Annotated in this window: 51 protein-coding genes and 1 pseudogene (2 of these 52 cut by a window edge); 21 read left to right on the top strand and 31 right to left on the bottom strand. The window is 63.2% G+C overall.

The genetic code is table 11. The annotated features are described in order from the left end of the window. On the bottom strand, positions 1–787 hold the beginning of the coding sequence (locus tag G7016_RS15455) for an autotransporter outer membrane beta-barrel domain-containing protein (protein WP_181115883.1). Its footprint begins 2,180 nt before the window's first position; only the first 787 of its 2,967 coding nucleotides appear in the window; it begins with the start codon at positions 785–787; its stop codon lies beyond the left edge, outside the window. 312 nt (positions 788–1,099) lie between these two features. Between G7016_RS15455 and G7016_RS25375 the strand changes: the two genes are divergently transcribed. Further along, on the top strand, positions 1,100–3,097 hold the full coding sequence (locus G7016_RS25375; RefSeq protein ID WP_181115884.1) for a M10 family metallopeptidase C-terminal domain-containing protein: 1,998 nt from the start codon (positions 1,100–1,102) through the stop codon (positions 3,095–3,097). Positions 3,098–3,193: 96 nt separating this feature from the next. Here G7016_RS25375 and G7016_RS15465 read toward each other — a convergent pair whose 3' ends face one another. The 8 genes from G7016_RS15465 to G7016_RS15500 form a co-directional block, all read right to left on the bottom strand. Continuing rightward, positions 3,194–4,030, bottom strand: coding sequence for an amidohydrolase family protein (locus tag G7016_RS15465; protein WP_181115885.1), 837 nt, complete (start codon positions 4,028–4,030; stop codon positions 3,194–3,196). A gap of 27 nt (positions 4,031–4,057) precedes the next feature. Then, the gene (locus G7016_RS15470) at positions 4,058–4,480 is read right to left on the bottom strand and encodes an RbsD/FucU family protein (protein ID WP_181115886.1); all 423 of its coding nucleotides are present in this window, start codon (positions 4,478–4,480) and stop codon (positions 4,058–4,060) included. Positions 4,481–4,526: 46 nt separating this feature from the next. After that, entirely contained in the window at positions 4,527–5,597 is a 1,071-nt protein-coding gene (locus G7016_RS15475) for an aldo/keto reductase (protein ID WP_181115888.1), read from the bottom strand. A 23-nt stretch (positions 5,598–5,620) separates the two neighbouring features. After that, positions 5,621–6,610 (bottom strand): ABC transporter permease, encoded by a 990-nt coding sequence (locus G7016_RS15480; RefSeq protein ID WP_181115890.1) that lies wholly within the window; start codon positions 6,608–6,610, stop codon positions 5,621–5,623. Beyond that, positions 6,607–7,605 carry an ABC transporter permease gene (locus G7016_RS15485; protein ID WP_181115893.1) on the bottom strand — a complete coding sequence of 333 codons (999 nt, stop codon included), beginning with the start codon at positions 7,603–7,605 and terminating at the stop codon, positions 6,607–6,609. The genes G7016_RS15480 and G7016_RS15485 overlap by 4 nt, the downstream gene beginning before the upstream one ends. Beyond that, a complete protein-coding gene (locus G7016_RS15490; RefSeq protein ID WP_181115895.1) occupies positions 7,602–9,113 on the bottom strand; it encodes a sugar ABC transporter ATP-binding protein in 1,512 nt (503 codons plus the stop codon). The genes G7016_RS15485 and G7016_RS15490 overlap by 4 nt, the downstream gene beginning before the upstream one ends. A gap of 79 nt (positions 9,114–9,192) precedes the next feature. Then, positions 9,193–10,233 carry a sugar ABC transporter substrate-binding protein gene (locus G7016_RS15495; protein WP_181115897.1) on the bottom strand — a complete coding sequence of 347 codons (1,041 nt, stop codon included), beginning with the start codon at positions 10,231–10,233 and terminating at the stop codon, positions 9,193–9,195. 62 nt (positions 10,234–10,295) lie between these two features. Continuing rightward, the gene (locus G7016_RS15500; RefSeq protein WP_181115899.1) at positions 10,296–11,408 is read right to left on the bottom strand and encodes an iron-containing alcohol dehydrogenase; all 1,113 of its coding nucleotides are present in this window, start codon (positions 11,406–11,408) and stop codon (positions 10,296–10,298) included. A gap of 247 nt (positions 11,409–11,655) precedes the next feature. On the opposite strand from G7016_RS15500, the gene G7016_RS15505 reads away from it, so the two are divergent. From G7016_RS15505 to G7016_RS15520, 4 genes are read left to right on the top strand one after another with little or no spacing between them, the layout of a single operon-like run. Then, the gene (locus G7016_RS15505; protein WP_181115901.1) at positions 11,656–12,354 is read left to right on the top strand and encodes a GntR family transcriptional regulator; all 699 of its coding nucleotides are present in this window, start codon (positions 11,656–11,658) and stop codon (positions 12,352–12,354) included. Continuing rightward, entirely contained in the window at positions 12,351–13,889 is a 1,539-nt protein-coding gene (locus G7016_RS15510; protein ID WP_181115903.1) for a UxaA family hydrolase, read from the top strand. The genes G7016_RS15505 and G7016_RS15510 overlap by 4 nt, the downstream gene beginning before the upstream one ends. Positions 13,890–13,937: 48 nt before the next feature. Further along, positions 13,938–15,500 carry a GMC oxidoreductase gene (locus G7016_RS15515; RefSeq protein WP_181115904.1) on the top strand — a complete coding sequence of 521 codons (1,563 nt, stop codon included), beginning with the start codon at positions 13,938–13,940 and terminating at the stop codon, positions 15,498–15,500. A gap of 23 nt (positions 15,501–15,523) precedes the next feature. Continuing rightward, on the top strand, positions 15,524–16,324 hold the full coding sequence (locus G7016_RS15520; RefSeq protein WP_181115907.1) for an SDR family NAD(P)-dependent oxidoreductase: 801 nt from the start codon (positions 15,524–15,526) through the stop codon (positions 16,322–16,324). Positions 16,325–16,342: 18 nt separating this feature from the next. Here G7016_RS15520 and G7016_RS15525 read toward each other — a convergent pair whose 3' ends face one another. Further along, complete coding sequence (locus G7016_RS15525) at positions 16,343–17,251, bottom strand: helix-turn-helix transcriptional regulator (protein WP_181115910.1); 909 nt, start codon at positions 17,249–17,251, stop codon at positions 16,343–16,345. 472 nt (positions 17,252–17,723) lie between these two features. Between G7016_RS15525 and G7016_RS15530 the strand changes: the two genes are divergently transcribed. The 7 genes from G7016_RS15530 (at position 17,724) to G7016_RS15560 (ending at position 24,636) form a co-directional block, all read left to right on the top strand. Continuing rightward, the gene (locus tag G7016_RS15530; protein WP_225776237.1) at positions 17,724–18,971 is read left to right on the top strand and encodes an MFS transporter; all 1,248 of its coding nucleotides are present in this window, start codon (positions 17,724–17,726) and stop codon (positions 18,969–18,971) included. Between the two features lie 159 nt (positions 18,972–19,130). Next, positions 19,131–19,820, top strand: coding sequence for a fumarylacetoacetate hydrolase family protein (locus G7016_RS15535; RefSeq protein WP_181115915.1), 690 nt, complete (start codon positions 19,131–19,133; stop codon positions 19,818–19,820). A 44-nt stretch (positions 19,821–19,864) separates the two neighbouring features. Continuing rightward, positions 19,865–20,629 (top strand): SDR family oxidoreductase, encoded by a 765-nt coding sequence (locus tag G7016_RS15540; RefSeq protein ID WP_181115918.1) that lies wholly within the window; start codon positions 19,865–19,867, stop codon positions 20,627–20,629. Positions 20,630–20,654: 25 nt separating this feature from the next. Then, the gene (locus G7016_RS15545) at positions 20,655–21,611 is read left to right on the top strand and encodes a 2-hydroxyacid dehydrogenase (protein WP_181115921.1); all 957 of its coding nucleotides are present in this window, start codon (positions 20,655–20,657) and stop codon (positions 21,609–21,611) included. Positions 21,612–21,758: 147 nt separating this feature from the next. Beyond that, positions 21,759–21,968, top strand: a complete 210-nt coding sequence (locus G7016_RS15550) for a hypervirulence associated TUDOR domain-containing protein (RefSeq protein WP_181115925.1) — start codon at positions 21,759–21,761, stop codon at positions 21,966–21,968. A 118-nt stretch (positions 21,969–22,086) separates the two neighbouring features. Next, positions 22,087–23,265: a hypothetical protein gene (locus G7016_RS15555; protein ID WP_181115927.1), complete on the top strand. Its 1,179-nt coding sequence runs from the start codon at positions 22,087–22,089 to the stop codon at positions 23,263–23,265. Positions 23,266–23,346: 81 nt separating this feature from the next. Next, the gene (locus G7016_RS15560; protein ID WP_181115929.1) at positions 23,347–24,636 is read left to right on the top strand and encodes a Gfo/Idh/MocA family protein; all 1,290 of its coding nucleotides are present in this window, start codon (positions 23,347–23,349) and stop codon (positions 24,634–24,636) included. Between the two features lie 33 nt (positions 24,637–24,669). Here G7016_RS15560 and paaZ read toward each other — a convergent pair whose 3' ends face one another. The 9 genes and pseudogenes from paaZ to paaG form a co-directional block, all read right to left on the bottom strand. Beyond that, entirely contained in the window at positions 24,670–26,724 is a 2,055-nt protein-coding gene (paaZ, locus tag G7016_RS15565; protein WP_181115932.1) for a phenylacetic acid degradation bifunctional protein PaaZ, read from the bottom strand. 25 nt (positions 26,725–26,749) lie between these two features. Then, entirely contained in the window at positions 26,750–27,832 is a 1,083-nt protein-coding gene (gene paaE, locus G7016_RS15570; protein WP_181115934.1) for a 1,2-phenylacetyl-CoA epoxidase subunit PaaE, read from the bottom strand. A gap of 22 nt (positions 27,833–27,854) precedes the next feature. After that, complete coding sequence (gene paaD / locus G7016_RS15575; protein ID WP_181115936.1) at positions 27,855–28,388, bottom strand: 1,2-phenylacetyl-CoA epoxidase subunit PaaD; 534 nt, start codon at positions 28,386–28,388, stop codon at positions 27,855–27,857. Next, positions 28,375–29,136, bottom strand: coding sequence for a 1,2-phenylacetyl-CoA epoxidase subunit PaaC (gene paaC / locus G7016_RS15580; RefSeq protein WP_181115938.1), 762 nt, complete (start codon positions 29,134–29,136; stop codon positions 28,375–28,377). Before paaC ends, paaD begins: the two co-directional genes overlap by 14 nt. 9 nt (positions 29,137–29,145) lie before the next feature. Beyond that, on the bottom strand, positions 29,146–29,427 hold the full coding sequence (gene paaB / locus G7016_RS15585) for a 1,2-phenylacetyl-CoA epoxidase subunit PaaB (protein ID WP_181115941.1): 282 nt from the start codon (positions 29,425–29,427) through the stop codon (positions 29,146–29,148). 18 nt (positions 29,428–29,445) lie between these two features. Continuing rightward, complete coding sequence (gene paaA / locus G7016_RS15590) at positions 29,446–30,438, bottom strand: 1,2-phenylacetyl-CoA epoxidase subunit PaaA (RefSeq protein ID WP_181115943.1); 993 nt, start codon at positions 30,436–30,438, stop codon at positions 29,446–29,448. Between the two features lie 71 nt (positions 30,439–30,509). Then, positions 30,510–31,845 (bottom strand): annotated as a pseudogene (gene paaK / locus G7016_RS15595) (phenylacetate--CoA ligase PaaK). Continuing rightward, the gene (gene paaH / locus G7016_RS15600) at positions 31,842–33,386 is read right to left on the bottom strand and encodes a 3-hydroxyacyl-CoA dehydrogenase PaaH (protein ID WP_181115945.1); all 1,545 of its coding nucleotides are present in this window, start codon (positions 33,384–33,386) and stop codon (positions 31,842–31,844) included. Before paaH ends, paaK begins: the two are co-directional and overlap by 4 nt. Before the next feature lies 1 nt (position 33,387). Further along, positions 33,388–34,191: a 2-(1,2-epoxy-1,2-dihydrophenyl)acetyl-CoA isomerase PaaG gene (gene paaG / locus G7016_RS15605; protein ID WP_181115947.1), complete on the bottom strand. Its 804-nt coding sequence runs from the start codon at positions 34,189–34,191 to the stop codon at positions 33,388–33,390. Between the two features lie 262 nt (positions 34,192–34,453). Here paaG and paaX point away from each other — a divergent pair, with 262 nt between their 5' ends. Further along, on the top strand, positions 34,454–35,377 hold the full coding sequence (gene paaX, locus G7016_RS15610) for a phenylacetic acid degradation operon negative regulatory protein PaaX (RefSeq protein ID WP_181115949.1): 924 nt from the start codon (positions 34,454–34,456) through the stop codon (positions 35,375–35,377). A gap of 49 nt (positions 35,378–35,426) precedes the next feature. Here the strand turns inward: paaX and G7016_RS15615 are convergent, their stop codons facing one another. From G7016_RS15615 to G7016_RS15650, 8 genes are all read right to left on the bottom strand, one after another. Continuing rightward, the gene (locus G7016_RS15615; RefSeq protein ID WP_308812176.1) at positions 35,427–36,392 is read right to left on the bottom strand and encodes a glycosyltransferase family 8 protein; all 966 of its coding nucleotides are present in this window, start codon (positions 36,390–36,392) and stop codon (positions 35,427–35,429) included. Positions 36,393–36,421: 29 nt separating this feature from the next. Then, complete coding sequence (locus G7016_RS15620; RefSeq protein ID WP_181115953.1) at positions 36,422–37,369, bottom strand: glycosyltransferase family 2 protein; 948 nt, start codon at positions 37,367–37,369, stop codon at positions 36,422–36,424. A gap of 7 nt (positions 37,370–37,376) precedes the next feature. Then, the gene (locus G7016_RS15625; protein ID WP_181115955.1) at positions 37,377–38,300 is read right to left on the bottom strand and encodes a glycosyltransferase family 8 protein; all 924 of its coding nucleotides are present in this window, start codon (positions 38,298–38,300) and stop codon (positions 37,377–37,379) included. Between the two features lie 249 nt (positions 38,301–38,549). Beyond that, entirely contained in the window at positions 38,550–39,545 is a 996-nt protein-coding gene (locus tag G7016_RS15630) for an aldo/keto reductase (RefSeq protein WP_181115957.1), read from the bottom strand. 154 nt (positions 39,546–39,699) lie between these two features. Further along, complete coding sequence (locus G7016_RS15635; RefSeq protein ID WP_181115959.1) at positions 39,700–40,161, bottom strand: SRPBCC family protein; 462 nt, start codon at positions 40,159–40,161, stop codon at positions 39,700–39,702. A gap of 49 nt (positions 40,162–40,210) precedes the next feature. Continuing rightward, the gene (locus G7016_RS15640) at positions 40,211–40,432 is read right to left on the bottom strand and encodes a VF530 family protein (protein WP_181115961.1); all 222 of its coding nucleotides are present in this window, start codon (positions 40,430–40,432) and stop codon (positions 40,211–40,213) included. A gap of 120 nt (positions 40,433–40,552) precedes the next feature. Next, positions 40,553–41,098, bottom strand: coding sequence for a histidine phosphatase family protein (locus tag G7016_RS15645; protein ID WP_181115963.1), 546 nt, complete (start codon positions 41,096–41,098; stop codon positions 40,553–40,555). 42 nt (positions 41,099–41,140) lie between these two features. After that, on the bottom strand, positions 41,141–42,325 hold the full coding sequence (locus G7016_RS15650; protein WP_181115965.1) for a XylR family transcriptional regulator: 1,185 nt from the start codon (positions 42,323–42,325) through the stop codon (positions 41,141–41,143). A gap of 153 nt (positions 42,326–42,478) precedes the next feature. Here G7016_RS15650 and xylA point away from each other — a divergent pair, with 153 nt between their 5' ends. From xylA to G7016_RS15670, 4 genes are all read left to right on the top strand, one after another. Then, positions 42,479–43,795, top strand: a complete 1,317-nt coding sequence (gene xylA / locus G7016_RS15655) for a xylose isomerase (protein ID WP_181115967.1) — start codon at positions 42,479–42,481, stop codon at positions 43,793–43,795. A gap of 142 nt (positions 43,796–43,937) precedes the next feature. Next, positions 43,938–44,939 carry a D-xylose ABC transporter substrate-binding protein gene (gene xylF / locus G7016_RS15660; RefSeq protein WP_181115969.1) on the top strand — a complete coding sequence of 334 codons (1,002 nt, stop codon included), beginning with the start codon at positions 43,938–43,940 and terminating at the stop codon, positions 44,937–44,939. 68 nt (positions 44,940–45,007) lie between these two features. Then, the gene (gene xylG, locus G7016_RS15665) at positions 45,008–46,564 is read left to right on the top strand and encodes a D-xylose ABC transporter ATP-binding protein (RefSeq protein WP_181115971.1); all 1,557 of its coding nucleotides are present in this window, start codon (positions 45,008–45,010) and stop codon (positions 46,562–46,564) included. Continuing rightward, positions 46,565–47,701: a sugar ABC transporter permease gene (locus tag G7016_RS15670; protein ID WP_181115973.1), complete on the top strand. Its 1,137-nt coding sequence runs from the start codon at positions 46,565–46,567 to the stop codon at positions 47,699–47,701. Positions 47,702–47,804: 103 nt separating this feature from the next. Here the strand turns inward: G7016_RS15670 and G7016_RS15675 are convergent, their stop codons facing one another. Then, entirely contained in the window at positions 47,805–50,795 is a 2,991-nt protein-coding gene (locus G7016_RS15675) for an autotransporter outer membrane beta-barrel domain-containing protein (RefSeq protein WP_181115975.1), read from the bottom strand. A gap of 162 nt (positions 50,796–50,957) precedes the next feature. On the opposite strand from G7016_RS15675, the gene G7016_RS15680 reads away from it, so the two are divergent. Together G7016_RS15680 and G7016_RS15685 are read left to right on the top strand one after the other, a co-directional pair. Beyond that, positions 50,958–51,431 carry a cupin domain-containing protein gene (locus G7016_RS15680; RefSeq protein WP_181115977.1) on the top strand — a complete coding sequence of 158 codons (474 nt, stop codon included), beginning with the start codon at positions 50,958–50,960 and terminating at the stop codon, positions 51,429–51,431. 140 nt (positions 51,432–51,571) lie between these two features. After that, complete coding sequence (locus G7016_RS15685) at positions 51,572–52,942, top strand: GntT/GntP/DsdX family permease (protein WP_181115979.1); 1,371 nt, start codon at positions 51,572–51,574, stop codon at positions 52,940–52,942. Between the two features lie 12 nt (positions 52,943–52,954). Here G7016_RS15685 and G7016_RS15690 read toward each other — a convergent pair whose 3' ends face one another. Next, the gene (locus tag G7016_RS15690; RefSeq protein WP_181115981.1) at positions 52,955–53,839 is read right to left on the bottom strand and encodes a LysR family transcriptional regulator; all 885 of its coding nucleotides are present in this window, start codon (positions 53,837–53,839) and stop codon (positions 52,955–52,957) included. 101 nt (positions 53,840–53,940) lie between these two features. Between G7016_RS15690 and argC the strand changes: the two genes are divergently transcribed. Next, positions 53,941–54,858, top strand: a complete 918-nt coding sequence (gene argC / locus G7016_RS15695) for an N-acetyl-gamma-glutamyl-phosphate reductase (protein WP_181115982.1) — start codon at positions 53,941–53,943, stop codon at positions 54,856–54,858. 16 nt (positions 54,859–54,874) lie between these two features. Here the strand turns inward: argC and G7016_RS15700 are convergent, their stop codons facing one another. Both G7016_RS15700 and G7016_RS15705 read right to left on the bottom strand, forming a co-directional pair. Beyond that, a complete protein-coding gene (locus G7016_RS15700; RefSeq protein ID WP_181115983.1) occupies positions 54,875–56,359 on the bottom strand; it encodes an APC family permease in 1,485 nt (494 codons plus the stop codon). Between the two features lie 253 nt (positions 56,360–56,612). Next, positions 56,613–57,527: a LysR family transcriptional regulator gene (locus G7016_RS15705; RefSeq protein WP_181115984.1), complete on the bottom strand. Its 915-nt coding sequence runs from the start codon at positions 57,525–57,527 to the stop codon at positions 56,613–56,615. A 104-nt stretch (positions 57,528–57,631) separates the two neighbouring features. Here G7016_RS15705 and G7016_RS15710 point away from each other — a divergent pair, with 104 nt between their 5' ends. Next, a protein-coding gene (locus tag G7016_RS15710) for an amidohydrolase (RefSeq protein ID WP_181115985.1) crosses the window boundary here: on the top strand, positions 57,632–57,671 show its 5' end (the start). It continues 1,700 nt past the right edge of the window; 40 of the gene's 1,740 nt are visible here — the first part of the coding sequence; the start codon lies at positions 57,632–57,634; the stop codon falls past the right edge of the window.

The raw sequence follows: 57,671 nt of genomic DNA on the forward strand, positions 1-57,671 counted from the left end.
GGTTGATGAAGTCGCCCTTCACCAGCGTGTCGCTCAGTGACACATCGCCGGAATACGCATGCAGGGTGCCCGTGTTGGTGAAGCTGCCGAACACGCTATCGTCGATATTGATGTTGGAGCCCGACTCGATGGTGCCGCTGTTCACAAAACCACCGTCGATCACGGTATTGCTCATGAAGAACGAGGTGATACCGCTGGTGAACACCCCGCTGTTCACGAAACTGCCCAGCACATGGCTGTTGGCGATTTCCGAGCCGCCGCTGCGGCTGGCGATGGTGCCGCTGTTGCGCACGTCGCCGTACACCAGCGTGCCCACCACCTGCAGGGGTGTGCTACCCGCAGTGATGCTGCCGCTGTTGATGATCGAGCCTGCCACCGAACTGCCTTCCACCACCAAACCACGGTAGCGGCCTTCGAGGTTGCCGCTGTTGCGCACATCGCCGGCCAGGTTGCTGTCGCGGATCAGCACAGCACCTTCGCTGACGCCCAGCGCCTGGATAAGCCCCGTGTTGCTGAGCTGCCTCAGTACCGAGCGGTCGATGTTCACCACGAAGTCATCCAGGCCTTCGCTGCTCAGCGTGCCGGCGTTGAGGATGCGCGCCGTAGAGAAGTTCGCCCCCTGCATCGCCACGGCGGCGCCTTGCGCAACGGCGATGCTGCCCGTGGTGCTTACCACCAGGCTCTCGCCCGCGCTCAGCCGGCACCCGGCCGTGACTGGCCCCTCTACTACGGTGAGCCGGCGGATGCACGTGTCCTCCGCTCGCGCCTCGGTCAAGGGGCTGCCCATGGCAACCATTACCGCAATGGCAAGCGCCTGCCTACGTGAGCATGGATGCAGGTTTGCACAGGCATAGACATACGAAGGGGCGGCCGACTGCCGAGGCTGACCGGGGTTGCAGCTGTCCATAGGGCACCCGGGTGTAGAGGCGTGTGAAGTGGGTATAGGCAGCGGCATGTGCGCTGTCAAAGCCGTGTATCGGGGTGGTTACACAAGTGGCCGACCGGCGGTATTGGATCGCTTCTGGCTAACCGGCGATTCACGGCTAGGGTGAGGTTTCCGCCCGCCGCTTCGGCGCGCTCTGCTAGCAAGGGAATGCCCATGGCCACCGTATCGACTACTGCCTACACCACCCGAACATCTCCCGGGATCGCCGTGATCGACGTTGCCGGTTTCGAGGAGGTAAACCAAAGTGTGAGCGTGCAGGCCGACGGCAAGATCCTCGTAGCAGGCTTCAGCTTTTACGGCGGCGTTTTCGAAACCGATTACGACTATTCGATTGTGCGCTTGAACGCCGACGGCACCCTGGACACTACCTACGGCACCAACGGGCGCACGGTGATCAGCGCCGAGGTGTCCATCGACGAAGGCTACAGCCTGGCGGTGCAGGCAGACGGTTCGGTATTGGTGAGCAGCATTCACTTCGGGCCGACCAGCAGCGACTACGGCGTGATTCGCATCAAGGCCAACGGCGCGCTGGATACCACGTTCAACACCAACGCCGCCGCCAGCTTCCCAAGCGACACCGGTGATTCCAGCGCAACGGTGATGGCAAACGACGACGGCTCGGTACTGGTGACCACCTTGAACGAGGGCGACGTGAATGTGGTACGCCTGAATTCCAACGGCACACTGGACACCACCTTCGGTGACAACGGCGAATTCAGCTTCGCCGCCCCGTTCGACATCGGTGCCGATGGTGTGGAAGTGCGTGCGCTCGCCAATGGTCAATGGCTGCTGGCTGGCCTGCAATATGGCGGCGACTATCCCTACACCCTCGCCCGGGTGAACGCCGATGGCTCGCCAGACATCACCTTCGGTAACCAGGGCGTACTGGCACTCGATCCCGGCACGCTGACCGACCCCCGCGGCGGCATTACCGTGCAGGCGGACGGCAAGCTCCTGTTGGCCAACAACGGCGAAGGCTACGGCGGCTACAGCATCGTGCGGCTCAATGCTGATGGCAGCTACGACACCACGTTCGGCACCGATGGCGTGGTCACCATCAGTACGTCTGACGGCTACGAATCACCGCGGTCGATCACCGTGCAGGCGGACGGCAGGATCATCGTCGCTGGCGACAGCGGTGGCGATTACGGCGTGATCCGCCTGAACGCCAACGGCACGCTGGACACTCACTTCGCCAGTCCGGACGGCAAGCACCATGTGGACGGTTCACCGAACGCCGATGTGCAGCTGGGCTCGAGCGAAGGGGAAATCATCAAGGGGTTGGCGGGTGCGGACGTGCTGCAAGGCAACGGCGGCCGGGACCAGCTGAGTGGCGGCGCGGGGGCGGACGTGTTCCGCTTCGACGCGATCAGCGACAGCTACCGCACAGCCAGCACCAATGTCAGCGACCGCATACTGGATTTCAATGCCAGCCAGGACCGCATCGACCTTACTGCGCTGGGCTTCACCGGCATCGGCAATGGCCATGACGGCACTCTGGCCATCCAGGTGAACGCCGCCGGCACCCTCACCTACCTCAAAAGCTATGATGCCAACGCGGACGGCCAGCGCTTCGAGCTGACACTGGACGGCGACCTTTCCGGAAAATTGAATACCAGCAACCTGCTGTTCGAGCCGGCGCCAATTACCGGCACCGCGGGCGCGGATACGCTGATCGGTACCCCGGTGCAGGAAATTATGCGAGGCCTGGCGGGTAACGACCGCCTGGACGGCGGGGCCGATGACGACGTACTGATCGGTGGCAGCGGGCGTGACCTGCTCACCGGCGGCAGCGGCAACGACACCTTCCTCTTTACCAGCGCCGATGACAGCTACCGCACAGCCAGCGCAAGCTCCACCGACGTGATCCAGGATTTCACCCGCTATCAGGACGTGATCGACGTATCGGCGCTGGGCTACACCGGCCTTGGAAACGGCACTAACCACACGTTGAAAGTGACCTACAACGCCGAGCTCGACCGTACCTACCTTAAAGACTACGACGCCGATGCTTCGGGCCACCGCTTCGAAATTTCCCTGGCGGGGGACTACCTGGTGGAGAACCGGCTGCGGCCGGAAAACTTCGTGTTTGCCGATGCGACCGAAGTGACCACCCTGGGCGTGGCGGCGCCGGAGCATGTGACCGCTTGACGGCAAATCCGGCAACCGGCGAGAGCCTGCGAACGTGGCCCATGAATCCCGGGCAAAGCCTATTGGGCGCGGCGCCAGGCGCGTAATTCCAAAGCCTCAAACCCCATAGAACCGCGCGGCATTGCCTTCGAATACCTGGCTCATTTCTTCCGGCCCGAAGTGGCTGCCCAGTAGTACCCGGGCCAGGTTATGCACCTCGGCATAGCTGGCGGCGAGGGTGCACACCGGCCAATCGCTGCCGAACATCAAGCGCTGGGGGCCGAAGGCGTTGGCCACCACGTCGATATAGGGCCGGAAATCTTCCAGCGCCCAGTCCGCCGAGGCTTCGGTCACCATGCCGGAGACCTTGCAGCACACGTTCGCCAGCCCCGCGACGGTTTGCATGTTGCTCGCCCAGCCCGCAAAGTCCGGGCCTGCAGGCCCCGCCCCGATCGCGGGTTTCGACACATGATCGATCACCGCCCGCAGCCCTGGGGTTTGCTGCAGTGCTTCGATCACATAGGGCAAATGGCGGTTGAACGTGAGCAGGTCGAACCCCAGCCCGGCCACGGCGATTCGCTTGAGGTTGGCCAGCACCTGCGGGCGAAGAATCCAGGCGTCGTCGTCCAGCTCCTGCAGCATGGGGCGCAAGCCCACGAGCAACGGGTTACTCCGATAGCGAGCCAGTTTCTCCGGAAAATCCGCCGCTTCCAGGTCCAGCCAGCCCACCACCCCAGCAATGAAGTCTGTCTCTGCGGCGAGCGCCAGGAGGAAGTCGGTTTCGGCCTCCGTCTGCGCCGCTTGCACAACCACCGTGCGGCTGACCCCGGCGCGGCGCATTTCGCTGCGCAGGTCATCCGGCAGGAAGTCCCGCAGCAAAGGCGCCACGTGCGGCCCCATCCAGCTGTAGTCCCCGCGGTCCATTTTCCAGAAGTGCTGATGACAATCGAGCATGGTGCCTCCGAGGTGCTGATCTGGCGATCAGGCGCGAATGACGCCCTTCTTGAGAATAATGTTGCCGTACAGCCGGCGCTCGCCGGTGGACACCACGGCGTAAGCCAGCTTGGCGCGGTCATAGAACTGGAAGCGGTCGATCGGCTCAAGCGTCAGGGCACGGCCTTCGCTGTCATGGATAAGCGTGGTGAACTCGCTGTAAATCGCAGGTTGCCCATCGGGGCACGCCATGACCGCGGCCGGTTGTTCAACGAAATCATCCAGCGGCAGCAATGACAGCACGGCCTGCAGTACAGAGGTTGCCGTATGCCCCGGCAATTGCACCAGGCGCTGCGCAACCGCAGCGGCGGGGAAGTTGGCGTCGCCCAGCACCAACTCATCGCCGTGGCCCATGTCCGCGAGAATCTGCAGTAATTGGCCAGTAAGCAGTGGATCGATGGTTTTCAGCATGAATCTGTCCTTGTTGTTTTTGAAAACAGTGCATGAGGCGTAACGGCTACGGCCGGATCAGCCCTTCGGCCGCCAGCGCTTGCCAGAGGGCGTCGGGGATCTCCCGTTCGAACCACTCGACGTTTTGCTGCACCTGCCGCGCGGTCTTGGCCCCGATCACCACACAGGTTGCGGCCGGGTGGCGCAGCGGAAACTGAATGGCAGCAGCCGCTAGCGGTACGTCGAAACTAGTACAAATGGCGCGCAGCCGTTCGGTTTTTTCGATGATGGCGGCCGGCGCGTCGGCGTAGTTGAATTTGTGCCGGCCCGTAGTAGTAGAGGCGAGAATCCCCGAATTGAACACGCCAGCAACTACCACTGCCATGCCGCGGGCCTGGGCCAGCGGCAGGAATTCATCGGCCGCGCCTTGGTCCAGCAGGCTGTAGCGGCCGGCGAGCATCGAGCAATCCAGGTCCGCTTCCTGGAGGGCGTCGCGGATCACCTGCCACTCGTTCACGCCCAGGCCAAAGCCCTTGATGTTCCCCGCAGCGCGTAGCTCTTCCAGCGCACGGAAGCCCCCGCCCTTGGTCAGCGCGCGCCAGTGATGGGCATGCTGGTCGGCATGGGTGACCTGGCCGATGTCATGCACGTAAAGCAGGTCTGGCGCGGGAATGCCCAGGCGCTGCTGGCTGTCGTCGAAGCTGCGCAGGATGCCGTCGTAGCTGTAGTCAAACACCTCACGAAACGGCAAGCCGTTGAACCAGCCAGGGTCGAGCGGGTTTTTCGGCGCCTCGGGCGGCAGTACCCTTCCGGCGCGCTGAGTGGTCATCAAGCGGCCGACCTTGGTGCTCAACACCCATTTTTCGCCTTGGCCCCTGCGTTCTTCGCCACCCTCTTCTACCTTGCTCCGCAGCATGTGGCCCACCAGGTGTTCGGAGCGGCCGTTGCCATACATGGGTGCGGTATCGAAATAACGAATACCGGCGTCCCAGGCGGCGCCCAGCATTTCCAGGGCGTCATGGGTGCTCACCGGGGCGTATAGCCCGCCCAGCGGCGCGCTGCCTACCCCCAGCGCCGTCACGCTCAAACCGGTACTGCCAACGGGGCGTAGCCAAGGGGCTTTGTTCTGGCTGGTCATAGGGTTTCCTTGTTGTTGGTCGGTCAAAGCTCGGCCCTATTCTTGCGCCGTGCCCGCACCACGATGGCAACGCCGACCAGCAGGATCAAACCCCGCACGATCTGGCGTTGGGAGTCAGTCCAGCCCAGCAGCGCCGAACCGCTTAGCAGCGCAGTCAACAGCAGCACGGCGGTGAGGGTACCGATCACATTCGGTTTGCCCAGCTTCAAGGCCATGCCGCCCAACAGCACGGCGGTCAGGCCATCCAGGAAGTACGAGGCGCCAATATAGGGCTGGCCGGAAGACAGGTTGGCCGCCAGCAGAATACCGGCCACCGCCGAGAGCACGCCGGAGAGGATATACAGCAGGAACAGGATGCGATTGGCCGGCACGCCCGCCTCGATCACGGCAGCGCGGTTCTGCTCCATGGCATAGAGGTAATGGCCGAAGGTAAGGTGTTCCTGAACGTAGTAGGCCAGCCCGTACAGCACCAGCACAATAATCGCCAACAGCGGCACCATGCCAAGGTTGGCGTTCACCAGGGCGCCAACGAAGCCAGTATTGGAAAGGGAAATCGAGGTACCCAAGCCAATGGCCGCGGCGATCGAACCGGCCAGCCCGCCCGTGGCGATGGTAATCACCAGGGCCGGCAACCGCAGCAGGGCTACCAGCGCTCCGTTGATCAGGCCAAACACCACACCCGCGCCAATGCCCAGCGCCACGGCTTCCGGCCAACCGAAACCCGCTTTCACCAGCCCGGCCACCAGCATGTTCGCCAATGCCGCCACTGACATGAAGCTCACGTCGATTTCGCCTGCGGCGATGATCCAGGTCACCCCCAGGAACATGATCGCGCCGATGCTCGCCGAGCGCAGCATGTCGGTGATGTTCCCTTCGCTGGCAAAACTTGGCCGCAGCCAGGCGAAGGTCACGAGCGTGGCGGCGAGCAATACGAACAGCCCGTAGCCAACCAGCGACCTGCGCAGGTCCACGCGCTGGCGTTGGGTTTTCAAGGGTTGGGTCATGACTGTCATGCGCGTACCGCTCCCCGCGAAGTGTTCGATCCGCCGATCACTCCGCGCAGCATGGCTGTGACCTTGGGATCGAAGGCTGCGATGGCGCCGATCAGCACGGTGCTGACGATGGCATCGCTGTAGAAATATGGGATAGCCATCAGGGTGAAGCCATTTAGCATTGCCGACATCAGTAAAGTGCCCGCCAGGGTCGCTGGAACCGAGGGCCGGCCAAACAGCGCCGCGCCCAGGTACACCGCCGCGAAGGCCGGCATCAACAACTGGTTGCCGGCACTCACGTTGGCCGCCCCGGATGAGGCCACCAGCAGCACAATGGCCGTGCAAGCGAAGGCGCCACAAATGGCAAACGCCGCCAGCACATAGCGGCGGGTGCGTACGCCAGAGAAATGCGCCGACAATGGGTTCTGCCCCGTAGCGTAGAACGAGCGGCCGAACCGCGAGGCATGCAGCACGATGGCGGCGACGATCGCGGCGGCAAACAGGATGAACACGGGCATGTCCAGACCCAGCAACCTGGAATCGTTGAGGTCGAGAATCCCGGACATGAAGAAGTTTTCCGAGATCGAACTGCCGTTGCTGTAGAGGTAGGACAAGCCCAGGGCCACCCCGCCCGTGGCGATGGTGGTGACGATATCGGGCAACCGGAAGCGCGACACCGCCAGGCCATTGATCACGCCCACCATGAACCCCACGCCCACCCCACCGGCAATGGAAAACGCCAGGCCGTGGCCGCCGGCAATCAGGTAGCCCATGGTCATCGCGCCCAGCGACGCAACACCCGGGAACGACAAGTCAAAATGGCGCACCACAATCACGAACGTCAGCCCAAGTGCCGCAAGCCCCTGCACGGACATATGCCGCAGCAGCGCATGCAGGTTGCCGCTGCTGGTGTAAGCGGGCACAAACCAGGTGAACGCGCCGCCAACCGCAGCCAGCAGAATCACGAACGCCAGGCAGCGGAAAAAGACCGGTGAGCGATTGAGCAGATTTTTCATGATGCACGACTCCCCATGATACCGGCGGCCATCAGCTGGTCCCGACTGGCCGCCGGCGCCGAGAGGGAAACGGGGTTGCCCCGGTACAGGGCCAGGGTGCGATCCGCGACGCCATGGACCTCATCGCAATCGGAGGAAATAACCAGCACCGCGGCGTTCTCGCTCAGCTCGCGCATCAGCGCGTAAAGCTTGGCGCGAGCGCCGATATCCACTCCAACCGTAGGCTCCACGAAGATGTACACCTGGGCGCTGCGAAACAGCCCTTTGGCAATCACCACCTTTTGCTGGTTGCCGCCGCTGAAGGCACTGACAGGGCGGTCCAGCTTCATAGGCTGCAAGCCAACTTTTTCGGCAAGATCGCCGGCCAGCCTGCGGTTTTTGCCAAAGCGCAGCAGCCCACCCAGCGAAGACGCCTTGTCCAGGTGCGCCAGCGTGGTGTTGAAGGTGACGTCTTCGGTCATGGTCAAGCCTTCGGTGCGGCGGTCGCCCGGCACCAGGAACATGCCCCGGTTCAAGGCGTCATGAGGGCCCTTCAATTGCACGGCTTGCCCGGCAAGGGTCATGTGCCCCGCGTCGGGGCGAATTACCCCGAACAGCGCTTTGGAGAGTTCGTCCGCGCCCGAGCCAATCAACCCGAAAATCCCGACGATTTCGCCTTCGCGCACCTCGAAACTAACGTTATTGAAGTGGCTGCGCTTGCTCAGCCCCTCAACGTGCAGCAAAACCTTGCCGTCGCTGCGGCCCGTGCGCTCGGGGTAAATGTCCCCGGGTTTTTCATCGAGCATCAGCTCGGGTATGGACACACCCAGGCGATCCACATCGGCCACGGCATGGGTGCCCACATTGCGCCCGCCCCGGAATACCGTGAAGCGGTCGGCGATCTGGAACACTTCTTCCAGGCGGTGGGTGATGTAGATAATCGCAATACCGGCGGCTTGAAGGGTGCGCATCAGCTGGAACAGCGAGGCCTTTTCCCGTTCGGTGAGGGTTGAGGTCGGCTCATCGAGAATCAGGATGCGGATGTCGTCCCGGCGCAAGGCATGAAGGATCGCAATGATTTCCCGATCCACCGCCGCCATCTCCCCCACGCGCTGGTCCAGGTCCACTTCGATCGGGAAGCGCTTGAGCAGCTTCTGCGCGGCGCCGCGCAATGCCTTGCGGTCGATCCGGCCAAACAGGTTGGGGCGGTGCGCCTCTTCGCCGAGGAAGATGTTCTGCACGCCAGTGAAGTCATCCACCAGTTCCGGATGCTGTTGCACCGAGGCGATGCCGCAGGCAATGGCGGCCGCGGGGCTGCCCAGGTCAACGGGCTCGCCGGCAATCTCGATAACCCCGGCATCCTTCGAGTAAACCCCGGAGAGGATCTTGATCAGGGTTGACTTGCCCGCGCCGTTCACGCCCAGCAGCGCGTGAATTTCACCCGCTTCCACCGCAAAGTCGACGGCATCCAGCGCCTTCACAACACCGAAGCGCTTTTCGATCTTGCGCATGTTCAATACGGTCGCCATGTTCTTACCTGCGCGTCTGTCATTATTGTTATCGAGCCGTACGCAGACGCCCAACAGCACACTGCGCTGCTGCGGGCCCCTACAGAACGCGCTGCCAGCCGACCTTCTGCGCTTCGCCTGGCTTGTCGTAATCGTCCGGGAGCGTCGCCAGGTCCTTCAGGCTGTCCTGGGTAACGGCGTAACTGGGGGTGATCACGAAACGCGGCGCCGGGCGCCCGGCGATCACCTCGTGGGCGTAGAACGCATTCATGTAAGCCATTTCATAGAAGCTCTGCGCCACGGTCAGCGCGAAGGGCGAGCCGGCCTTGATGTACTCGAAGGATTGGCGGCCGCCGTCAATGCCGGTGATGAACACCTTGCGCCCGGCGGCGCGGATCGCCAGGGTGCCTTCCGAGGCCGCGCCATCCCACGCGCACCAGATAGCGTCCAGGTCGGGGTTGGCGGTGAGGATGTTATCCACCACCTGGCGCGGGGTGGTAGAGCCACCCAGGGCAAAGGCGATCTCCGAAACCACCTTGATGTCGGGGCTACGGATGAACACCGACTTGGCCCCTAGCGTGCGCTGGTCCCAGGACTCGTTGGACGGCAGGCTCACGATGGCAACGTTACCCTTGCCGTTCAGCCGTTTGACGATGTAGTCCGCGGTATAGGCGCCCAGCCCGAAGTTGTTGGACATGGCCGTGGACGTCACTGTGGTGTTGGGCACATAGCTGTCGCCGCAGAAGATCGGGATGCCCGACGCCACTGCCGCTTGCACCGCCGGGGAAATCGCGGCGGCGTCAGCAGGGGTAATAAAGATCGCGTCGGGCTTGGAGGCCACGAACGCCGCGATCTGGTCCGCCTGCTTTTTGATGTCGTAGTTGGCATCGGCGATGGTCAGCGTACCGCCCAACAGCGCAATCGCATCCTTGTAGCCGGTGACAATGTGCCGCCCGGACTCCCACACCGTCCAGCCAAGGGACGCGCAGAAGCGCATGTCCTTGCCGAATGCCATACCAGGGCGGCCTAGTGCCGCAGCCACCGCCAGCAACGCGCCAGCGCCCAACACCCCACGACGGCTGAGCTTGAGGTTTGCCAGGAAAACATCTTGTTTTTGTTTTTCGTCATCACTCACAGACATCACGCAGCCCTCTTCTTGTTATCTGGCCGGGCCGGCACGGCCCGTTCCAACGCTGTTCGAACTCAGCGCGACTCGCGCAGTATTTCCAGGTATTGCGCCTCGGTCGCCAGGCGCGGGTTGGTGGCATGGCAGTGATCCTTGAGGGCCTCGCCTGCAATCTTGCGCATCATTTCCTCCGTCACCCCCATGGCCTCCAGGCCCGCCGGCAGGCCGATATCCCGGTTCAGTCGGGCAATCACTTCATCTGGCGCGCCGCCGAGAATGCCCGCCAGCACGTCCCATTTGGCGCCGATGGCGGGCCGGTTGAAACGCAGCACCGCAGGCAGCAGCACGGCATTGAGCGTGCCATGGTGCAGGTTGGGTTCACGGATTGCGCCCAGTGGGTGGGTCAAGGCATGCACGGCGCCCAGGCCTTTCTGGAAGGCCATGGCGCCTTCGAGCGCCGCCATCATCATGTTCCAACGCGCCTGCTTGTTGCCGCCGTCGGCCACTGCCTCGCGAATGGCCGGGAAGCCACGGCGCAGGCCGTCCAGCGCAATGGCCTCGGCGGGCGGATTGATGGACGGCGCCATGTAGGTTTCCAGGCAGTGAGCCAGCGCGTCCATGCCGGTGGCGGCAGTGAGCAAGGGCGGCAGGCCGTAGGTGAGCTCCGGGTCGCACAACGCAATGCTGGGCAGCATGTGCGCGCTAAGTATCCCCAGCTTGCGCCCCTCGGCGGTCACGATCACCGCTGCCCGGCCCACTTCCGAACCCGTGCCGGCCGTGGTGGGAATGGCGATCAATGGGCAAATCCGCCCGTGGATCCGCCCCACGCCGCCCGCCACGGCGGTGTATTGGTCCAGCGGGCCAGGGTGGCCAGACAGTAAGCGCACGGCCTTGGCCAGGTCGATGGAAGAACCGCCACCTAAGCCGATTACGCTGTCGCAATCGCCCTCGCGATACATCGCATACGCCGCGGTCACGGCTTCTTCGGTGGGGTTGGGCGGGGTGCCGTCGAACACCGCCAACGGCTCGGGGAACAACGCCAGCACCTTGGCAACCAGGCCGGTGGCGACCAGCCCACGATCGGTCGCGATCAACGGGCGCTTGCCACCCAGCTCCCCCAATAGCGCCGGCAGGCGATTGATAGCGCCTTCGTCGAATTCGATACGGGTGACGTAGTTGATCGTTGGCATACGGCGGACTCCCTCATCAGGGCCATCTACGCCTTCCGCGATACTGAGCGCGGAGCGTGCCCGGCCTCGTTCTTGTTTTCGTTATGGCCCATAGGGATGGGTTGTCGCGGGTCGAAGGGCGCTGTAAATATCCCTTGTGCCGCCAACTAATATATGAGTTATTAGAGACAGACCACCAATCACGTGTCAACGTAAATTGAAATAATTATATAAATGCCTGATTTATAGAGAATTAACGGTAAATCGCATGAATGGCAGACGAATTCCAAAGGCTGAACAGATATATCTTTCCCTGCGCCAGGCCATTGTTCATCTGGACATGCCACCGGGTGCGGTGATCTCCGAGAAGGACCTGTGCGAGAGCTTCAACGTGTCTCGCACGCCGCTTCGCGAAGCGCTGCAGCGGCTGGCCGACGAGGACCTGGTGGAGATATTCCCGCACTCGGGCACATACGTAAGCCGCATCTCGTTCAAGGTGGCGCAGGAGGGTTTCATCATTCGCCGGGCACTGGAAATCGAAAGCGCGCGCAGCGCCGCCCGGCAGATTACTGACCAGGGCATCGTCGATTTGAAACTGATCATCGATGACATGCGGGTGATCCTGGAGCGCAACACGCTCAACCAGTACATCGATGTGGACGACGCTTTTCATAATGCAATCGCCAGCAGCAGCGGCTACCCGCGCATCGGCAAATTCATTGCGCTGGCCAAGGTGCACCTGGACCGCATGCGCCAGTTGAGCGCCCCGGTGCCGGGGCACCTGGCGATGGTCACCGACCAGCACGAAGCCATTTATCACGCGCTGAAGAACCACAGCCCGGATCAGGCAGAACTGGCGATGCGGATTCATCTGGATTCCTCCTTCGCGGTCATGGCCGGCCTGTACGAGGAGAAAATCAGCCTGTTCCAAGACGATGTCCCTAAAACAAAACGAGAGCTCATATGAAAGCCATTGTTGGGAAATCCCCGTTGATCCGGCTGAACCCTGACGATAACGTCGCGATCGCCCGGTTTTCGCTGGATCCGGTGCCGCTGGACGAATTGGGTGGCGCCAGCCCCCGCGAGCGCATTACCCAGGGCCACAAGGTCGCCATTCGGGCCATCACCGAGGGCGACGCAGTCATCAAATACGGCCAGATCATCGGCTACGCCACCCGCGACATCGCACTGGGTGAACATGTACACACGCAAAACCTGGCCATCGGTGAAGTGGTGCTCACGCACGAATTCTGCGTGGATGCGCGCGAGCCTGACCTGATCGCCCCGGCCGAGCGTGCCATCTTCATGGGCTACGGGCGCCCCAATGGCCAGGCCGGCACCCGCAACTACATCGCGATCCTTTCCTCGGTGAATTGCTCGGCCACCGTGGCCAAGGCCGTGGCCGCGCACTTCACCCGCCCGGGGCCACTGGATGCCTTCGCCAATGTGGACGGCGTGATTGCACTCACCCACGCGGGCGGCTGCGCGATCAACACGCAAACCGAGGGCTACCTGTACCTCACCCGCACCATGGCCGGTTACGCGACCCACCCCAATGTAGGTGGCGTGTTGATGATCGGGCTGGGCTGCGAAACCAACCAGATCCCGGCGATTCTCGAGGCTCACGGCCTGGAGGAAGGCCCGACGTTCCGCACCATGACCATCCAGAACAGCGGCGGCACCCGTAAAACCATCGAAGAAGGCATCGCCGCGCTGACCGCCATGCTGCCCGCGGTGAATGACATCCAGCGCACACCGCAACCGGCCAGCCTGTTGCGCCTGGCGTTGGAGTGCGGCGGCTCGGATGGCTATTCAGGTATTTCCGCCAACCCCGCGCTGGGCTATGCCGCCGACCTGTTGATCCGCAATGGCGGCACCGCATGCCTGTCGGAAACGCCGGAAATCTACGGCGCCGAGCACTTGCTCACCCGCCGCGCCGCCTCTCCGGCCGTTGCCGACAAACTGCTCGCGCGCATCGAGTGGTGGCGCGATTACGCGGCCCGCAGCAAAGCGGAGCTGAACAATAACCCGTCCCACGGCAACAAGGCGGGCGGGCTGACCACCATCCTGGAGAAATCCCTCGGCGCGGTGGCCAAGGGCGGAACCACCCGCCTCAATGCCGTGTACGAATACGCCGAACGTATCGACCAGCCCGGCTTTGTGTTCATGGATACCCCTGGCTACGACCCGGTGGCCGTGACCGGGCAGGTTGCCGGCGGCTGCAACGTGATCTGCTTCACCACAGGGCGCGGCTCGGTGTCCGGATTCAAGCCCGCCCCTTCGCTGAAGCTGGCCACCAACACCTCCATGTACGAACGAATGCAGGAGGACATGGACATCAACTGCGGCACCATCGTGACCGGCGAAGAAAGCATCGAGCAGGTGGGGGAACGCATTTTTAGAACCATCCTGGCGACAGCGTCTGGCGAACACACCGCCAGCGAACTGTTCGGCTATGGCGACAACGAGTTCGTGCCGTGGCAGGTAGGCGCGATCATGTAACACACCACATGCGACGCAGATCGCAACCGCCTGACGGAGGAAATAACAATGACAACAATCCAGGACCATTACGACGTCATCATCATCGGCGCGGGCGTGGGCGGTGGTGCGCTGGCCAACATTCTTGCCGGTCACGGCAAGCGCATCCTGATGATCGAGCGCGGCCCAAGGCTGCCTCGCGAGGACGATAACTGGAGCGTGGACGCGGTATTCCACAAGCGTAAATACGCGGCCAAGGAGCAATGGCGGGACAAGGACGGCAAACTGTTCAACCCCGGCACCTATTACTACGTAGGCGGTAACAGCAAGTTCTTCGGCGCGGCAACCCTGCGCTTTCGCGCTCAGGACTTCGAAACGCTGCAACACGAAGGCGGCATCGCGCCGGCGTGGCCGGTGAGCTACAACGAATTCGCGCCTTTTTATGACCAGGCCGAACGCCTTTTGGGCACCCACGGCACCGCCCGCATGGACCCCTGCGAACCGCCGCGCTCTGGGCCCATGCCGCACGCGGCTATCGGCCACGAGCCAGAAATCCAGGCCTTCGACAAAAAGCTGCGCGCCCGCGGCTTGCACCCGTTCCCGCTGCCCATCGCTATCGACTATCACCCCGGCGGCGCGTGTATCCGCTGTGCGACCTGCGACGGCTTCGCCTGCAAGCTGGGCGCCAAGGGCGACGCCGAGGTGCGCCTGGTAGACCCGGCACTGGCCAAGGGCGATGTGCAATTGATCACCGACACCTATGTGCAACGGCTGGTCACCGACCCCAGCGGCCAGCGCGTGACGGAGGTGGACATCCAGCATGAGGGCATGGCGCGCACGCTCAGCGCGGAGCTGTTCGTGAGTGCTGCTGGCGCGATCAACTCCGCTGCCTTGCTGCTGCGCTCGGCCAACGCGATGCACCCTCGCGGTTTGGGCAATAACCTGTCCGACCAGCTGGGCCGTAACTACATGGCCCATAACAACACCGCAATGATGGCGATTTCGCCATTCAAGAAGAACCGCGTGGTGTTTCAAAAGTCCATGGCCATCAATGACTATTACCTCGCCAATACAGAAAAGCCCTACCCACTCGGCAACGTGCAGGGCCTGGGCAAACTCCAGTCCGGCATGCTTACCGCCAATGCCAGATGGGCGCCTGAATGGATGATGGGGTTGTTCTCCGAGCGCAGCGTGGACTGGTGGATCATGTCCGAAGACCTGCCCGACCCAGATAACCGCATCACGGTGGATGAAGACGGCAAGATTCGCGTGAGCTACACCGCCAACAACCTCAAGGCGCACCAGGAACTGGTGGACGTGTGGACCCGACACATGCGGGCGCTGGGATATCCGCTGATCATCACCAACAAGATGGACGTGAAAGTCGCGATGCATCAATGCGGCACGGCACGATTTGGCAATGACCCGGCCACGTCCGTGCTGGACCCGTACTGCAAGGTCTGGGACGTCGAAAACCTTTACGTGGTAGACGCGTCCTTCCTGCCGTCCTCCACCGCGCTCAATCCTTCGCTGACCATCGTCGCCCAGGCGCTGCGCACTGGCGAAAAGCTGCTGCGCGACTGGGGCATGAGCGTCTCGATCCCGCAAGAGGTGGCGACGGCTCACATTTAACCCATTTCCAAGGCAGAACGCACATGAGCGGACAACAACAAAAAGACTACGCCAACCTCTTCAACCTCAAAGGCCGCAAAGCCATCGTGACGGGCGGTTCCCGCGGGATCGGCAAAGGGCTGGCGCAAGCCCTGGCGGCCCAGGGGGCAGACGTTGCGATAGTGGTGCGTTCCTCGTTGGACCGCGCCGAACGCCTGGCAACCGAGTTGCGCGACCAAGGCGTGGACAGCTTCGCGATACAGGCGGATGTGGCCGTGGAAGCGGACGTGGTGCGCATGGTCGAGGCCGTGATCACCCGCTGGGCCCGCATCGACATCCTGGTCAACAACGCTGGCATCGTACTTCCCGCCCACGCTGAGGCCTGCACCCTCAACACCTGGCGCCAGACCATGGCGGTCAACCTGGACGGTGTGTTCCTGGTGTCTCGGGAAGTGGGCAAGCACATGATCCACCAGCGCGGCGGCTCGATCATCAATATCGGGTCCATGTCCGGGCGGATCGTCAACTGGCCGTTTCGCCACGCGGCCTACAACGTCTCCAAGGCAGGCGTGCATATGCTCACCAAGTGCCTGGCGGTGGAATGGGCCGAGCACAACATCCGCGTAAACGCCCTGGCGCCGGGCTACATCATGACCGAACTGACCGAAGAGGTACTGCGAGAGCACCCGGATGTGGTCAGCGAACACTGGGCCAAAGGCGCCGTGCAGAACCGCATTGGCAGCGTAGATGAACTGGCCGGCGCGGTGGTCTACCTGGCCAGCGATGCCTCCTCGTTTACCACCGGGGAAGTGCTGACCGTGGATGGCGGGCTGACACTGCGGTGAGGCGTGGCCCGCTCGCTTCTACACCCCCGCATCCCGTCGGCGGAATTGCCCCGGCGGCAGGCCGTGGGCCTGGCGGAAGCGGCGGGAGAAGTAGGCTTCGTCGGCGAAGCCGCACAGAATGGCGATTTCCCCCACCGGGCGGGTACTGTTGAGCAGCAGGTTGCGGGCCAAGTGCATGCGCCGCTCCAGCACCAGTTCGCTGAAGGTCTTGCCGGTTTCCTTACGCAGCCAGTGGGTGAGGTAGTTGGGCGAGAGGTACGTGGCGGCTGCCACGGTTTTCAGGTCCAGGTCGGGGTCGGCCAGGTGCTTGCGTACATAGTCGGTCATGCGTGCCAGCGCATCGCGACGGCTGCGTTGGGCCGTATTGCCGGCGGCCAGGGCCGTGAGGGGTTGGGCGTAACGGCGACACACGATGCCGATCAGTTGCAGCAGGCACCCCTTGAGCTGCTCGCGGGTGCCGAATTCCCGGTTGCCGTCGAGCTTGCGCATTTGCTCGAGCAGGGCGAGCACTTGGGCCAGCGGCTCACCTTCAAGCACGAAATCCACCTGGGCCTGAAACCGGAATGGCGTGAGTTCCGGCGCTTGCTGGATCGATACGTCTTCCAGGTCCAGCGGTGAGCATTGCAAATGCGGCAGTAAGAAATTCTGATCGAAATTGATCAACACGAACCGCCCGCCCTTTGGAGGCGGAATCAGATGAACCCGGTGGGGCAAGATGAACGCCACGGCATGCTGTGGAAACGGCCGTTCCACATTGCTGACGTAGTGCACCGTGTCCCCGCCCAGGTTGATCTGGATCTGGAAATATTCGTGACGGTGCGCTGTCGCTTCGGCGTTCTCCGCGGTTTTCTCCCGGATATAAAAATCCGGCCGCTCGCTGCGCTGTTGCATACCGAACGTAGGCACACGGGTAGAAGGTGGCGGCATCGTTACTCCTGTTCTGCGACCGTGAAAGATGCGGCCTGCCCCAACATGTAGGACAACTCGAATTTCTGGCGGTGTCATCACTGCGAAGGGGTTTACCGCCAAGTCCAAAAAACGCCAGCGCGCCGCACGTTATGAAACCGCTCTGGCGCAGACATCCTACCGCGCAAACCCCCAGGGACCCGGAAAATCGCACCGGCCGGATTTCTTGCACTTATTTAACGACCTGCACCAACGGGCCTGTTTTTAACCCCTACCGGCGTTGACCCTGGCCAGTTGTACGATAACCTGAAACCTGCACCACCAACATCTATCAACAATAATTAGAAGGTGTTCGCCCATGCTCAATACACCGCGCGGCGCTGCATTTGCCCCTCCTCCCGGTCCCGACAGCGCGACCGCCGCTACCGGCGCTACCGCGTCGGCAAGCCCGGCCAGCCGAGCCGGCGCCCTTCCCACCCGCAGGCGATGGTTCATGCTCAGCCTGCTGTTGATCGCCACCATCATCAACTATGTAGACCGGGTAAACATCTCCATTGCCGCGCCGTTCATGGCCAAGGACCTGGGCCTGGACAAAATCCAGATGGGGCTGATTTTCTCGGCCTTCGCCTGGACCTACGCCTTCGCGCTGGTGCCGGCTGGTTTTATTGCCGACCGCTTCGGCTCGCGGGTCACCTATGGGGCCTCACTGATCACCTGGTCGGCCGCTACCGTGTGCCAGGGCCTGGTGGGCGGCTTTGCTTCGCTGTTCGGCCTGCGCCTGGCCGTGGGGGCAATGGAGGCGCCGGCATTCCCGGCCAACAGCCGTGCGGTGACGGTGTGGTTCCCGGCCCGTGAGCGTGGCATGGCCAGCAGCATCTATGTGTGCGGCCAGTACCTGGGCACCGCGCTGTTCACCGGCGCACTGCTGTGGATCGCCACCACCTACGATTGGCGTCATGTGTTCTACAGCACGGGTATCGTGGGCATTGTGTTCGGTGTGGTGTGGCTGTTCGTGTACCGCGACCCGCTCAACTGCAAGAAGGTCAGCAAGGAAGAATTGCAATACATCGAAGACGGCGGCGGCCTGGTGAAGAGCAGCCAACAGCGTACGCGGTTCAACTGGCGCCAGGTCACCGAACTGTTCCGCTATCGCCAGGTGTGGGCTATCTGCATTGGCAAGTTCGCCAGCACCTCGGCGCTGTACTTCTTCCTCACCTGGTTCCCCACCTACCTGATGGAAGAGCGGCAGATGAGCACCATCAAGGTGGGGATCTTCGCCGTGCTGCCGTTCATTGGCGCCACGGTGGGCATTCTGCTGGCGGGGATCATCTCCGACCTGCTGATCCGCCGCGGCCACTCGCTGTCGTTCGCTCGCAAGCTGCCGCTGGTGGTGGGCTCCGCGCTAGGGATGTCCATCGTGCTGGTCAACTTCACAGATTCCAACGTGGTGTGTATCGCGGTGCTGACCTGTGCGTTCTTCGCTCAAGGTATTGCGTCCTCCTCATGGGCGGCGGTGTCGGAAGTGGCGCCCAAGGAGCTGATCGGGCTCACCGGTGGGGTCACCAGCCTGGCCGCGAACATCGGCGGTATTGTCACGCCCATCGTGATTGGCGCCATCGTGCAAACCACCCACCAGTTCGCCTATGCCTTCTGGTTCATCGGCGCGGTGGCCGCCATCGGCACCCTGTCGTATTCCTTCCTGCTGGGGCGCCTGCACCGCATCGAGTTGCAGGCCCGGTAACAGCGCATCCACCCTTGGGGCCGCCAGCGCGCGGCTCCTTTTTTACCCCCGCACGCATTGCCCGGTTTCGTCCACTCGCAACGCCGCTTTGTCCAACTTTCGCTTACTCCGCCGCCGTAGGATGAGCCCTGCCCAACCGCGATTACAAGGAACAACACCATGGCTGGACTGGCTTTCGAGGCACCGCCTGTGACCACCCTGCCGGTTCGCGACAGCGAACTGCGCTTTCCCGTGGCCCGGGTATTCTGCCTGGGGCGCAACTATTCCTGGGATGCGGTACCCGGTGCATCGAGGGAGAAACCGCTGTACTTCATGAAGCCCGCCAGCGCCGTGATCGACGCCACGGGTGAAATCCCTTACCCGCCCCTCACCGAGGAGTTCTGCCACGAAATCGAACTGGTAGTCGCCATTGGCAAGGGGGGTTCGAACATTGACCCGGCACATGCGCTGGACCACGTGTGGGGCTATGCCGCCGGGCTGGACCTCACCCGTCGCGACCTGCAAATGGCCGCCAAAGCCGTGGGCCAGCCTTGGGAAGCCGCCAAGGCATTCGACGGCGCCGCGCCGATAACGGCTTTAATGCCAGCCCAGCGCATCGGCCATCCGCAGGCGGGAGCGATCTGGCTAAGCGTGAACGGCCAGGAGCGTCAGCGCTCGGACCTTTCGCGGCAGATCTGGCCCGTGGCGGATGTGATCAGCCAGCTGTCGGCCTACATTACCTTGCAGCCCGGTGACCTGATCATGACCGGCACCCCACCCGGGGTCGCGCCCTTGCAACCGGGAGATGTGGTCAATGCCATTATCGATGGGATCGGTTCCCTGGAAATGCGCGTTGGCCCGCGCCCCTGACCTGATTTGTCACAGCCTGTTTCCCACACAAGGAGCACCCAACAATGACAACCAACGCCCCTGTGAAAGTCGCCCTGGTGACCGGTGCCGGCAGCGGCATCGGCCGCTCCGTCGCGCTGGGCCTGCTGGCGGACGGCTTTACCGTAGTCGCCGCTGGCCGCCGCCCCGAGCCGCTGCAGGCACTGGTCGCCGAAGCCGAGGCCCAAGGCCAGCAGGCGCTGGCGGTGCCGACCGATGTACGCGACCCGGCAAGCGTCGATGCCCTGTTCGCTACCATTGAAGAGGTGTACGGCCGGCTGGATGTGGCGTTTAACAACGCCGGCATCAATGCACCGGCCGTGCCGGTGGATGAGCTGGACGTGTCGCACTGGCTCAACGTGATCAATACCAACGTGACCGGCGTGTTCCTGTGCGCCCGCGCCGCGTTCGGGCTGATGCGCCGACAGCAACCGCAGGGTGGCCGGATCATCAATAACGGTTCCATTTCCGCGCACACACCCCGCCCCTTCACCGCGCCTTATACCGCCAGCAAACACGCCGTGCTGGGGCTGACCAAGGCGCTGGCCCTGGATGGCCGCGACTACAACATCGCCTGCAGCCAGATCGACATCGGCAACGCGCTTACCGAACTGTCGGTGCGCATGACCAAGGGTGTGCGCCAGGCCAACGGCCAGATTGCCGTGGAACCCATGGTGGACGTGAGCCATGTGGCCGACGCCGTCCGCTACATCGCCGCGCTGCCCCTGAGCGCCAACGTGCTGAACATGACCGTGATGGCCACCAACATGCCCTTCGTGGGCCGCGGCTGAGCCAGCCCCTTTAGGAGAACACCCGATGAAGCCTGAAGTGCTGCAACTGAGCGCCATCCTGATTCCCGAAATCCTCGAAGAGCTGAACGCCCACTACACCGTTCACCGCTATTACGAGCAGGCGGACAAAGCTGAATTCCTCCGGCAGCACGGCGCGAACATCCGTGGCGTGGTCACCGGCGGCCATACCGGGATTACCCGTGAAGTGATGGAGCAACTGCCAAAGCTTGAAGTGATCGCAGTGAACGGAGTAGGCACCGATGCGGTGGACCTGGCCTATGCCCGGGACCGTGGCATTCATGTGACCGCCACCGTGGGCGCCTTGACTGAAGACGTGGCGGACTTGGCCATCGGCCTGCTGATCGCTGCCTGCCGCGGGCTGTGCACGGGTGACCGCTACGTGCGCGCCGGCCTGTGGAAAACCACCGCCACACCGCTGGCCCCGCTGCCCTTGGCACGGCAATTCAGCGGCATGCGCGTAGGCATTGTGGGCCTGGGCCGGGTAGGCCGTGCGGTGGCCACGCGCGCAAGCGCCTTCGGTTGCCCCATCCGCTATACCGACCTGAAGGCAATGGACGATGTGCCCTACACCTTCGTACCCAACCTGATCGAACTGGCCAGGGAGAGCGACGCGCTGATCGTCGCTGCGGCGGCCGATAACGCTCAGGGCATCATCAATGCTGCCGTGCTCGACGCGCTGGGCAAGGGCGGTTATCTGATAAACATCGCCCGGGGCAAGCTGGTCAACGAACCCGACCTGGTGGCGGCACTGGTGGAGGGCCGTATCGCCGGTGCCGGGCTGGACGTGTTCGTGGATGAGCCCGACGTGCCGCCCGCGTTGTTTGGGCAGGAGAACGTGGTGCTGCAACCTCACCGCGCCAGCGCTACGGTGCAAACCCGAACCCGCATGGGGCGGATGGTGCTGGCCAGCCTGGCCGCCACCTTCGCCGGGCAACTGCCCTCGGCGCGGGTAACGGGCTAGGCCGGCTTGCTCCTGCACGTTCAGATCTGCGCCTGGCCGTCCACGAACAGCTCGGCGCCGTTCAGGCCGTACCGGATTTTCAGGGAATTCTCCTTACGCCCTCGCATCCATAGGTAACGGGCACAGCACCTATCTGGAGGCCAATCGATGAGCACACACTTCAAGGCGGGCGATAACGTGGCGTGGAACTCCCAGGCCGGAGAAACCCATGGCAAGGTCACCAAGGTGCATGTGAAAGACGTGGAGTTCATGGGCAAACACCGCCCGGCGTCGAAGGATAATCCGCAATACGAAGTAAAGAGCGACAAGACCGGCCATAGTGCGATGCACCATGGGGATGCCTTGCGCAAGGTTTGAAGGTTACTGCATGCCGGCCGCAACTTGCAGGTCGGGGTATGTGAGCTAAGCTGTTGGCCATCACGTCTTCAGGCTGCGGTCGACGACACCCTTCAGCGTTCCAAGCCCCGGCCCTGCCATGACCCCACGCCTTACCTTATCGTTGTGCATTCCCTTGTTGTTCGCCCCCTTCGCAGCCCTGGCTGATGGCATGCTGAGGCCCGGTTGGGGCCCCGTGGCCGAGCAGGCCCTGAACGATATCCGCGCCGCTGCGGTGCAACTGCCTCCGGGCGACGGCCAAGCCGCGGTAGGGGGCGATACTGCCCGGCCGGCCATCGAAGCCTGGATGACTGGCCGCGGTGGTGCTGGCGCTGGGGATTCGGACCTCACTGCGCTGTGGCAGGCCAGCGTGGGCAGCGAAGTGGGCAAGGAGAACGGCGCTGACCGGGTGGCCCGTGCTTTCACACTGGGCAATGCCACCTCGCAACTGGCCAGCAGCGTCTACGGCGGCCCGCCGGGAGCGGCTGCTTACGCCGCCTGGTGGGCCTATCACCAACCCAACGCCACCCCGCTGGAGGCCCTGCGGGTAGGCGTGATCAGCGCCGCTGCGCTGTGGGACACGCAAAAGGACGCCACTGGCGCCGGCGTTTCGCCTCAGGTTGTACGCCGTACCAGCCTCGCCGCCGCGCTTGGCGGGCTGGCCATTGCCGCTGCGGGCGGAGATGAGCAGGCGGTGCGGTCGCTGTTTTTCGAATCAGGGGCAGCCGTGCTGTTGCAAGAGGGCTCCAGGCTGGACTGCCTGTCCGCGACGGTGAAGTGCCAAGGCACGCCCGGCAAGCCTGTGGCTGGGCTGGAACCGGTGGCCGCCTACGAAGGCATGCTCGAAGCCGGGGGCGCTGGCAATCAAAGCGCTACCCTGCCGCGCCCGGCGGGCAGCCTTGCACTGGAGCGTGGCTATACACTCGGCTGGCATGTACCCGCCAGCCTGCAAAGCGGCGTACTGTACCCCATGGTGGTATTGACCCACGGCCGCGCCCCAGCCATCGCGCCCGCCGTGCCCGCGGTAGAGCCCGACACGCTGCCGCCTACCGCAGCTGGGGCCACACGTTACTTGTGCGAGAAACGCGGCGATACCCGGGCCATCTGGGTAGAACCCGGCAATCAGCCGCGCTCGGTGTGCCGCACCCTTTACCGGATCGACAAAACCACGGCGGTGTTATGGAACGCCCAGCAAAACCCGGAGGCGTGCGAGGCAAAAGCCAAGGCCCAGGTGAAGCGTGAGCAGGCCAAAGGGTATCAGTGCCGCCCCGGGCAATAACCCGCCTGGTGGCAACTCGGTGAAACCAACGCTTGGCCCGGGCGGTCGACTTTTCAACGTGCCCGCCAGCGAGACCTTCACATGAGCGAGAACCCGCCCACGTTCAATCGCCGTACCCTCTGCAAACTCGTCGCCGTGTCCGCCACTGCAGCGGCCGTGGTGCCACGGGCCATGGCCGAAACCTTCGCCGCGCCCTCCCCGGTCGATACGGGCAAGGTGGAACAAGGCGCGGTGAAGTTCCCCGCTTGGCGCGGCCCGGCGGATACACCCTCGGCACCGCCCCCCAAGCCCCTGCCGCCGGACCAGCGGGTGGGTTTTGCCATCGTGGGGCTGGGGCGCCTTGCGCTGGAGGAAATCCTTCCGGCCTTTGGCAAATCCCTCAAGGCCAGGCCGGTGGCGTTGGTGTCTGGCTCCCCGGAGAAATTGCAAACAGTGGCGGCGCAATACGGGATCAAACCTCAAGCCTGCTACAGCTATGAAGATTTCGACCGCATCCGCGACAACCCGGACGTGAAGGTGGTGTACATCGTGCTGCCCAATGCAATGCACCGGGAATTCTGTGAACGGGCGGCGAAGGCCGGCAAGCATGTGCTCACCGAGAAACCCATGTCAGTGTCCTCGAAAGATGGCCAGGCCATGGTGGACGCTTGTCGCAAGGCCGGCGTGAAGCTGATGGTGGCCTACCGCATTCAGTACGAGCCCTACAACCGCCGGGCCATGACGCTGGTGCGCAGCAAGCAATACGGCCGGCTGGTGGCCTATCAGGGCATCAACACGCAAACGGTGGCGGCGGATGGCGATCGCCAATGGCGGCACAAGAAGCAGATGGCCGGCGGCGGCTCGCTGGTGGACATTGGCCTGTACTGCCTGAATACGGCGCGCTTCATCACCGGCGAGGAGCCGGTGGAAGTGTATGCCAATATCTGGTCCCCGCCCGGCGATCCGCGGTTCGCCGAGGTGGAAGAAACCGTGCAGTTCACGCTGCGCTTTCCCTCCCACACCGTCGCCAATTGCCTTACCAGTTATGGCGCAAGGGATGACAAGCACCAGCACCTGAACCTTGAGGGCGCGGCCATCGACATGCCGAATGCGTTCCTCTACGAAGGCCAGCGGATGTCCATCATCGACCGCGACGACGACGCCACCCGCAATGCCGAGCTGACGCTCCAGCCCAAGGACCAGTTCGCCCAGGAAATCGACCACATGGCCGACTGCGTACTCACCGGGCGCGAACCCTACACGCCGGGAGAGGAAGGCGTGCAAGACCACAAGCTGATGGAAGCCATCTATGAAAGTGCCCGCACCGGCCAGCCGGTGAAACTGGCGCCCATCGAAGGCCTGGACCACTTCCGCGGCCCGCCCCTGGCCTGACCGCAGGAGCCGGCAAAGCCGGCGAACAGGGCCTCACCCGCCGCGCTTGAGCACCAGGGTGAGGATGTCGTAGCTGGCGACCATGTCCCCATGCTGGTTGGTGACGGCCACGTCCCAGGCGACTACTCCCTGTGGCTCGCCCTTGGGGCTTTGCTTGCCTTGGTCGATCTTGCGTTTACAGGTCAGCCGCGCCTGAATGGTGTCGCCGATGTGTACCGGGTTGATGAAGCGCAGGGCGTCCAGCCCGTAGTTGGCCAGCACTGGCCCGGGGGCGGGCGAGACGAACAGCCCGGCGGCGGCCGAGAGCACGAAATACCCATGAGCGATGCGCTGCCCGAACTGGGACTCCCTTGCCGCCAGCTCGTCGAAGTGCATGTAGAAGTGATCTCCCGACAGGCAACCAAAATTGACGATATCGGCCTCGGTAACCGTGCGCCGGTGAGTGAGCAGTGATTCGCCGATGCGCACGTCCTCGAAATGGCGACGGAACGGGTGCACCTCGGTTTCGATTACCGTTGCGCCACGCACGTACTCCTGGGTCACCGCCATCAACATGCTGGGCGAGCCCTGCACGGCGGCACGTTGTAGGTAGTGCTTCACGGCGCGCAGGCCGCCCAGCTCTTCTCCACCGCCGGCACGCCCCGGGCCGCCGTGTTTGAGCATGGGCAAGGGCGAGCCGTGGCCGGTGGATTCCTGCGCGGCTTCGCGGTCGAGAATATGCAGCCGGCCATGCAGGCGCGCCATGGCGGGCACCACACGCGCCGCAGTGGCCGCGCTGCGGGTCACCAGGGTGGCCACCAGGCTGCCCTGGCCCCGAGCGGCCAACACAACGGCTTCGTCGATATCGCCGTAACCCATCAGCGTGCTCACCGGGCCAAACGCTTCGATGTCATGGGCACCGCCAGGCGCATGGGGATCGCGGCTGAGCAACAGGGTTGGCTGGAAGAACGCGCCCTCGCTGGCGTCCTTCCCTTGCGGCTCAAAGCCTTGGCCATTGCCGAACAGCACCGTGCTGCTTTCCAACAGTTGGGCCACACGCTCGCGCACATCCGCCTGCTGCGCATGGGAAGCAAGCGCTCCCATCTTCACGCCATCTATTGACGGGTCGCCTACCACCACGCTAGCCAGGCGCTGGCTAAGGCGCTCGGCTACTGCGTCCAGGTGGCGCATGGGCACGATGGCCCGGCGGATCGCGGTGCACTTCTGCCCGGCCTTGGCGGTCATTTCCCGGGCGACCTCTTTCACGAACAGGTCGAACTCCTCGTCATCGGGAGTCACGTCCGGGGCCAGAATGGCGCAGTTGAGCGAATCCGCTTCGGCATTGAAGGCCACCGCGTTACGCACCAGGTTGGGGTTCACCCGTAGCCGCGCGGCCGTGTCCGCCGAGCCGGTGAAGGTGACGATGTCCTGGCCGTCGAGCAGGTCCAGCAGGTTGCCGGTGCTGCCGATCACCAACTGGAGGCTGCCTTCGGGCAGCAGGCCGGAAGCCTGCATCAGGCGCACCGCCGCTTCGGTCAGGTAGCTGGTGGCCGTGGCCGGCTTGACGATGCACGGCATGCCGGCAAGAAAGGTGGGCGCGAACTTTTCCAGCATGCCCCAGATGGGGAAGTTGAATGCGTTGATGTGCACGGCCACGCCACCCCGGGGCACCAGGATGTGGGTACCTGCAAAGCGGTTCTGCTTGCCCAGGGGAATCGCCGGGGCCTCGTGCATCAGGTTGCCGGAGGGCAATTCCCGTGCCCCTACGCCCGCGTAGCTGAACAACGTGGCGGTACCGCCTTCGATGTCCACCCAGCTGTCCGCGCGGGTGGCGCCGCAATGGCGGGAAATGGCGTACAGCTGCTCCTTGTACTCGTTGAGGTACAGCGCCACGGCTTTCAGCCGCGCAGCACGCTGCTGGAAATCCAGGTTCATCAGGCTCGCGTCACCCTTGCCACGCGCGTAATGCACAGCTTCGGCGAAATCGGGGGTTTCTTCGTGGGCATAGGCCACGGCCTGCCCGTCCACTGCACTACGCAGCAGTTGAGCGGCGTGCTGGCCCAGCCAGCGGTTGGCAATGAAACTCTGCAGCACAGGGGCCTGGGGCATTGTTGTTGTTTCTCCAGAGGTGGGTTTACAGCTGGTCGAAATCCAGCACCACTTTGTTCGAGAGCGGGAAGCTTTGGCACGACAGCACATAGCCGGCGGCCACTTCGTAGTCCTCCAGGGCAAAGTTGCTGTCCATTTCCACCTCCCCCTTTAGCACCTTGCACTTGCAGGTGGAGCACACACCGGCGCGGCACGAATACGGCAACTCGGCACCCTGCGCGTTGCCAGCGTCCAGAATGCTTTGACGGTTGCGCGGCATGGTGAACGCTACGGCCCGGCCATCGCTGATCACCGTCACTTCGCTGGTTTCAGCCGCGCTGGCCTGCGCGGCGCGAGCCTGCCGGGCTTCACGCTTGCGCTCATCCCCTTGCGCCGCGAACAGTTCGAAATGAATACGCTCTGGCGCCATGCCATTGGCCTTGAGCTGCTCGCGCACCGTTTCGGTCAATGCCTGTGGGCCGCAGATAAAGGCCGCGTCCAGGTGCGCGACGTCCAGCCAGCGGGAGAACAGCTGGCGGCATTTGCCTTCGTCGATGCGGCCGTTGTACAGGTCAATGTCCTGTTGCTCACGGCTGAACACGAAGATCAGGTTCAGGCGATCCAGGTAGCGATTTTTCAGGTCCTCGAGCGCATCCCGGAACATGGCCGACCCACTGGACCGGTTGCCGTACAGTAGCGTCACGCGGCTGTGGGGCTCACCTTCGAGGGTGGTTTTCACGATCGACAAAATGGGCGTGATACCACTGCCAGCGGCCACTGCCAGGTAATGGCCATGGCGGGATGGCTCCAGCGGCTGGCCGAAATGCCCGGCGGGCGGCATCACCTCAAGGGTATGGCCGCATTTGAGGGCCTCGTTGGCATGCACGGAAAACAGCCCACCGGCGACGCGCTTCACCGCTACCCGTAGCTCGCCGTCATTGGCGCCGCTACAAATGGAATAGGAGCGCAGTACCTGCTCGCCGTCTACCAGGGCGCGCACTACCACGTGCTGGCCGTGGGTGAAGCGATACTGCTCGCTGAGTTCAGGCGGAATGTCGAACACGATCGACACCGCGTCACGGGTTTCCGGGCGAACCTCACGTATCCGCAGGCTGTGAAACTTGCTCATGGTTGTTCTCCGTGCGCGCCGCTCAAATACACTTGAAGTAATCGAAGGGTTCGCGGCAATCCAGGCAGCGGTAAAGCGCCTTGCACGCCGTGGAGCCAAACTCGCTCAACCGTTCGGTGTGGGCGGCGCCGCAATGAGGGCAGGCAATCACTGGTGCGGGCCCCAAGAGGCTCCGCTTGCTGGCGCTGCCGCTGGGCGGAGCGATGCCATAGGCCAACAGCGCCTGGCGGCCAAGCTCGGTGATCCAGTCAGTGGTCCAGGCAGGCGCAAGCCGAGCGGTGATACGCGGCAGCTCGAACCCGGCCGCTTCCAGCGCCGCGCGGATATCCGCCTCGATCACTTCAGTGGCCGGGCAGCCCGAATAGGTGGGCGTGATCAGCACCCACACATGGCCGCCGTCCCAGCCCACCTCCCGCACAATCCCTAGCTGCACCACGCTCACCACCGGCACTTCCGGGTCCATCACGCCATCGAGTACCGCCCAGGCTCGGGCGATGTCCGCCGCCCCGCCTGCGCGGGCGCCGCGGTCGCTGCCGATCAGCTCACCAGCGCGCATCGGGATACGCCCGTTGCAGGTACTGCATTTCCGCCAGCAATGGCCCAAGGTGCTCGGTGTGCAGGCCGTTGCGGCCGCTCAGGTAATTGGGCACTGCGGGGGCCGGCAGCGGCACGGTGGCCTTCTCGCACACCAAGGCCACGGTGGCGTTCCAGGCCTCGGCACGCTGGGCCGGGTTGCCAATGATGCCGCTGGCGGCGAGCCGCGCCTGGGCGTCGTCCACTTCGGTCAACTCGAAGGTGAACCGCCACAAGCGCTCCACCGCCGCGCACATGCGCTGGTGGCTCACCTCGGTGCCGTCGCCCAGGCGCTGCACCCACTCGGCGGAGCGAGTGAGGTGGTAGGTCACTTCCTTGAGCGCCTTGCCGGCAATCGCGGCGATATGCTCGTCGCGGCTCGCCGCCATGCCGCTCAAGGCCGCGTGGTGCCAGGCGTCGTAGAAAAACTGCCGGGCCATGGTCACCGCGTAATCGCCGTTGGGCTGCTCCACCAGCAGGAGGTTGCGAAAGCTTCGGTCATCGCGGCGCAAGGCCAGGTCATCGGCAGTGCGCCCATCGGCCAGCAGCACAACGGCGTATTCATACCAGTTGCGGGCCTGGCCGATCAGGTCCAGCCCCACGTTCATCAGCGCCAGTTCTTCTTCGATGGCTGGCGCGTGGCCGCACCATTCACACAGCCGCTGGCCCTGGATAAGGGCGCTGTCTCCCAGCCGCAGCAGCCAGTGAATCTTGTCGTCCAAGGGGTTCATGGCAGCGCCTCACATATGGCCGACTTCGGGGGGCAGCTCATAGAAGCTGGCATGGCGATACACCTTGTCGTCCGCCGGGGCGAACAACGGGTCCTTTTCATCCGGGGACGAGGCGGTGATCAGCGCCGAGGGCACCACCCACAGGCTTACGCCTTCGCTGCGGCGGGTGTACAGCTCGCGAGCGTTCTCGATGGCCATGCGGTCGTCGGCGGCATGCACGCTGCCCACATGCTTGTGGTTAAGCCCATGCTTGCTGCGCACGAACACTTCGTAGAGGGTCCATTCAGCCATGGCGTTCTCCCCTGCCGATCAGGCGGCGGTGTGGCGTTGCTGTTGTTTACGGGCGTAGGCAACGACGGCTTCGCGCACCCAGGCGCCGTCCTCATAAGCCACGCGGCGTGTTTCCAGGCGCTCGCGGTTGCAAGGGCCGTTGCCCTTGAGCACCTGGTAAAACTCTTCCCACTGGATGGCGCCGAAATCGTAGTGCCCACGTTCCTCGTTCCATTTCAAATCGGGGTCGGGCGCGGTGCAGCCCAACAGCTCCAGCTGGGGCACGGTCTGGTCGATGAAGCGCTGGCGCAGTTCGTCGTTGCTCTGACGTTTGATTTTCCAGGCCATGGATTGCGCGCTGTTGGGGGAATCCGCGTCGCTGGGGCCGAACATCATCAGTGAGGGCCACCAGAACCGATTGATCGCATCCTGCACCATGGCCTGCTGGGCGTCGTTGCCTTCGCGCATCAGGGTGAGCAGCAGTTCGTAGCCCTGGCGCTGGTGAAAACTTTCCTCCTTGCAGATCCGGACCATTGCCCGCGCATAGGGCCCGTACGAAGTGCGCTGCAGCACCACCTGGTTGACGATGGCCGCGCCGTCCACCAGCCAGCCCACCACGCCCATGTCGGCCCAGGTGAGGGTGGGGTAATTGAAGATGCTCGAATACTTGGCCTTGCCCGCATGCAACCGGGCGATTTCTTCGTCGCGGTCGGCGCCCAGGGTTTCCATGGCGCTGTACAGGTACAGGCCGTGGCCCGCTTCGTCCTGCACCTTGGCCATCAGCTGCAGCTTGCGTTTGAGCGTGGGCGCCCGGGTAATCCAGTTGCCCTCGGGCAACATGCCGACAATCTCGGAATGGGCATGCTGGGAGATCTGCCGTATCAACGTTTGCCGGTAGGCCTCGGGCATCCAGTTCTTGGCTTCGATCTTGATTTCAGCGTCGATCTTTTCCTGGAACGCCCGCTCTTGCGGGGCCATTTCGTCCAGGTTTTTCAAGCGCTTGATGCCGGTTTCAACCAATTGCGCGTACATGGATGGCCTCCAGGATGGTGACCCTATTATTAAGCGATACACTCACAGCAATCAAATGCTTTATTGGCGTATCACGTTAAAAGCGTATCACGGCTGGAACGGCGATCGAACACATGGCAGGCCTTGCCTTCAGAGCGCCTGAGGGACAGGCAAGGCTGCACCCGTACCTGCACCGAAATGCCCACATACGTCTTGATCCGCCGTGCAAGATCAAACGCAACGCGCTGCTCTGTATCGCAATCCGTAGGCGCCTGCTCGGGCCTGAACTCCACATGCACGTCCATATGATCCAGGTTGCCATCCCGATACAGGTGGATTTCGTAAAGCTCGGCCAGCTGTTTCGTCTTGAGCACCAACTCTTCGATCTGGGTGGGGAATACGTTGACCCCGCGCACGATCAGCATGTCGTCGCTGCGGCCGGTGATCTTCTCAATCCGCCGCATGGGGCGAGCGGTTCCTGGTAGCAGCCGGGTGAGGTCGCGGGTGCGGTAGCGGATCATCGGCAAGGCTTCCTTGCTCAGGGTGGTGAACACCAGTTCGCCATATTGGCCGTCCGGTAGCACAGCCCCGGTGATGGGGTCGATGATTTCCGGGTAGAAGTGGTCTTCCCATACCGTGGGGCCATCCTGGGTTTCCAGGCATTCCATGGCCACGCCCGGCCCCATGATTTCCGACAAGCCGTAGATGTCCAGCGCGGTGATGCCCATGCGCGCCTGCACCGCCTGGCGCAGGACGTCGGTCCATGGCTCGGCGCCAAAAATGCCCAGGCGTAGCGATAGGCTGCGGGGGTCTACGCCCTGGCGTTCGATCTCGTCGGCCAGGTTGAGCATGTACGACGGCGTAACCATGATGATGTCTGGCTGCAAGTCGCGGATAAGCTGCACCTGCTTCTCGGTTTGTCCGCCTGACATGGGGATTACCGTGCACCCCAGCCGCTCGGCGCCGTAGTGAGCGCCAAGGCCGCCGGTGAACAGGCCATAGCCGTAAGCGATATGCACCTTGTCGCCCTTGCGCCCGCCGCCGGCCCGTATGGACCGTGCCACCAGCCCCGCCCAGGTATCGATGTCATGCTGGGTGTAACCCACCACGGTGGGTTTGCCGGTGGTACCGCTGGAGGCGTGCAACCGCACAATGTCCCGCTGGGGCACGGCAAACAGACCGTAGGGGTAGTGGTCGCGCAGGTCACTCTTGGCGGTGAACGGAAACAGTGCAAGATCGTCCAGGGAGGCAAGGTGCTCTGGCCGCAGGCCAAGCGCATCGAAGCGCTGGCGGTAAAACGGCACGTTCTCGTAGGCATGGGCCAGGCTCCAGCGCAGCCGAGCCAATTGATGATGGCGCAGTTCATCGACACTGGCAGTTTTCCAGCGGGTCCAGCTTGGCTCGGTCGGCGTTCAGCTCCATGTTCATGCTTCACCCTGTGCGTTTTGCAGGAGGGCGCCTGCGTGGAAGTACCCGCCTGTGGCGCACAGGCGGCGCAGCAGCAGCGAAGGCCGGTATCGCTCTTCGCCATAGGCCGCCTGCAGATTGGCCAGCGTGCGCAGCACGAAACCGGGCCCCAGCGCATCTGCCCAGGCGAGCGGGCCTTGCGGGTAATTCACCCCGGCGCGCATCGCCAGGTCGACGTCCGCAGCGCTCGCCACACCGTGCAGCACGGTATCGGCGGCCTCGTTCGCCAGCATTGCGACGGTACGCAGCACGGCCAGCCCCGGCGTGTCGCTCAGCACTGCCACCTTCAAGCCGGCGCCCTGTAGCAGGCCGATCACCTGGGCGCGTGGGTGCGCCTCGATCGGCCCGAAACTGACCGCAAGGGCGCTGGCGGTGCGGTAATCCAATGCCAGGTCAAAGGTAGCGAAGTTGTTGATGCCCTCCTCCCGTGCCCGTTCGCTGGCCAGCCGCCCATCAGCCAGCGCCACGGTCGCGCTGCCTACCCGCAGCAGCCCCGCGCCAGGGCGGTTGTGCACGGTTACGCCTGCCCAGCGAAGCCGCTCGACCAACCCCTGGGCTGGGCCGAGGTCGCCTTCGACCGTGCATTCGGTCACTGGTGTGGACGGCGCCATCCAGGCAGGCGCCGGCGGGGCGCTGCCCTGCGCATAATCGAAAAAGCCCTGGCCACGCTTGCGGCCCAGCCGCCCGGCATCCACCAGCGCTTTTTGCAGTAACGAAGGCTGGTAACGAGTGTCGCCATAGCAGGCGTTGAATACCGAGCAGGTCACGGCGTAGTTCACATCGTGGCCAATGAAATCCATCAGCTCGAACGCCCCCATGCGAAAGCCACCCGCCTCGCGCAGTACAGCGTCGAGGGTGGCGCAGTCGGCGGCGCCTTCCTGTAGCAGGCGCAGGCTCTCGGCATAGAACGGCCGCGCCACTCGGTTCACGATAAAGCCAGGGGTACACTTGGCGTGCACGGGCCGCTTGCCCCAGCGCACGGCCATGTCGAACAGCACCTGTGCGACCGCAGGCGACGTGGCAAGGCCAGACACCACTTCCACCAGCGGCATCACCGGCGCCGGGTTGAAGAAGTGCAGCCCGGCCACCCGCTGCGGGTGTTGCAGCCCTGCCGCCAAGGCACTGATGGCGATTGAAGAGGTGTTGCTGGCCAATATCGCATCGGGTCGGCACAGCTGCTCCAACTCCGCAAACAGCGCACGTTTGGCGCCGAGGTCTTCTACGATGGCTTCGATCACCAGCCCTGCATCCGCTACATCGCTGAGGTGCTCGGCGGCGGTCAGTGCCATGCGCACCTGTTCGCAACGCTCGCCGCTGAGCTTGCCTTTGGCCACCTGGCGCTGAAGCTGCGCATGGATGCCTTCGATGGCCTGGGCGGCCGCGCCGGGCCGAGCGTCATGCACTACCACGCGGTGGCCCGCCTGTGCCGCTACCTGTGCGATGCCGGCCCCCATGGCGCCTGCGCCCACCACGGCCACAAGGGTATCGTCCTTGAGCACCATGTCAGCACCCCTTGAACACAGCGGGCCGCTTGGCCATGAACGCATTCACGCCTTCGCGGTAGTCCTCGCTGCGCCCGGCCTGGCGCTGCAGGTCTCGCTCCAGCGCCAGTTGCGCTTCAAAGCCATTGCCCAGGCTGGCGTTCAGGGCCTGCTTGATCAGGCCCAGCCCCAAGGTCGGCTGCGTGGCCAAGTGGCGGGCCAGGGCCACGGCCTCCTCTCGCAGGGCCGTGTCCTCTACCACCTTGTAGATCAGGCCCCAGTCCAGCGCCTGCTCGGCCGACAGCCGCTCACCGAGCATGGCCATCGCCTTCGCCCGCGCCATGCCCACCAGCCGTGGCAGCATCCAGGTGCCGCCAGAATCGGGTACCAGGCCGATCTTGCAGAAGGCCTGAACGAAGCTGGCCGAGCGACCGGCGAGCACCAGGTCACAGGCCAGCGGAATGTTCGCCCCGGCGCCCGCCGCCACGCCATTGACGGCGCACACCACCGGCAGCGGCAACTCGGTAAGGGTGCGGATCAACGGGTTGTAGAACCGCTCGATAGACGCGCCAAGGTCGGGCACCTGCTCCCCCGGCGCAACGGCGCGTTCAGCCAGGTCCTGACCAGCGCAAAAGCCGCGGCCTTCAGCAGTGAGCAACAGCACCCGCACGCTGGCATCACCGCGTACGTACTCCAGCGCCGCGCGTACTTCGTCCTGCATCAGGCTATTGAAGGCGTTGAGCTGGGCCGGCCGGTTCAGGCTCAGATGGGCCAGGCCGTTGTCGAGCGTGAACAGAATATGTTCATAGGCGTGAGGGTGAGGCATAGCGACCTCCTGGCTTGTCGCGGTCAATGCCGCGCTCTCTTGGAATTGTTATCGGAGGCAGCCATTGCCCCAGTGTGATGAACGCTGCCAGATCCGATACAGCTATTCAACATACAATTACGGTTTCTGTATCTTTTTACTGAGTATACCGGTTGCTGAATCTTGCGCACCGGGGCCTTGCGCGCACCGAAGCGATACCATCCAAACGGCATATCGAGGTTCAGCTGATATAGTGCGCGCTCCCGCACCACGCAGACGACCCATGAGCACCCTCGCGCCCCTCGACACCCTGATTCAGCGCTTCGCGCAGCAAACGCCCCTTCGCGCCAGCTCGTTGATCATGACGCTTTATGGGGATGCCATTGAACCGCGAGGCGGCACGGTGTGGCTTGGCAGCTTGTTCGGCCTGCTGGAGCCCATGGGTATCAACGAGCGCCTGGTGCGCACGTCAGTGTTCCGTCTGACCAAGGACCAATGGCTCACTGCGGAGAAATCGGGCCGGCGCAGTTACTACAGCCTCACGGGCACCGGCCGCCGCCGGTTCGAGAAGGCGTTCCGCCGGGTTTACCGCCCGGCGGTACCTGGCTGGGACGGCCGCTGGAGCCTGGTGATGCTGCCCCAGGCCACGCCGGAAAAACGCAAGGAAGTGCGCCAGGAATTGGAATGGCAAGGCTTTGGCCCGCTGGCGGCGGGAGTGATGGCCTGCCCACGGGCCGATCGCGCCGACCTGCTCGCCACACTGCGCGAGCTGGGCGTGGAAGACGAAGCGATTGTGTTCCGCACCGAAGCCATCGAGGCGCTGGCCCCCAAGGCGCTACAGTTGCAGGTACGGGAAAGCTGGAACCTAGATGTGCTGGGCCAGCATTACGAGGAATTCCTCGGCCTGTTTCGTCCGCTCTGGGCCGCCGTGCGCGAGGCGCCAGCGCCCGATCCGCAGGCGTGCTATCTCGCCCGGCTGCTGCTTATCCACGAGTATCGCAAGCTGGTGCTGCGCGACCCTGAGCTGCCAGAGGAGTTACTGCCCAGCGGGTGGGAGGGGCGCGCGGCGCGGCAGCTGTGCCGCAACCTCTACCGCGCGCTGTATGAAGGCGCTGAGCAGTGGCTCGACGATGCGCTGGAAACTGCCGACGGCCCGGTGCCGGCGCCGTCGGCGGCGTTCTACGAACGCTTCGGGGGGCTGCGTTAGGGTTGACGTTCAAGGCTCGCTTCAGCATCAAACCCCTGGGTGCAGGGGGCTACCGACCCGTCCTGGGCTTGCGTGCTGCCTTCCACCGCACAGCGAGCCAGTAACACCCTTTCAATAAACGTTTGCGACGGAAGCAGAGCTTGTACATACGCCGCGCCTGACGGCCAGTGCGTGGCATGTCTAACGCTTCACCAGCCCATGGCAGGCTCGCCCGTAGTCGCCTGTAGTGAACGACCGCTGCCTGTTCGTTCCAGGCCTGCCAAGGCTTGTCGACGCCGCTGTAATGCAACAGGACGGTGCCGCTTGGTACACGCCGCACTTCATCCTGAGGCTCGTGTGCCAGCGTGAATTGCTGGTTGTAGCAGCCGGCAACGTATTTGCTGCGGCCTTCGAGTACTTGATTGAGCGCGTCCTGATCCGGAAACCGCAAATAGCCGCCATCTACTTGCAGAATAGTCAGCACCTGCTCGGTAACCGTACCCTCCAGCCAGCGTGGAATATCAATACACAGCATGCCGGAATTGAAGTAACGCCGACCCTCAAGCCCCAACGCGGCCACTTGGCGATCAACTGTTTCGGCACAGTCCTCTACCACTGCCACTATCTGCTCGCTGTGCTCAACCGCATCCCACAAAGGTCGGACGGGGCCCAGGCAGACAATATCGGCATCCAGATACAGCACACGGCCGCAGCCTCTCAGCAGGAAAGGCGCGAGTAGCCGTAGGCAGGCGGATTTCGGGAAATGTGGAGACTCTGGTAATGCGGCGAAAATGTGAGGCGGTGCCTGGTAGCTGGTGATAGCGCATCTCGGAGAGCGCAACTCGGACACCGCCGACAGCACATCGTCGAACGTGAGAGGATCGAAGCTGATGAAGTGAAAATGGAAAGCCTCTGCCGGATTAGCCCTCAGCACAGACAAAAGCGTCACCATTGCATGTCGTGAAAAACGCTGATCCACCCCGAATACAACGTGCAGTACATCAACCTGGGGTGCGCCAATTTGCCAATGGTGAATGCCGCACGTTTCTTACAAATTCGGCAATGTCACTGGTTACTCCTTCGACCATTTAGTACGTAGCTAGCCAGCGCCTGGACCGCTCGGGTAAAAGGCACTTTGAACGTGAACGCCAGCAAGCCTTTTGCACGCTTGACTGTCACGCTGTTCCATTCCCCCAAGGGTGCTGATCGCAGAAGCATCCAACTGAGCTCAGCATCCTGGCGCACGCTGTATTTGAGTGCTTTATTGATCACGGCCATGCGACCGGCCGACCAGGCACGATGCTCGCGGTAGGGCTCAATCGCTGCCAGGTCGTAATCCAGCTGCTGTCGGTATTTGCGCGAGAGGCTGTCGGGATGGCGGCGATACCGAGTGATATATGCAGGAAGACAGGCAACGCCATAGCCAGCATTGGCCACGCGCAGGGTGATCTGGAAGTCCTGGATGCGGATGGCCGGGTCATAAAAGCCGACAGCTCGCAGCGCTGCCATCCGGTACATGGTCACTGGTGCCCCTACGGCCATCGCCGAGCCTAATACCTCCGTAAAACCGTAGGTCTCGATGCCTCGCAATGCCTCTCGCTTGGTTTCAATACCTGCGACGTTGGTATAGATGACCTTGCCGCCTACCAGCCCCACACCGGGATGGCGTTCCAGATAGTCGACCCGCACGGCCACCGCATCGGGCAATAGCACGTCGTCAGAGTCCGGAGTAACCACGTACTCCCCTTTGGCTACGGACAGCCCGAGGTTCAACGCCGCGCTCACGCCTTGGTTAAGTTGCTGCAGCAGCGTGAAGCTGTACGTCTGTTGCAAGGCCACCAGCAGCTCATGGCTGGCGTCTGTAGAACCATCGTCGACTACAATGACCTCGATTTCAGGATAGGTTTGAGCGAAAACCGATGCCAGCGCCTCCTCGATGTAACGAGCATTGTTGTAACAAGGCATCACAACGGAGACGAGATGGCGGGTGTCGGACAAGACTGCTGGCATCATGTTTTCTCTACTGTGTAACAAATTTTCGAAATCCGCGTTTTATCATCCAGAACAAACCCGACGCGATCCGGCCTTGGCGCATTCGAGATTTCTGCATCCGTTTCAGTTGGCGCGCGGTATGAGGAACATCGTAAGGCCGATCGTGCCAAGGCAACTGCTCCCGGACCTCCCGGTAATACTTTGCCGCAGGCTGGTCATTCCATGCCTGCCAGGGTTTATCCACCCCTGTGTAGTGCAAAAGCACGGTATCCGGCGAAAGCTCCGTGCGCTGACGACCCAACTGAAGCTGGGTGTTGAACTTTGGATCAATATACTTAATCCGCCCCTGAAGGACGATATTCAGAGCATCCTGATCCGGGTACTTCAGGGCGTGCTGCCATTCACCTACACACGCCAGAACCTGTTCGGTCACACAGGAGTCCCGCCACCGCTCAAGGTGCATGAAGAGTACGCCGGAATTAAAGTAACGCCGTGCCTGCAAGCCTAGCGCGTCGATGCGCTCGACCGCAGCCACGGGGGTGTCATCGGCAACCGCCGCCACCGCACAGGTACCCTCCAATGCGGCCCACAATTCTATCAGCGGCCTCAGACATACTACGTCAGCATCCAGGTAAAGCGCCTGCTGGACATCTTTTAAAACATAGGGCGCTAACAGTCTAAGATAAATGGAAGGCGGGAATATCTGGCAGGCGGGCAGTGTTGCGAACACATCCAGCTCAACTTTGTGCAATGAAATACTGCAACAAAGTTCATTAACAAACGAGGCTATACCATCAAAAAATGGCCCGAGCTCATCTGAGGTTATGAAATGAAAGTGACATGAAGCAGGCGGCTCATGGCGTATCACCGACAACAGCGTCACCCACGCGTGGGGGCAATAGGCGGAATCAACCCCGAACACTACATGGCGGGGCTGCGCCGTAGAACGCATGCGCTCCTTGATTAGCCGAGTTGTGAAGCGTAGCTCATGACAAAGCTGAGAATATCCTTCCACTTTCACGCCCGATTATATCCGTATAGATACAAAAATGGCGCGCTTTATAGCATAGTGCCATACACGTATCAAGAGCGTGACATTAAGCTAAAAATTACATTCTGTTTCTACAGAAGCAGTCTGCCTTCGATGAGCTGGTCACCCCTGCCCCTGCGCAAGCGTGACCTACTCGAAAGGCATCCCTTCTTAGCTGAATCCGCTTACCGCATGGGGCACATACGGCGCTTCAAGGCGCTGGATTTCGTCGGCGGTGAGTTCAAGGTCGAGCGCGGCCACGGCATCGTCCAGTTGGCTGGCTTTCGAGGCGCCCACGATAGGGGCCGACACGCCGCGTTTGGCCAACACCCACGCCAATCCGACCTGCGCCATGGGCACACCGCGTTCGGCGGCGATCTGCTCCACCACGCCGATCACTCGGGCATCTTCAGTTTCGGTGGCGTTGTAGAACGACTGCCCGGAAAGGTCGGTGCGGGTGCGCTCGGTTTCCTGGCCATGAGGGCGGGTCAAGCGGCCGCGTGCCAAGGGGCTCCACGGCATCAGGCCCACGCCCTGGTCGAGGCACAGCGGGATCATTTCGCGTTCTTCTTCGCGGTACAGCAGGTTGAGGTGGTTCTGCATCGAGACGAAGCGGCTCCAGTTGTGCTCCTTCGCCACTTGTTGGGCCTTGGCGAACTGCCAGGCGAACATGGACGACGCGCCGAGGTAGCGGGCCTTGCCGGCCTTCACCACGTCGTGCAGCGCTTCCATGGTTTCCTCGATGGGCGTGTGGTAGTCCCAGCGGTGGATCTGGTAGAGGTCCACGTAGTCCATGCCCAGGCGGGTGAGGCTGGCGTCGATATTGGCCATGATGGCCTTGCGTGACAGGCCCTGTTCGTTCGGCCGGCTTGAGCCACCGAGCATGGCGGGCGGGAAGAACACCTTGGTCGCCACCACGATTTCCTCTCGCCGGGTGAAGGCCTTCAGCAGCTTGCCCACAATGAGTTCGGACGTGCCGGCGGAGTAGCTGTTGGCCGTATCGAAGAAGTTGATCCCCTGCTCCACCGCGCGCTTGATGATCGGCCGGCTGGCGTCCTCATCCAGTGTCCAGGGGTGGGTGCCGGCATCGGGCTCGCCGAAGGTCATGCAGCCCAGGCACAGCCGCGAGATGTCCAGGCCTGTGGTGCCCAGTTTGGTAAATTTCATAGCGCCTCCTGTTTACATTCCGAAACAGGGTAGCGGATGCACGCTGTGCGATGTAGCAACGCGGCCGGCCTGCGACCTTGCACCGCATAATCGGCCCCGCTGGCGGGCCGGTCGCCGCCAAGGCGTGCTGCTACGGGAATGAATGAGCCTGCGGTCAGGCACCCGTCGTTCGTAAATACTCCGCCAAGGCCCGGAAACGCCTGCGGGTCGCCCGTTCGAAAAGGCCAGCGGCGAATCGGTCCATCACCCGCCCAATCCACCGCGGCCGCAGGCGCAGGTCGAAGGTGTACGCCAGCTCCGACTCGTTCGCGCCAGTATCACGATGGTGCAGAGACGCGGCCCACCATTCGAAGGGCCCGGCCGGCTCGACGATCACCGCAGCTGCCATCTTGCCTGGTACGTAATTGACGAAGCGGGTGCGCAACACAACAAAGCGCGCCAGGCCTCGCCCGGGATTGCGGCTGATTGCCCCGATCTCAGGAAAGCGCTGGCCGCCCTCGATGTCGGCACCGTCCAAAAGGGTATCCCAGGCCAGTCGAGCCTTATGGTCGTGGAAAGCATCGAATGTCGCCTGCGCGGACGCAGGCATGGTCATGAGAATGCGGCGCCTGGCCATGGCTCACTACTCCCTCAGTGACAGCACACAAATAAGCCCCTGGGGCTCGTCATCGCCCCTGCCGAAGCTGCACGAACAGCGCTTCCACCTTTTCGCGCGCCCACGGGGTTTTGCGCAGGAAGGTGAGGCTGGATTTGATGCTGGGGTCACTCTTGAAGCAGCGGATGTCTACGCGCTTGGCCAGCTCGGGCCAGCCGTAATGGGCCACCAGTTCGTTAAGCAGGTTTTCCAGCGTAATGCCGTGCAAGGGGTTGTTGGGTGTCTGGGTCATGGCCTGTTGAGGTTGGGCGGTAAAAGGAAGGCGCAGCTTAGTGCAGTTCGCGCCGCGCCGCACGCCGGGCTTAGTGGGATGACAAATGCTCTGCGCTTTCCCGAACAGGCACACTCAAGGTTACAGCCGCAGCCTCCACACGCCATTGAAACGCAGGTCGAGCGTGGACAATGGCGCGATGTCGATGGTGTGAAACGCCTGTGGTGGGCAACTCAACACCCGCATCAACGCCACTCGCATCACTGAGGGATGGGTCACCGCAAAGATATGGCCCTCCCCGGCCAGCTCGCCCAGCCACCGCTCCACCCGCCCGTTCAACTGGGCCAAGGTTTCTCCGCCATGGGGTGCGGCCTCCCACCCGGTAAGCCACGCCTGGAGCGCCTCGGGCTCGGCGGTGGCCACCTCGTCGATGCTTTGCCCCCGCCAGCGGCCGAAATCCAGGTCGCGCAATGCATCCACGCATTCCGACCAGGCCGATAACCGCTCGGCGGTCTGCCGCGCCCGTGCTTCGGGTGCGTGCATAAAGCGCGTGCGCTTGCCCGTGGCAATGGCTTGCAAGGCGGCCGGCAGCGGGCCATCGAACACGATAGGGTCATCGGCAGGAAAACAAGCGGCTTTCTGCGCCTGGGTGGCGGCGTGGCATACCAGCGTCAACCGCAGCGCCATGTGGGTACCTCTGTGTAGTAATGGCCGGGCGCGCAGCGTACCTCAGGCAGGTTGCCCGCGAAATTGCTGGTACTCGCGCGGCGTGCAACCGAACTCCCGGCGGAACACTGTGTGCAGGTACTGCGCGGATTTGAACCCGCAGCGCTGGGCGATATCGGCGATGGGCAGGTCAGCGCTCTTCAGCTCGGTGCCGGCCGCCGCCAGCTTGAAGCGCAGTATTTCGTCGTGCACGCTGCGCCCTCGCACCTTGCGAAAGTGCGCCTCCAGCGAAGAGCGCGACACACCGACGTAACCGGCCACCTGGGCGGTCTTGATGCCTTGGCAGGCGTACTGGCGGATAAAGTGCAGCGCCTGCATCACATAGGGGTTTTCCAATGGCTGATGCAGGCTGGACGCTTGCACGTTGATCGACTCGGGCGGCACCAGCACCTGGGTACCGGTGGATGGCATGCCGTGGAGCATCTGGTGAAGCAGGTGCGCGGCGGTGCGGCCCATGGTTTCGGTGCCCTGGATCACCGAACTCAGCGGCACCCGGGTAAGCGTTCGGGTGAGCGGGTCGTTGTCGATGCCGATCAGCGCCACCTGCTCGGGTACCGCGATGCCAGCGGTAAGGCAGGCCTGTAATAACTGACGGGCGCGGGCGTCGGTCACGGCGATGATACCGATCGGCTTGGGCAGGCTGCGCAGCCAGGCAATCTGCTGTTCCACGGCGCTGTCCCACAGCGGTGCGCTGGTGCCCAGGCCGCGATACACCTCGGCGTGTAAGCCATCGCGCTGCATCAGTTGGCGGAAAGCGTTTTCCCGCTCAAGTGCCCAGCGGTTGGCTTGTACCGGCGGCAAGCTGAAACAGGCAAAGCGGGTAAGCCCGGCTTCGATCAAGTGGTCGTAGGCCAGTTTGATCATGGCCGCGTTGTCGGTGGCTACGTAGGGAATGTGCCGGGGGTAAGCGCTAGCGTCCTGGTAGGAGCCCCCCACCGCGACCACTGGCAGCGTGCTACCCGCCAGTGCTTCACCGATCAGCGGGTCGTCGAAGTCGGCAATGATGCCGTCGCCCTGCCAGCGCTCTATACCCCGCAGGCGGCAGAGGTAGTCCTCTTCCAGGAACAGGTCCCAGGAGGCGCGGGTGCTGCTGAGGTAGTTACCGATGCCGGTAATGATGCCGCGGTCGTAGATCTTGCTGCCGTTGAACAACAGGGCAATGCGGTGAACGGGGGGCGTTGTTTTCATTGTGGGTACCCTGGGCCGATGCGCACAGCCTAGGCCCGCCGGTGGGCAACGGCAATACGCAAAATCGAACCCTGCGCTGGTGATTTTCATAATCGCGCCCCACCGGCGCATTGTTAGCCTTGGCCCACCGACAAAAACAACAAGGACATCGCAATGGCGCACTTCCCGGGTATAGACAAGATTCGCTATGAGGGCCCGTCCAGCGACGCGCCGCTCGCCTTCCGCTATTACGACGCCGACAAGCTGGTGCTGGGCAGGCCCATGCGCGAGCACCTGCGCATGGCCGTATGCTATTGGCACACCTTCGTATGGCCAGGGTCGGATGTTTTCGGCTCGGGCACCTTCAAACGCCCGTGGCAGCGGCCCGCCGCGCCCATGGAAATGGCCATCGCCAAGGCCGAGGCAGCGTTCGAGTTCTTCTCCAAGCTGGGCGTGGACTATTACAGCTTCCACGACACGGACGTGGCCCCGGAAGGCGCTTCGATCCGTGAATACCGCAACAATTTTGCAGAAATGGTCGACCAGCTCGAACGCCATCAGGAGCAGAGCGGCATCAAGCTGCTATGGGGCACGGCCAACTGCTTCAGCAACCCGCGATTCGCCGCCGGTGCCGCCAGCAACCCCGACCCTGAAGTGTTCGCCTTCGCCGCCGCCCAGGTGTGCAGCGCGCTAAACGCTACCCAGCGGCTCAAAGGCGCCAACTACGTGCTGTGGGGTGGCCGTGAGGGCTACGAAACCCTGCTCAATACCGACCTGAAACAGGAGCGCGAGCAGCTGGGACGGTTCATGCGCATGGTGGTGGAACACAAGCACAAGATCGGCTTCAAGGGCGACCTGCTGATCGAGCCCAAGCCGCAGGAGCCCACCAAACACCAATACGACTACGACAGCGCCACGGTATTCGGCTTTTTGCAGCAGTTTGGCCTGGAGAAAGAGATCAAGGTCAACATCGAGGCTAACCACGCCACCTTGGCGGGCCATAGCTTCCAGCACGAAATCGCCACGGCCGCTTCCCTGGGGATTTTCGGCAGCATCGACGCCAACCGCGGCGACCCGCAGAACGGCTGGGATACCGACCAGTTCCCCAACAGCGTGGAAGAGCTGACCCTGGCCACCTATGAAATCCTCAAGGCCGGCGGCTTCACCCACGGCGGCTTCAACTTCGACTCGAAAGTACGGCGCCAGAGCCTGGACGAAGTCGACCTGTTCTACGGCCACGTCGCCGCCATGGACGTGCTCGCGCTGTCGCTTGAGCGCGCGGCGGCGATGGTGCAGAACGATGAACTGCAACGCTTCAAGGATCAGCGCTACGCCGGCTGGAAAGCCCCGTTCGGCCAGAAGGTGCTGGCAGGCGAGTTCAGCCTCGAGTCCCTGGCCGAGCATGCGTTCACCAACGCGATCGATCCACACGCCGTGAGCGGCCGCCAGGAAATGCTCGAAGGGGTGGTAAACCGGTTTATCTATCCATAAGTGCCATAGCGAGGCCTGCCGCGGGCCGTTACATTGTCGCGACAATTCTCTGCGCGCGGCGCTTCGCTACTCTCTACAGTTTCAGCGGCACCTCGAGTTTGTTTCGCACGTGTCTCCAACAACAATAAAAGGACGCACCTTTATGAATACGCTCAAACGTACTTTGCTCGCCAGCGCGCTGGCCTTGCTGTCGCTACCGGTGATGGCGGATTCCGCCCACCCGAAAATCGGTTTCTCCATCGACGACCTGCGCCTGGAACGCTGGGCCCGGGACCGGGACTACTTCGTGGCCGCGGCAGAGAAGATGGACGCCAAGGTGTTCGTGCAGTCCGCCGATGCCAACGAGCAGAAGCAGATTTCCCAGATCGAGAACCTCATCTCCCGTGGCGTGGATGTGATCGTGATCGTGCCCTTCAACGCCACCGTGCTCACCAACGCCGTGTCCGAGGCCAAGAAGGCCGGGATCAAGGTGGTGTCCTACGACCGGCTGATCCTCAATGCCGATATCGACGCGTACATTTCCTTCGATAACGAAAAGGTCGGCGAGATGCAGGCCAGCGGTGTATTGCAAGCGGCGCCGAAGGGTAATTACTTCCTACTCGGTGGCGCCCCCACGGACAACAACGCCAAGGTGCTGCGCGAAGGCCAGATGAAAGTGCTGCAGCCGGCCATCGACCGCGGCGATATCAAGGTTGTAGGCCAGCAGTGGGTGAAAGAGTGGAACCCCACCGAAGCGCTCAGCATCGTGGAAAACGCCCTTACCCGGAACAACAACAAGATTGATGGCATCGTCGCCTCCAACGACGCTACCGCCGGCGGCGCGATCCAGGCCCTGGCGGCGCAGAAGCTGGCCGGCAAGGTGCCTATTTCCGGCCAGGACGCTGACCTTGCCGCAGTGAAGCGTGTACTCGATGGCACCCAGACCATGACCGTGTACAAGCCGCTGAAGCTGATCGCCTCCGAGGCCGCCAAGCTGTCGGTGCAACTGGCGCGCAACGAGAAGCCCAGCTACAGCTCGCAATACGACAACGGCGCCAAGAAGGTGGACACCATCCTGCTCACCCCTACCCCGCTCACCAAGGACAACATCGACCTGCTGGAAAAGGACGGCTTCTACACCAAGGCGCAGATCGCCGGGCAATGACCTGTTAGCGGACACGCTCGGCGCCCTGCCGAGCGCACCCCCTGTGGCCTATGCGCGAGTGAGTTGCCATGCCTGACTACCTGTTGCAAATGAACGGCATCGTCAAAAGCTTTGGCGGTGTGAAAGCCCTCAATGGCATCGACATCCGGGTAAAACCAGGCGAATGCGTGGGCCTGTGCGGCGAGAACGGCGCCGGCAAGTCCACGCTGATGAAGGTGCTGTCGGCGGTGTACCCCTACGGTACCTGGGAAGGCGAGATCCTCTGGGACGGCCAGCCGCTGAGGGCGCAGTCGATCAGCGAAACCGAAGCCGCCGGGATCGTGATCATTCACCAGGAGCTGACCCTGGTGCCCGACCTGTCGGTGGCCGAGAACATCTTCATGGGCCACGAGCTCACCTTGCCCGGCGGGCGTATGAATTACCCGGCGATGTTCCACCGCGCCGAAGCCTTGATGCGCGAGCTCAAGGTGCCGGACATGAACGTGGCGTTGCCGGTGTCTCAGTATGGCGGCGGCTACCAGCAGCTGGTGGAAATCGCCAAGGCGCTGAACAAGCAGGCGCGCTTGCTGATACTCGATGAGCCCTCCTCTGCCCTCACCCGGTCGGAGATCGAGGTGCTGCTGGATATCATCCGCGACCTCAAGGCCAAGGGCGTGGCCTGCGTGTACATCTCCCACAAGCTCGATGAAGTGGCGGCGGTGTGCGACACCATTTCGGTGATCCGTGACGGCAAACACATCGCGACCACCGCCATGGCGGACATGGACATTGCGCAGATCATCACGCAAATGGTGGGGCGCGAAATGAGCAGCCTGTACCCCACCGAGCCCCATGAGGTGGGCGAGGTGATTTTCGAGGCGCGCCACGTGACCTGCTACGACGTGGACAACCCCCGGCGCAAACGCGTGGACGACATTTCGTTCAAGCTAAAACGCGGTGAAATCCTCGGGATTGCCGGGTTGGTAGGCGCCGGCCGTACGGAACTGGTGTCCGCGCTGTTCGGCGCCTACCCCGGGCGCTATGAGGCCGAAGTGTGGCTGGAAGGGCAACGCATCGATACTCGCACGCCGCTCAAGTCCATCCGCGCCGGCCTGTGCATGGTGCCCGAGGACCGCAAGCGCCAGGGCATCATCCCGGACCTGGGCGTGGGCCATAACATCACCCTGGCCGTGCTCGATAACTACGCCCGCCTCACCCGGATCGACGCCGAGGCGGAGCTGCGCAGCGTGGACGAGGAAATCGCCCGCATGCACCTCAAGACCGCCAGCCCCTTCCTGCCGATCACCAGCCTGTCGGGTGGTAACCAGCAGAAGGCGGTGCTGGCCAAGATGCTGCTCACCCAACCCAAGGTGCTGATACTCGATGAACCCACCCGCGGCGTAGACGTGGGCGCCAAGTACGAGATCTACAAGCTCATGGGCGCGCTGGCGGCCCAGGGCGTGTCGATCATCATGGTGTCCTCGGAGCTGGCCGAAGTGCTGGGCGTGTCCGACCGGGTGCTGGTGATCGGCGAAGGCCAGCTGCGCGGCGACTTCATCAACCATGAACTGAGCCAGGAACAGGTGCTGGCCGCCGCGCTCAGCCACCCCGACGGCCAGAACCCTGACAACCGGAAGTCTGCGTAGATGAACCAGGTCAAACAACTCTTTACCCGCTACAAGATGCTCGCCCTGGTGATTGCCGTGGCGATCATCTGGCTGTTCTTCAGCTGGCAAACCGAAGGCGGCTTCATTACGCCGCGCAACCTCTCCAACCTGCTGCGGCAGATGTCCATCACCGGGATCCTGGCGTGCGGCATGGTGCTGGTGATCATCAGTGGCGAGATCGACCTGTCGGTGGGCTCGCAGCTTGGTCTGCTGGGCGGGCTGGCGGCGATTCTGGACGTGATCTATCACGTTCCGCTGGTGGCTAACCTGGGAATAGTGGCGCTGTGCGGGCTGGTGATCGGCATCGCCAACGGCGCCATGACGGCGTACCTGCGCATTCCCTCGTTCATCGTGGGCCTGGGCGGCATGCTGGCCTTCCGCGGCGTGCTGCTGGGGATCACCGGTGGTACCACCATCGCCCCGGTGTCGCCGGCACTGGTGTATGTGGGCCAAGGTTACCTGCCGCCCACGGCAGGCGTAGCGCTGGGCGTGCTGCTGTTTGTACTGGCGGTGTTCCTCACCTGGAAGCAACGGCGCAACCGCGCGCTTCACGGCTTGGCGCCACACGCGCTGATCCGGGACGTTACCCGGGTGGTAGCGATCGGCGCGGTGCTGGCGGGGTTCGTAACCACCCTTAACCACTACGACGGCATCCCGGTACCCGTGCTGCTGCTGTTGATTCTGTTCGGCGTGTTCAGCTACGTCACCAGCCAGACCGTGTTCGGCCGCCGCATTTATTCGGTAGGCAGCAACATGGAAGCCACGCGCCTGTCAGGCATCAACGTGCAGGCGGTGAAGCTGTGGATCTTCGGCATCATGGGCGTGATGTGCGCCCTGGGCGGGCTGGTAAACACTGCGCGCCTGGCCGCGGGCTCACCGTCGGCCGGCAACATGGGCGAACTGGACGCCATCGCCGCGTGCTTCATCGGCGGCACCTCCATGCGCGGCGGCTCCGGCACCGTGTACGGCGCGCTGCTCGGCGCCTTGGTGATCACCAGCCTGGACAACGGCATGTCGATGCTCGACGTGGACAGCTACTGGCAGATGATCGTCAAGGGCAGCATCCTGGTGCTGGCGGTGTGGGTGGACGTGAGTACCCGGGCCGGTAGGCGATAGCCACCGTTCGCAGGCTGGCGCCAGCTCCTACCTGGGCCCGCGCTGAACCCGAGTAGGACCGGGCGAAGCCCGGGAACAAGCAAGGCGCGGAAGCGGACCAGGCTCAGAACCTGAGCGACCACTCCCCTACCACGGCGTGGTTGCGGCTGTTGCTGCCCAGTTCGCCGCTGTATCCGAGGCCCACCGTTTGCCGGGCGCTGACGCCCAGGGTCAGGCCCGCTTCGGCCACCAGGGTATCGCGGTCCAAGGCGCTGCCTTCTACGCTGAACCCATCGCCGCCGGCAATAAAGGCTTGGCGGGTCTGGCTGTTCACGCTGCCATAGGTGTGGCGCCAGCCCAGGGTGGCGCGTGGGGTGAGGCTCATGCCGTTGTCCAGATACCCCAGATGCGCCAACCGCACGCCGAAGGTGCTGGAAAAGTTGTGTTGGGTATCGGACTCCACTGCCAGCGCCGCGTCCCCGCCTTTTTCCCGGTAGCCGTCGCGGTGGTAGCGCTGGTAGCCCAAGTTGGCGAAGGGCTCGGCGCTCAGGCGGCCACTGCCCATGGCGTAACCCAGTTCGGCGAAGGCCTGCTGGCTGTCAGCGTCATAGTTGCTCTTCAGGCGCTCGTCGAAAGTGCCGAAGCGCACACTTCGCGTGCTGTCACCGTCATGGCTGCTGTAGGCCGCGCCCAGCCGCAGGGCGAGCGGGCCGGCTTGGCGCAGGGCATACAAACCGGCATGCCAGCTGTCCAGATGGCCGTCCGCGCCAGTGGCATCCAGCCGGGTGCGGGAGTAGCCGCCGAGCACACCCAGGCGCCAATCGCTCCCCGCAGCCCAATCCAACCCCAGCACCCCACCGCCAGTACGTTGTTCGAGGCCACTGCTGCCATGGCTGCCATCCACTTTTCCATAGCTGCTCAACCCTTGGGCCCACAGCCGGCCGCGTGCGTTGGGGTCGTTGAGGTTGCGCACGCTTTCGGGCACGCCGGTAGCCGCAAGCGTGGGTGTTTGTTCGTCGTTCATGCCCACAAGCAAGCCGCCACTGCTACCCATGGATTGCATGGCACCGAGCATGGTAGTAGCGACCTGGCTGCTGCCGCTGAGGGTAGCGGCGGCCAGGTTGGCGCTGCTGCTCCCGGCCAGTTGCTCAATGGCAGTGCTGGCCGTCGCGGTGGACGTGCCTAGCAAGGCGCTATAGAGCGTACTGCCCGTGCCCAGCGTGGCGAGGCTACGCGCGGCGGCGCCGCCGTTACCGGTGCGTGCGTACTGCTCGAAGGCAACGTCGTTACGGGTGTAGCGCAGGCCCACCGAGGTGCTGGCGTAGGTAAGCGTAGGCGTGAGGAAGGCATAGTCGCTGGTGACCTGGCCGAAGGTGCCGTTGACAGCGACTGCGGTCAACACGGTGTACTGGCTCTGCCATGGGTAATCCCCTACGGAAGGCTGAATGCGCAACGTTGCGCCGTTGAGGTTGGCGGTGCCGCCGATGTTCAGGGGCGCGCTGCTGCCATCGGCGTTCACGCCATAGGCCAGGGTGGCGCCGCTGCTCATGTTCAAGTCGCGAGTGACCGTGGCCACACCCAGCCCTGTGTTGCTCAGCAGCGTTCCATTGACCGTCAGCCCGCCCACCGAGCCGCCCCCCGCGTAAGTTGCCCCGGTATCCACCAGCAACTCGCCAAGCACGCTGCCTTGGTTGATCAACGTGGCGCCGGCTTTGACTTCCCCACCCTGGCTGAAGTCGCCCACGCTGGTCAGGGTCCAGCTGCCACTGGCCACCCACAGTGTTTCGAAATTTGCGCTGTTGCCAAAGGCACCACTGCCCATGCCGCCGAGCGTGAGGGTATCGATACCTTCGCCACCGTCGACCAGGCCACTGAACACACCGCGGGTATCGAGGATAACCCTGTCGTCGCCAGCGCCCATGCTCAGTGCCAACCCGTTACCGCCCGTGATGGTGCCGCTGTTGCTCACGGTGTCGGCATAGTTGCCGATCAGTTTGATGCCGAAGCCGCTTTCGCCTTCGATCAGGCCAGCGTTGGTGATAGTGGTAGCTGCCACGCCGGAGCCCTCGGCGCCGTCATCCACCAGAATCCCGTTGTCTACGCTGCGGATCACCCCGCTGGCGGTATTGATGAGGGTACCGCCGCCCATGGCGATCCCCTCGCTGTTGTTTGGGCGGCCTCCACTGTCCACGCCCTTGGCGCCCAGGCCCTGAATGGTGCCTTCGTTGTACACGTAGCCCACCAGGTCGATGTCTACGCCGTCGCCGTCACCGTTGAGCTTGCCGTCGGCGACAGCGCCAGTGAGGGTGCCGTAGTTGTACACGGTGCCGCTGCCGTCGGAGCCGAAGCCCGAACCATTACGCCCGGTGATGCTGGCGCTGGCGTAGTTGTAGAGGGTGGCGTCGGTTTTCAGATCGATGCCGTGTCGATCGGCGCTGATGGTGCCGTAGTTGTAGACGGTCACGCCGGTGGACTCGTCGATCTTGATGCCATCGTACTTCTGGTCCAGGCCGTTGGCGTTCTGCGGCGCGGTGTCGGTATAGATTAGCCCGTAATTGGTGACCACCGCGTTGGAGCCCGTCTTGATGGCGTCATTGCCCACGGCATGGATTACCCCCGTGGCCTGGTTGACCACGGTGGTGGTGAACGCCGGATTGTCCAGCGCTTCGAGGTCGATGGCCTGGCCTTCTTCCGTTGATTGGATGGTGCCCGCGTTGACGATGGCCAGCGTGCCGCCGGCGGTGGGGTTGGTCTGGAAGCGGATGCCGTCGTTAGTGCCCTGTATCAACCCGCCTGCCAGGTTGTTGATCACGTAATGGCTGACGTCGGTGCCGTTGTCCTTGGTGTCGATCCCGCGGCCATCGGTGGAGCGGATGATCCCGGCGTTGGTGACCGTGAGGGTGTTGCCGCTGGTGTGCTTGGGCAGGATCACCCCGTCGTCATCGCTGGCCACGATGCTTGCGCTTGGCGTTACCTGCAGGCTATCGACCTTGTTCAGCTCCAGGGTGCTTGTGCGAGCGCCGGTGATCTCGTAGTTCGTAGCACAGGCGAATGGTGCGAAGGCAGCGCTGCCCAAGGCGACAGAAAGGGCCAGACGGTGGGGCGTAAAAAGCATGAAGGGGACCATGAGGGGCAATTTGAAGCTGGCCACTATGGCAAGGCGATATTACGGTTTTATTGATACATTCCGCAGTGATGTGTCTCCCGATGCTTACCGGGCCGCTACGTTGAAGCGGTTGTGCTTCACGGCTCGTAGTCCTTACCCGGAGAAACCCGCATGAACGACACGCCCAAGGCCATAACCGCAGCGCAGGCACCGGCGCGCGACAAGCCCAGCAACTACCCCGAACCCTTCGCCTCGGCCATGGGCCAGCGGATCAAGCGGCCGCTGGGGGATCTCTTCGGGCTGAGAAACTTTGGCGTGAACCTGGTGCACCTCGCGCCTGGAGGCGTTTCGGCGCTGCATCACCAGCATTCGCGCCAGGACGAGTTTATCTATGTGCTCGAAGGCAGGCCCACGCTGTTCACCGGGCAAGTGGTTACAGTGCTTGAACCCGGACAGGTGGCCGGCTTTGCCGCCAACGGCGAACCTCATCACCTGGAAAACCACACCGATGCGGTATGTGTGATTCTGGAAGTCGGTGACCGCACCTCGGGCGACACGGTGAACTACCCCGACGATGATCTACAGGCCGTGAAAACCACGGATGGCGGCTGGTTCTTCGCACACACGGACGGAACGCCGTACTAGCGCTGTATTGATGCAGGCTCATGCACTGAATAAACTTTCATGGGCGCGAAAGCTTCGCGAAAGGTTGGCTCCGTTAGTCTCGGTGGGTTTTGCAACGCCTGTTGCAGCGGTATTCACACCAATAACAAAGGAGTACCTCCGTGGAGTTGAACCACGTGGCCTGGCTGGCCCATGACAGCCGCCTGATCTTCTGCTGCGTGCTCGCCATCGCCAGCATCGTGGTACTGATCAGCGCTACCCGCCTTCCACCGTTCCTGTCCATTCTGGTTGGTACCTTTATCGCCGGCATCGGCGCTGGCCTGGCGCCGGAAGAGGTGGCCAAGGCGTTCAGCAAAGGCGCCGGGAGCATCCTTGGCGAGGCGGGTATCATCATTGCGCTGGGCGCCATGCTGGGGGCGGTGATGGCCGAGTCCGGCGCAGCCGACCGGATCGCCAGCACCCTGTTGCAACTGGGCAAGGGGCGCGCCCTGCCCTGGGTGATGGCACTGGTGGCGATGATCATCGGGCTGCCGCTGTTCTTCGAGGTAGGCCTGGTGATGATGGTGCCGATCATCTTCGTGATGGCACGCCAATCCGGTCAGCCGCTGCTGAAAATAGCTATCCCCGCGCTGGCCGGCATGACTACTTTGCATGCCCTGATGCCCCCGCACCCCGGCCCGCTGATCGCCGTGAGTGCCCTGCATGCCGACCTGGGCCTGACCATGTTGCTCGGCTTTACCTTGGCGGTGCCGGCAGTGATCCTCGCCGGGCCGCTGTATGGCCTGTGGCTGTCGCGCCGCATGCCGCTGGAAATTCCCGCCGAGCTGGGCGACGTGTTCAGCGCCCGTCCCACCGCCGCGCGGCAGCCTGGGTTTGGCGTGTCGCTGGGGATTATCCTGTTGCCCGTGGTGCTGATGCTAGGCAGCACCCTGGCAAAGATCGCGCTGCCCGCCGAAAGCTCACTGGCCCTTGGGCTTAAGTTCGTCGGCGAACCGCTGGTGGCGCTGGCCCTGGCGGTGCTGGCGGCTGTGGTATTGCTGGGCTGGGCCAATGGCATGGCCCGCGAGCAGGTAGGCAACACCCTGCGCAAAAGCCTGGCGCCCATTGCCGTGCTGTTGCTGACCATCGGCGCCGGCGGTGGGCTTAAGCAAACCCTGCTCGATGCGGGTGTGAGCCAGACCATCAGCAAGGTGGCCGAAGGCGCGCACATGCCCTACCTGCTGCTGGCGTGGCTGATTGCTGTGGCGCTGCGCCAGGCCACCGGTTCCGCCACGGTGGCGACCACCACCACTGCGGGCATTCTCGCCCCACTGATGGCGGGCCTGGCACCTACCCAAAGCGCGCTGGTGGCGCTGACTATCGGCGCGGGCTCGGTGTTCTTCTGCCATGTGAACGACGCCGGCTTCTGGATGGTCCGTGAATACTTCGGGCTGCAGCTCAAGCAAACCCTGTGGGTGTGGTCGGTGCTGCAGACCATCGTGTCGGTGGTGGGCTTGATCGGCGCCTCCCTGCTGTGGGTGTGGCTGGTGTAGCGGCCGCCTTCCCTACTGTTCGCCAATGGCCGCGAGCGCGCCCAGCACATGCTCGGTCGCGCGCTCAACGGCCCCAGCCCGGTGCGCGATACCCAGGGGCCGCCATAAGGGCGGCTGCACCGTACGCACGTCGATGCGGGTGTCGAGCAAGGGCGAGCCACCTTCGTGGGGCAGCAGCGCGGCCCCGTAGCCTGCGGCAACCAGGCTTTTGATGGCATCGTTGTAGTTGAGCTGGATTCGCGCGCGCGGCGCATGACCTGCCGCTGCAAACCATTCACTAGTCACCCGCGCCAGCTGCGTGCCGGGGTCATTGAGGATCAGCGCACGCTCCGCCAGCCACCGGGCGTCCACCGGATCGGGCGCCTGCCAGGCCGACGGCACGAACGCCATGATCGGGTCGCTGCGCCAAGGCTTCACCGCCACGCCCGCCGGGATCGGTTGGGGCAGCGCCACCAGGCCAATGTCCAAGGTGCCAGTGCGCAGCCGCGCAAGGGACTCGCCCGAGGTAAGCACTTCAACCTGCACATCCACGCCTGGGTGTTCCAACCGCAGCCTGGCCAGTGCTTCGGGCAGCAGGTAAGCCAATGCCCCGGTGGATGCGCCCAGGCGTACCCGGCCCGTGAGCCCTTTCACTTCCCCCTGGATGTCCTCGATCAATTGATCGGCCTCGGCCAGCAGCCGCCGCGCCCGGCCCAGCAGGCTGTCGCCGATGGCGGTGGGATGAACCTGGCCACGCTTGCGGGTAAGCAATGGCGCGCCAATGCGAGCTTCCAGCTCGGCAATGTGAAAGGTAACGGTAGGTGGCGCCAGGTTAAGCCAACGCGCAGCGGCGGCAAAGCTGCCATGGTCGGCAATGGCTACGAGGGTACGCAGGCGGTCGAGGCTGAGTTCGCGCATCGTTCGGATTTCTTGAATGAGCGCTGCAGTATATTCAAATTTTCTTTTGCTGCAGTAGCCCTGACGATAGCGGTATCCCTTTACCCATAGTGAGTAACACCATGTCCAAGCCAGTTGTGTTCATCGACGGTGACCAAGGCACCACCGGGTTGCAGATCCATGCACGCCTGGGCGGGCGCCAGGACATCGAGTTGCTGACGTTGCCCGAAGCGCTGCGCAAGGACCCCGCGCAGCGTGCCGAAGCGATCAACAGCGCCGACATCGCGCTGCTCTGCCTGCCTGACGACGCTGCTCTTGAGGCCGTGGCCAGCATTCATAACCCGGCCGTGCGGGTGATCGACGCCAGCTCGGCGCACCGGGTACATCCCGATTGGGTGTACGGCCTTCCGGAACTGAACGCCGACCAGGCCGAGCGCATCGCCCATGCCTCTCGCGTGAGCAACCCGGGCTGTTACCCCACCGGTGCCATTGCGCTGCTGCGGCCGCTGATCCAGGCAGGGCTGGTACCGGCGGACTATCCAATGGCGATCCATGCTATCTCCGGCTATTCGGGCGCTGGGCGCGCTACGGTCGAGCGGCATGAGGCCGGCGAGGAATCCGGTGTGCGTGTTTATGGGCTGTCGCTGGAGCACAAGCACGTTCCGGAAATACAACAAAGGGCCGGGCTGGGCACCCGGCCGTTCTTCGTGCCGGGCTATGGCAATTACCGCCAGGGCATTGTGCTGACCATTCCGCTGATGCTCCGCCTGCTGCCCGCGGGTGTTAGCACGGAGCGCTTGCAACAATGCCTGGAGCAGGCCTACCAGGGCGCTGCGCATGTGCAGGTGGCCGCGCCCTCCTCCCAGGTGAGCCAGTTGGACCCGGAAGCGTTGAACGGTACCGATGACGTGCGCTTGCACGTGTTCGGCAACGACGCTCAGGGCCAAGTGCTGCTGGCGGCCGTCTTCGACAACCTGGGCAAGGGCGCGGCAGGGGCTGCGGTGCAGAACCTGGACCTGATGCTGATGGGGCAGCCCTGACGCTTACGCCTATGGGCTATCGGCTTATGGTCCAGGCATCGCCCGCCGGGGCGGTGCCGGTGTCGTAAGGCTTGGCCAGCCACATGTACAGCAGCCCCAGGCCGATCACCAGCGCGGTGCTCACCACCATGGCGTAATTCACGTACCAGGGCGCATCCGGGGTACGCGGCCAAGCCATGTTGATGATCGCCGCCACGCCATACACCAGTGCGCCCACATTCACCACCATCCCCCATTCACCCAGCCTGAACTGCCCACTGGGTTGCCAGCCGCGGGCCCGCGCATACAGCGCCCCCAGCACGATCATCTGGAAGGCCAGGTAAATACCAATGGCCGCAAAGCTCACGATGGTCGCCACCGCATCCTGCAGGAAGAACCCGGCCACGATGATCAACGCGGGCAGCGCCGCCGCCACGAACAAGGCATTCACCGGCACCTGGGTGCTGGCCGACAAGCGTTTGAGTACCGCGCTGCCGATCACCATCTCGTCCCGGGCATAGGCATAAAGCAATCGGCTGGCTGCGGCTTGAAGGCTGATCACGCAGGACACGAACGACACCATTACCACGGCCATGACCACACGGGAGCCCACGCTGCCGAAGGCATTGTTCAATACGGTGGTGACCGGGTCCTTGTCGGTACCATTGATCACAGCGGCCATGTCCGGCACGGCGAGGATCAACGCCAGGCAGGCGAACATGGCCGAAATGCCGCCGATGTAGATGGTCATGCGCATGGCCACGGGGATGCGCTTGCTGGGGTTCGGGGTTTCCTCGGCCACATCGCCGCAGGCTTCGAAACCGTAATACAGGAACATCCCCGCCAGCGACGCCGTGAGGAACGCCGGCAGGTAGGAGCCGTCCACGCGGATGTCGAAGGTACTGAACAGCACACTGAAGGGCTGATGCCGTTCGAAGATCAGCAAGTAAATGCCTACGACCAGCGCACCGATCAGCTCGCAGAGAAACCCAAACATGGCGATACGGGCGAGGATGCGGGTGCCACTGAGGTTCACCAGCGTAGCGAGCAGGGTTAGCACCAGGGCGATGCAGATGTTGGTGGCGTTGTTCGGCTCGAACCCTAGCATCACGGCCAGGTATGGCCCTGCCCCTACCGCTACGGCGGCGATGGTCACGCACAGCGCGATGGCATACACCCAACCCACCATCCACGCCCAGCGCTTGCCCACCAAACGGCGAGCCCAGGGGTAAACGCCGCCAGAGATCGGGAATTGCGACACCACTTCGCCGAAAATCAGGCACACCAGCAGTTGGCCGAACCCCACCAACAGGTACGCCCAGAACATCGGCGGCCCGCCGGCGGCCAGGCATAAACCGAAGAGGGTGTACACCCCCACCACTGGCGACAGATACGTGAAGCCCAGCGCAAAGTTCTGCCACAGGCTCATGCTGCGGTTGAAGTTAGAGGTGTAGCCCAGCTTTTTCAGCTGTTCTGCATCACTGTCGGCACTGGCCAACGCGGGGTTATGCGGCGTGCTCATAGGTTTGCTCCGAAAGGGGCGGCAGGGTCATCCGGTATTGGGGCCGAGCGCACTGCTGGCGGGCCGGGCGTTTTCTTGTTGTAAAAATGAGTGCCTGACGCCCGTTCGCACCTGGCGCGATGCGGCCAGGTCAAGAGCGTGTTTACGATGGGTTGCAGCCTAGTAAGCGGGGCGGCTAACTACAAATACGAAATAGCGAAGGGGGCGTTCGGTTTAATCGATAGGTGGCCGATGGCTGCTTAAGGGGGTGTACTCAAACCAGCCCCCGCTGCTGGAGGTGCCGTTTCAGCACGTCGATGAATACCTTTACCTTACGCGTGTGGCGCCGGTGAGGCAGGTACAAAACATGGACCGTTGCCCCAAAAGCGCTGGGGTCCCGCCAGCATTCCGGTAATTGCTCTATCAGTTGGCCGCGCGTCAGGTAGGGCAAAGCGCTCCATTGCGGCAGGAATTGCACGCCCTGCCCCGCCAGCAGGCAACCTAGAAGAAAGTCATAATTGTTACTAGCCACGCGCGGCACCGGTTGCTTGAGCCGGATGCGTTCGCCATCCCGGGTGACCCACCAGAAGTTCCGGTTCAGCAAGGGATGGCGAAAAATCAACCAATCATGTTCGGCGTAATTTTCCAACGTCACACCCTTCTGCTTGCGCTCCAGGTACGCCGGGCTGGCGCAAAGCATCAGGTGATTTTCCATCAGCGGTTGGGCGATCACCCCGGGCAAGTCGGTGGGCCCATCCCGCAGCGCGACGTCGTAGCCTCCTTCCACCAGGTCGGCGAATTCATCCTGCAGGTCCACTTCCAGGCGAACTTGCGGATACTCGTCCAGGAAGGCACGACACACCTCCTGCAGGAAGGCTGGGCCAAACGAAGGTGGGGCGGCGATGCGCAGTGTGCCGCGCAGGTCTGTCTGCAATTGCTCCACCTCCGCGCCTGCCATCTGCAGATGCAGCACTGCCTGCCGCGCGCCGGCCAGGTAGATGTGCCCGGCTTCGGTGAGCGTCATCCGTCGGGTAGTACGCTCGAATAATCGCGCGCCCAATTCCGCTTCCAGCTGTGCCACCCCCTTGGTGATGGCTGATGGGGTTTTGTTCAGATGTTCGGCTGCGCGGCTGAAACCACCGTGGTCGGCGGTGGCGACGAACATGGTGATGGCAGTCATTTTGTCCATGTACTTGTTCCTGACAGGCACAAAAGATGTGCGGGAAGTCTGCGTTCTGGTTGCCCCAAGCTTTGCTTAAGCTGCGTGCACTGGCACACAACCGAGGCGCCGCAATGAAAATACTGATTCCAGCACTGGTGTCCATGGCCTGGC

The organism is Pseudomonas japonica (assembly GCF_013522925.1).
In the GTDB taxonomy this organism is placed as follows: Bacteria; Pseudomonadota; Gammaproteobacteria; order Pseudomonadales; family Pseudomonadaceae; genus Aquipseudomonas; species Aquipseudomonas japonica_A.

Coding starts and splice junctions, on each gene's coding strand:
- G7016_RS15545 (WP_181115921.1), top strand. CDS start 20,655: ATGAAGCCTGAAGTGCTGCAACTGAGCGCCATCCTGATTCCCGAAATC.
- G7016_RS15630 (WP_181115957.1), bottom strand. CDS start 39,545: ATGAAATTTACCAAACTGGGCACCACAGGCCTGGACATCTCGCGGCTG.
- G7016_RS15510 (WP_181115903.1), top strand. CDS start 12,351: ATGAAAGCCATTGTTGGGAAATCCCCGTTGATCCGGCTGAACCCTGAC.
- paaB (WP_181115941.1), bottom strand. CDS start 29,427: ATGGCTGAATGGACCCTCTACGAAGTGTTCGTGCGCAGCAAGCATGGG.
- G7016_RS15535 (WP_181115915.1), top strand. CDS start 19,131: ATGGCTGGACTGGCTTTCGAGGCACCGCCTGTGACCACCCTGCCGGTT.
- G7016_RS15465 (WP_181115885.1), bottom strand. CDS start 4,030: ATGCTCGATTGTCATCAGCACTTCTGGAAAATGGACCGCGGGGACTAC.
- paaZ (WP_181115932.1), bottom strand. CDS start 26,724: ATGCCCCAGGCCCCTGTGCTGCAGAGTTTCATTGCCAACCGCTGGCTG.
- argC (WP_181115982.1), top strand. CDS start 53,941: ATGTCCAAGCCAGTTGTGTTCATCGACGGTGACCAAGGCACCACCGGG.
- paaG (WP_181115947.1), bottom strand. CDS start 34,191: ATGCCTCACCCTCACGCCTATGAACATATTCTGTTCACGCTCGACAAC.
- G7016_RS15705 (WP_181115984.1), bottom strand. CDS start 57,527: ATGGACAAAATGACTGCCATCACCATGTTCGTCGCCACCGCCGACCAC.
- G7016_RS15490 (WP_181115895.1), bottom strand. CDS start 9,113: ATGGCGACCGTATTGAACATGCGCAAGATCGAAAAGCGCTTCGGTGTT.
- G7016_RS15680 (WP_181115977.1), top strand. CDS start 50,958: ATGAACGACACGCCCAAGGCCATAACCGCAGCGCAGGCACCGGCGCGC.
- G7016_RS15555 (WP_181115927.1), top strand. CDS start 22,087: ATGACCCCACGCCTTACCTTATCGTTGTGCATTCCCTTGTTGTTCGCC.
- xylG (WP_181115971.1), top strand. CDS start 45,008: ATGCCTGACTACCTGTTGCAAATGAACGGCATCGTCAAAAGCTTTGGC.
- G7016_RS15485 (WP_181115893.1), bottom strand. CDS start 7,605: ATGAAAAATCTGCTCAATCGCTCACCGGTCTTTTTCCGCTGCCTGGCG.
- G7016_RS15505 (WP_181115901.1), top strand. CDS start 11,656: ATGAATGGCAGACGAATTCCAAAGGCTGAACAGATATATCTTTCCCTG.
- paaH (WP_181115945.1), bottom strand. CDS start 33,386: ATGGTGCTCAAGGACGATACCCTTGTGGCCGTGGTGGGCGCAGGCGCC.
- G7016_RS15500 (WP_181115899.1), bottom strand. CDS start 11,408: ATGCCAACGATCAACTACGTCACCCGTATCGAATTCGACGAAGGCGCT.
- paaX (WP_181115949.1), top strand. CDS start 34,454: ATGAGCACCCTCGCGCCCCTCGACACCCTGATTCAGCGCTTCGCGCAG.
- paaC (WP_181115938.1), bottom strand. CDS start 29,136: ATGAACCCCTTGGACGACAAGATTCACTGGCTGCTGCGGCTGGGAGAC.
- xylF (WP_181115969.1), top strand. CDS start 43,938: ATGAATACGCTCAAACGTACTTTGCTCGCCAGCGCGCTGGCCTTGCTG.
- G7016_RS15690 (WP_181115981.1), bottom strand. CDS start 53,839: ATGCGCGAACTCAGCCTCGACCGCCTGCGTACCCTCGTAGCCATTGCC.
- paaD (WP_181115936.1), bottom strand. CDS start 28,388: ATGCGCGCTGGTGAGCTGATCGGCAGCGACCGCGGCGCCCGCGCAGGC.
- G7016_RS15645 (WP_181115963.1), bottom strand. CDS start 41,098: ATGGCGCTGCGGTTGACGCTGGTATGCCACGCCGCCACCCAGGCGCAG.
- G7016_RS15515 (WP_181115904.1), top strand. CDS start 13,938: ATGACAACAATCCAGGACCATTACGACGTCATCATCATCGGCGCGGGC.
- G7016_RS15540 (WP_181115918.1), top strand. CDS start 19,865: ATGACAACCAACGCCCCTGTGAAAGTCGCCCTGGTGACCGGTGCCGGC.
- G7016_RS15560 (WP_181115929.1), top strand. CDS start 23,347: ATGAGCGAGAACCCGCCCACGTTCAATCGCCGTACCCTCTGCAAACTC.
- G7016_RS15640 (WP_181115961.1), bottom strand. CDS start 40,432: ATGACCCAGACACCCAACAACCCCTTGCACGGCATTACGCTGGAAAAC.
- G7016_RS15525 (WP_181115910.1), bottom strand. CDS start 17,251: ATGCCGCCACCTTCTACCCGTGTGCCTACGTTCGGTATGCAACAGCGC.
- G7016_RS15620 (WP_181115953.1), bottom strand. CDS start 37,369: ATGATGCCAGCAGTCTTGTCCGACACCCGCCATCTCGTCTCCGTTGTG.
- G7016_RS15520 (WP_181115907.1), top strand. CDS start 15,524: ATGAGCGGACAACAACAAAAAGACTACGCCAACCTCTTCAACCTCAAA.
- G7016_RS15475 (WP_181115888.1), bottom strand. CDS start 5,597: ATGACCAGCCAGAACAAAGCCCCTTGGCTACGCCCCGTTGGCAGTACC.
- G7016_RS15530 (WP_225776237.1), top strand. CDS start 17,724: ATGCTCAGCCTGCTGTTGATCGCCACCATCATCAACTATGTAGACCGG.
- paaE (WP_181115934.1), bottom strand. CDS start 27,832: ATGAGCAAGTTTCACAGCCTGCGGATACGTGAGGTTCGCCCGGAAACC.
- G7016_RS15470 (WP_181115886.1), bottom strand. CDS start 4,480: ATGCTGAAAACCATCGATCCACTGCTTACTGGCCAATTACTGCAGATT.
- G7016_RS15625 (WP_181115955.1), bottom strand. CDS start 38,300: ATGCGTTCTACGGCGCAGCCCCGCCATGTAGTGTTCGGGGTTGATTCC.
- G7016_RS15675 (WP_181115975.1), bottom strand. CDS start 50,795: ATGCTTTTTACGCCCCACCGTCTGGCCCTTTCTGTCGCCTTGGGCAGC.
- G7016_RS15670 (WP_181115973.1), top strand. CDS start 46,565: ATGAACCAGGTCAAACAACTCTTTACCCGCTACAAGATGCTCGCCCTG.
- G7016_RS15550 (WP_181115925.1), top strand. CDS start 21,759: ATGAGCACACACTTCAAGGCGGGCGATAACGTGGCGTGGAACTCCCAG.
- G7016_RS15650 (WP_181115965.1), bottom strand. CDS start 42,325: ATGAAAACAACGCCCCCCGTTCACCGCATTGCCCTGTTGTTCAACGGC.
- G7016_RS15635 (WP_181115959.1), bottom strand. CDS start 40,161: ATGGCCAGGCGCCGCATTCTCATGACCATGCCTGCGTCCGCGCAGGCG.
- G7016_RS15495 (WP_181115897.1), bottom strand. CDS start 10,233: ATGTCTGTGAGTGATGACGAAAAACAAAAACAAGATGTTTTCCTGGCA.
- G7016_RS15700 (WP_181115983.1), bottom strand. CDS start 56,359: ATGAGCACGCCGCATAACCCCGCGTTGGCCAGTGCCGACAGTGATGCA.
- paaA (WP_181115943.1), bottom strand. CDS start 30,438: ATGTACGCGCAATTGGTTGAAACCGGCATCAAGCGCTTGAAAAACCTG.
- G7016_RS15480 (WP_181115890.1), bottom strand. CDS start 6,610: ATGACAGTCATGACCCAACCCTTGAAAACCCAACGCCAGCGCGTGGAC.
- xylA (WP_181115967.1), top strand. CDS start 42,479: ATGGCGCACTTCCCGGGTATAGACAAGATTCGCTATGAGGGCCCGTCC.
- G7016_RS25375 (WP_181115884.1), top strand. CDS start 1,100: ATGGCCACCGTATCGACTACTGCCTACACCACCCGAACATCTCCCGGG.